Source organism: Paraburkholderia sp. RL17-383-BIF-A, from assembly GCF_046028015.1.
Lineage (GTDB): Bacteria > Pseudomonadota > Gammaproteobacteria > Burkholderiales > Burkholderiaceae > Paraburkholderia.
This window is the reverse complement of sequence record NZ_JARESR010000007.1, coordinates 1-57,671: the sequence shown is the minus strand read 5'-3', so window position 1 is coordinate 57,671 and position 57,671 is coordinate 1. Positions and strand designations below refer to the sequence as shown.

Genomic DNA, 57,671 nt, shown 5'->3' with positions numbered 1-57,671 from the left:
CTGGACATCTCCACGGGCGAAGTCATTGGCGAACTGCATCGACGTCATCGCAGCAGTGAATTCCTGCAGTTCCTGAGCACCATCGAGGCCAACGTGCCACCCCAACTGGACGTGCATCTGGTGATGGACAACTACGGTACGCACAAGACCTCCTCGATCAATACGTGGCTGGCTCGCCATCCGCGTTTTCATGCGCATTTCACCCCGACCTCTGCTTCGTGGATTAACCAGGTCGAACGATGGTTTGCCACGCTCAGCGAGACATACATCCGCCGTGGCACTCATCGCTCCACCCGGCAACTCGAGCAGGCTATTCGCCAATACATCCAGATCAACAACACTGATCCGAGACCTTTCAGCTGGACCAAATCGGCCGACGACATCCTCGCCAGCGTCAAACGATTTTGTCTACGAATTTCTAACTCGGGACACTAGCAATACGCGGCGCATTGGCGCAGCGTCGCTCAAGGGCGACACTGACCGACCACTATGACTTCAAGGACAGGCGAGCACCGCGGGCAAAACAACTCACTCCCACGGCGCAGCCCATTTCCCAACGTCAATCCCGCGCCGAAGAAGCCGCGCCGTGGCTCAGCCAATCCAGCACGGCGGTCGCATCGTCATCCGCACCCTGGCGCGCCTTCGCGACCGTTTCCGCCACATCCGCGCTAGGCACGGCACGACGGATTGCCACGCCGACAGCCAGGATATCGATCATCACCAGATGCAGAATCCGCGAAATCATCGACAACTGCGACTCGCGAATTTCAATGTGATCGGTTTCGAGCGCGACGGTGGCCCGCTTGGCCAAAGGCGTATTGCTCGACGTAATCGCGATTACCTTGGCGCCCGCCTGCATGGCCACATCCAGCACGCGCAGCAGTTCAGGCGCGCGCCCCGACTTGGACACCGCAACGATCACATCGCCCTTGCCGAGCAAGGCCGCCGACGCCGCCTGCATGTACAGATCGCCGTAGGCAATCGTTGGGATGCCGAAACGGAAGAACTTGTAGTGCGCGTCCTGTGCGACGATGTTCGAATTGCCGAGACCATAGAACTCGATACGCCGCGCGCCGTTCAACAGGTCGATGGCCCGTTCGACGTGTTCGAAATTCAGGTGCTCGCGCAACTGCAAAATCGCGGACACGGTGTTATCCAGCACCTTCGCGCCGAAGTCCGTAGCCGTGTCGCCCAGATGCACCTGGCTGTGGCTCACCGGAATCGTGCCGGTCAAGCCCGTTGCCAGCTTCAGCTTGAAATCGGACAAGCCCTGGCAGCCGAGCGAACGGCAAAAGCGAATCACGGTAGGCTGGCTCACGTCGGCCTTGCGCGCGATATCGACAATCGGATCGTTGATGATCGAACGCGGATGATTCAGCGCGAGATCGGCCACGCGGCGCTCGGCCGGCGTCAACGCATCGCGCATCTGGCGAATCCGCTCGAATACCGCCGACGAACTGCCGCCCGCGCGGTTCGACAACTGCTCGGCGAGAATCGCGGAGACGCCGAGAAACGCCGGATATTCAGCGGTAATCACATACGTCGGCACGTTCTGCAGGTAGGCTTCGAAGCGACCCTTGGCTTCGAAACGCTTGCGAAACGACGAGCGCGCGAAGACCTCGCCGAGTCGCGGCACCACGCCGCCGCCGATATAGATGCCGCCCAGCGCGCCGAGCGTCACCGCGATATTGCCCGCGAAGGTGCCGAGAATGCCGCAGAACACGTCGACGGATTCGGCCGCGAGCGGCTCGCCTTCCAGCGCGCGCTTGACGATCTCGATCGTGTCGACATTGGCCGCCACGCGCTTCTTGTCGCGGCCCGCGAGCGCGCGGTAGATCACTTCGATGCCGGGACCCGCGGCCACACGTTCGAACGACACGTGCGACCACTTCTTGCGCGCGTATTGCAGCACGATGTCTTCGCGTTCATCGGCCGGCGCGAAGGTGGCGTGACCGCCTTCACTGCCGAGCGCGATCCAGCGGTCGTCGGCGGGAATCAGGCCGGACACGCCCATGCCGGTGCCCGGGCCGAGCAGGCCGATCACGCTGTTTGGACGGCGCGCGCCACCGCCCACCTGCACGCGTTGCGCGTCGGTGAGGCCGGGCAGGGCCATGGCCAGCGCCGTGAAGTCGTTCACCACCAGCAGCGTGTCGAAGCCGAGCGCGCGGCGCGTGGCTTCGATCGAAAAGCTCCAGTCGTGATTCGTCATGCTGACCTGATCGCCGTCGACCGGGTTCGCAATCGCGATCGCCGCATGATTCACGCGGCCGATCTTGGTGTCCTTCAGATACTTCTTGATGACTTCGGCAACGCCCGGATAGTCCGCGCACGGATAGACCTTCACCGAGCCGATTTCGCCCGGGCTCGTCTCCAGCGCAAAACGCGCATTGGTGCCGCCGATGTCGGCCAGGAGCCTCGGTCCATCGGCGTGCTGGCCCGCGCCCGGAACAGCCTTAGTTTGCACACCAGTAGACATCGAGTCTCACTCCCTTGTCGTTCGCCAACTGTGAGATGGCATTTTTTTGTAGCGCAGCGGTGGCGGCGTTCAGCACGTCCATTTTGCGCGGTCCGGCGATCAGCAAAAACAGATGCTTCACTTCTTTCAACGCGGATAGCGACCAGCTTACGCGCGCATGCGGCGCGCTGCCAGGGTGCACGGCGACAAAGCGCTCGCGGGTGGTGATCGCATGGTCCCATTCGGGCGCGTCGGCAAAGATCGACGCGGTGTGGCCGTCTTCGCCCATGCCGAGAATCGCGACGTCCGGCACGACGCCAAAGCGCGGGTCGGCGTTCAGCGCGGCGACGTGCGCGTTCAGTTCCTGCGTGGTGTCCACGAGCGGCCAGAAGGCCGCGTTTTTCGCGGCGTTCTGCAACAGCGTGGCGTGCACCAGTTGCGAGTTGCTCGCGCTGTCCGTTTCCGGCACCCAGCGGTCGTCGACCAGCGTCACGGCAATGCGTGCCCAGTCGAAGGTTTGCGTGGACAACGTCTGCAGAAACGGGCGCGGACTGCTGCCGCCGGACACTGCAAGCATTGCGGGGCGCGCGCCGGTGGTTGACCCGGCGGCCTGTGCGGCGAGCGACGCATGTAACGCGTCGCCAACCGCTTTCGCCAACGCGTCGGATTGGGCGCGTTGATCGTCGAAAGCGTGAAGCTCGATCACTTCTCCTCCGTGCTGCTTTCTTGTTGGATCTGCGGAATGTGCCGTACTGCTCTCACGCGATGCCTGCGAGGTGGATGACCTGCAGGCGCCCTCGTGATACCGGCGCCATTCCGTTCAGTTCGTCGGTGGGTCTTACAGGCGGCGCGTCATGTTCCGTGGAATACGACGTGCCGCCGTGATTCAATTCTCTTCTTCGAGCCAGCAGGTGCCATGTTGCGCCAGCATCGCGCTCGACGCCGCCGGTCCCCACGTGCCCGAAGCGTACGGCTTGGGCGGCTTGTTCGACACTTTCCATTCGTTCAGGATCGGTTCGACCCAGCGCCACGCGGCTTCCTGCTCGTCGCGCCGCACAAACAACGCGAGGCGGCCGTTGATCACGTCGAGCAGCAGACGCTGATAAGCCTCCATCTGTCCTTCGCGGAAGAACTGGTCGAACGCGAGATCGAGGTGGACGCTGGCGAGGTTCATGCCTTCGCCGGGCTGCTTGGCGAGACAGTAGAGGCGAATGGTTTCGTTCGGCTGCAGACGGATCACGAGGCGGTTCGCGCCGGCACGCAGCGCGGAAGCGCCGAGCGCCGAATGCGGCACTGCACGAAAGTTCACCACGATCTCGGCGACGCGATCGGCGAGGCGCTTGCCGGTGCGCAGGAAAAACGGCACGCCGGCCCAGCGCCAGTTTTCGATCTCGACCTTCAGTGCGACGAAAGTTTCGGTCGTGCTGTCCGGCCTGACGCCGGACTCCGTTGCATAGGCCGGCACCGCGGTGCCGCGGATCACGCCCGAATGATACTGGCCGCGCACGGCCACCTTGCCGATGTCGCGTGGGTCGATGGGCTTCAAGGCGCGCAGCACGCGCAGCTTTTCATCACGCACCGAATCCGAATCCATGGAGTGGGGCGGCTCCATCGCCACGATGGAAAGCAACTGCAGCAAATGGTTCTGCACCATGTCGCGCAGGGCGCCGGTGTTGTCGTAGAAGTCGCCGCGCGCTTCCACGCCGAGTTCTTCGGCGATCGTGATCTGGATGCTTTCAACCCACTCGCGGCGCCACAGCGGCTCGAACAGGGCATTGCCGAAACGCAGCGCCAGCAGGTTCTGCACCGGTTCTTTACCGAGGTAGTGGTCGATCCGATAGATCTGTTCTTCGGCGAAGATTTCACCGACTGCATCATTAATTGCGTTGGACGACTTGAGGTCATAGCCGAGCGGCTTTTCCAACACGATGCGGGCGTTCTCGTTCAGTCCCACCGACGCGAGCGCATGGCAGATCGGCACGAACAGCGACGGACCCGTAGCCAGGTAGAACACGCGAATGCCAGGCAGATCCTGGATGGCGTCGCGCAAGTGCACGAAGTCTTCCGCTTTGCCGAGGTCGATATTCACGAACTCGATGCGGTTCAGAAAGCCCGCCCACGCCGTTTCGTCCACACCGTTCTTCGACACATGTGGCTTGACGTGTTCGTTCACCCACTGGAGGTACTCGCTGCGATCCGCCGCGTGCCGGGCCACCGCCACGATCTTGCCACTGTCGGCCAGCATGCCGCCTGCACGGTGTGCTTCAAACAGTGCCGGCAGGATCTTGCGCATCGACAGATCGCCGGTTCCGCCGAAGAGAACGAAGGTGAAACTTGAATCGGTTTGCATGAGTCTCCGTCGATGTCCTGGGGCCGCCGAAGTTGAACAGTTGAGCGACCGTAGTCCGATAAAATTTTTTTTGACACTGAATTGTAGTTTAACTACAATCCAAATCAAGAGGTAACGCTAATTCGATGAAAAAAGCGTGCGCTGCAAGTCCAGATGCGCGTTTTCCCGAATCGGCAGGCGTCCCCTGCATGTTAACGGACATTGCGTGTCGGTACGCGCCAGCACGCCCTGCGGCCCTTGTGGAAAGCCGGGCAGTTGAGCGGCTTTCCGTAATGGTCGCACCAGGTTGACGTGCAAGGCACCTCGAGTCTGCCGCGCGCGACGCGGGCAGGCAAAAATCAAAAGAGGAGACAGTCAGTTGCATCCCGAACCACTCATCTCTTGAGCTTCCAGCGGCCGAAAATCGGTCCGCCGGCACATGCCTCGCGCATGCGCCCGACCGTGCTCGATCGCCCAGTGTTTTGCCTGTTTGAACCAACCACAGCACCCTGGCGACATCAGGGGCCATTTGTTTTTTGTTCAGGTGTCTGGAGGAGATAAGCAATGAAATTTCGCGCGATCATGGGCGCTTTGTGCGCCGCAGGTCTGATGTGTGGCGTCTCGGCCGTGCAGGCTGCCGAGTCGATCGAAGTGTTGCACTGGTGGACTTCGGGCGGCGAATCGAAAGCCGTCGGCGTCCTCAAGGACGACATGACGAAGCAGGGTTACACGTGGAAGGACTTTGCGGTTGCGGGTGGCGCCGGCGCGGCTGCCATGACGGCACTCAAGACGCAGGTGATCTCGGGCAACGCGCCGAGCGCTGCGCAGATCAAGGGTCCGCTGATCCAGGACTGGGCGCAGCAAGGCGTGCTGGTGCCGATCGACTCCGCCGCGGGTGACTGGAAGAAGAACCTGCCGCCGGAAATCGACAAGATCATGCACGCAGACGGTCACTACGTCGCCGCGCCGTTCTCGGTGCACCGCGTGAACTGGCTGTACATCAACAAGGCAGCGCTGGACAAGGCAGGCGGCAAGGCGCCGACCACGTGGCCTGAGTTCTTCGCAGTGGCCGACAAGATGAAGGCCGCGGGCATCCAGCCGATCGCGATGGGTGGCCAGCCGTGGCAAGACCTGACGCTGTGGGAAGACGTCGTGCTGTCGCAAGGCGCGGACTTCTACAAGAAGGCGCTGGTCGACCTCGACGAAAAGACGCTGACCTCGGACAAGATGGTCGGCGTGTTCGACACGGTCCGCAAGATTCAAGGTTACTTCGACGCAGGCCGCACGGGCCGTGACTGGAACCTGGCAACGGCCATGGTCATCAACGGCAAGGCCGGCATGCAGTTCATGGGCGACTGGGCGAAGGGCGAATTCGCCAACGCCGGCAAGAAGTCGGGCTCGGACTACATCTGCGCCGCTGTGCCGGGCACGGAAAAGTCCTACACGTTCAACGTCGACTCGTTCGTGTTCTTCCAGCAGAAGGGCGCGAAGGCGGCAACGCCGGGTCAGCTCGCACTGGCCAAGACGATCATGTCGCCGGAGTTCCAGGAACAGTTCAGCCTGAACAAGGGTTCCATCCCGGTTCGTCTGGGCGTGTCGATGGCCAAGTTCGACGACTGCGCGAAGAAGTCGTACGCGGATGAACAAGTGGCGATCAAGTCGGGCGGCTACGTGCCTTCGCTGGCACACGGCATGGCGCAACCGGATGCAGCAGCCGGCGCGATCTCGGACGTGGTCACGAAGTTCATGAACTCGCAGCAGGATTCGAAGAGCGCGGTTGCCGCGCTCGCGAAGGCAGCGAAGACCAAGTAAGTGAAGTGAATGATGCGGCGCGCCCGGCGGTTCATCAACGGGCACCGGGCGCGCCCTTCACGTCGCTGATTGCCGGGGTGGAAGTCCTGGCATTGGCAGGCGGCTTCAGCCTGGTTTCATAGAGTCACACCTATGCCGTTGCGGCCTCGCGTCTTCCGGCGCGAATGTCCTGGCGGCACAGTTTCAGCAGGAGTCGAGTAGTGACTGCTTCTATCAGCGGAAACGGGAAAACGGCCTCCGTCACCCGCCGCGCGTCGCCCATGGCGGCCCTTGCCGATCGCTGGATTCCGAAGCTGGTGCTCGCACCCAGCGTCGTGATCAGCCTGATCTTCGTGTATGGCTTCATCGCCATTACCGGCTATCTGTCGCTGTCCAATTCGCGACTGATGCCTCGTTATGAATTTGTCGGTCTCGACCGTTATCGCGAACTGTTCGATAACGACGTGTTCTGGACGTCGGCTGCGAACCTCGGCTGGTTCGGCATCCCGTTCATCGGTATCTGTATCGGCCTCGGTCTCTTTCTCGCGATCCTGCTCGATCAGCAGATTCGCAATGAAGGCGCGCTGCGCGCCGTGTTCCTGTACCCGATGGCGCTGTCGTTCATCGTGACGGGTACGGCATGGCAATGGATCATGACGCCGAGCATCGGCCTCGAGAAGGTGTTTCACGACTGGGGCTGGACGAGCTTTTCGTTCAGCTGGCTGGGCGATCCGGACAAGGCGATTTTCTGCGTCGTGATCGCGGCCGTGTGGCAGTCCACCGGCTTCGTCATGGCGCTGTTCCTGGCGGGCCTGCGCGGTGTGGACGGTGAAATCTTCAAGGCCGCGCAGATGGACGGCGCGGGCTTGCCCACCATCTACCGCAAGATCGTGATTCCGAGCATGCGCCCGGTGTTCTTCTCCGTGCTGCTGATTCTCTGCCACATCACGATCAAGACGTTCGACCTGGTGGTCGCGTTGACCGCGGGCGGTCCGGGCACGTCGTCGTCCCTGCCGGCTATTTTCATGTACACGTTTTCGTTCAATCGCGGGCAGCTGGGCGTCGGCGCGGCATCGTCGATGATGATGCTCGCCACTGTCGTGGCCGTGCTCGTGCCGCTGATGTATCTGGAATCGAGGAGCACCCGCAATGCAGCCTAAGATGACGATCAGCCGTGCCGTCATTTACGCGGCCTTGATTCTGTTTGCCCTGTATTTCCTGTTCCCGTTGTACGTGATGCTGTCCACGTCGTTCAAGGACATCGATCAGCTGCGCACCGGCAACCTGCTCACGCCGCCTACGCACTGGACCGTCGAGCCGTGGATCAAGGCATGGAGCGGCGCCTGCACGGGCGTGCGTTGCGACGGCATGCAGCCGTTCTTCATGAACTCGGTGCGGATGGTGATTCCCGCCGTGCTGATCTCGTCGATCATCGGCGCGTTCAACGGTTATGTGCTCACGCATTGGCGTTTCCGTGGCGCGGATCCGATCTTCACGATGATCCTGGTCGGCTGCTTCATTCCGTTCCAGGCGATCCTGCTGCCGATGGCGCGTTTCGAAGGCTTTCTCGGCCTGTCGAACACGACCACCGGCCTGGTGGTGGTGCACGTGATCTACGGTATCGCCTTCACCACGATGTTCTTCCGCAACTTCTACGTGAGCATTCCGGCTGAACTCGTGAAGGCGGCGCGTATCGACGGCGCGGGTTTCTTCACGATCTTCACGAAGATTCTGCTGCCGGTTTCGCTGCCGATTTTCATGGTGTGCCTGATCTGGCAATTCACGCAGATCTGGAATGACTTCCTGTTCGGTATTGTGTTCTCCGGTGTCGATTCAATGCCGATCACGGTGGCGCTGAACAACCTCGTGAATACCTCGACCGGCGTAAAGGAATACAACGTGGACATGGCCGGCGCGATCATCGCCGCACTGCCCACGCTGCTGGTGTACATCATCGCCGGACGCTATTTCGTGCGCGGCCTGACGGCGGGCGCAGTGAAGGGCTAGACGCCAGGCTCAACCATCCGAGCGCGGCGGCTTCTGTTCGATTCGAAGCCGCCGTCACCCGAAGACGTTTTCAAGCAGTACCAGAGACAAGAGGATTCACAGCATGGCAAGCCTTTCCATCCGTGACGTGTACAAAACTTACCCGAACGGGGTGCCGGTCCTGAAGGGTGTCAATATCGACATCGAAGACGGCCAGTTCCTGATTCTCGTCGGCGGTTCGGGCTGCGGGAAGTCGACGCTACTCAACATGATCGCCGGCCTCGAAACCGTGACCAAGGGCGAAATTCAGATCGACGGCAAGACGGTAAACAACCTGTCGCCGAAAGATCGCGATATCGCGATGGTGTTCCAGTCGTACGCGCTGTATCCGTCCATGACGGTGCGCGAGAACATCTCGTTCGGTCTGAACATCCGCAAGGTGCCGAAGCAGGAGCAAACGCAGATCGTCGACCGCGTGTCGAATACGCTGCAGATCACGCACCTGCTGGATCGCAAGCCGGGACAACTGTCCGGCGGCCAGCGTCAGCGCGTGGCCATGGGCCGTGCCTTGGCGCGCGATCCGGTCATGTTCCTGTTCGACGAACCGCTGTCGAACCTCGACGCGAAACTGCGTATCGAGATGCGTTCGGAAATCAAGCTGCTGCATCAACGCCTCGGCACGACGATCGTCTACGTGACGCACGATCAGATCGAAGCCATGACGCTCGGCGACCGCATCGCGGTGATGAAAGACGGCATCGTGCAGCAGTTCGGCGCGCCGCAGGAAATCTACGACTCGCCGTCGAACCTGTTCGTGGCGGGCTTCATCGGCGCGCCGCCGATGAACTTCATCCAGGGCAAGCTGGTCGAGCAGGGCGCGGGCGTGGCGCTCGAACTGGATACGGGTGTCGCGCGCACGGCGCTGAACCTGCCGTTCGACTCCGCGAAGGTGAAGTCGCACGTTGGCCGTGATGTGATTCTCGGCCTGCGTCCGGAGCGCATCACCGACGCGCGTGGCGCGCACGGCGACAACGCGAAGCTGCAGCCGATCGAAGTGAAGGTCGACGTGATCGAGCCGACCGGCCCGGACACGCTGGTGTTCGCGCAGGTCAACGGTAAGCGGATCGTGAGCCGCGTGCACCCGGCTTCGAATCCGCAACCGCTGACGAACACGACGCTGCTGTTCGATACCTCGAAGGCGGTGCTGTTCGATCCGACCAACGAAGAGCGGATTGCCTGAGCGGAAAGTCTGGATCGAGTTTGAAGAAAGCCCCTTGCGCTGCGAAGCGCAAGGGGCTTTCTGTTTTGCGGACGCCGCTTACTGGTCCGTAATACGCAGATCCGGATTGTTGCGCGCCAGTTCGGTCACCCACTCGATAAATGCGCGCAGCCGCGAACTCAGATTGCGGCGGTGCGCGTAGAGCACCGATAACGGCGTACCGGGACTCGTGTAGGTGGTGAGGATTTCCTTCAACGCGCCCTGGTTGATCAGATCGGAGACCATGAAGCGCGAGGGCTGGATGATGCCGTGGCCGAGCACGGCCGCGCCGATATACACGGAGCCGTCGTTCACCGCGAGCACGCTCTTCAACGTGACCTTGGCGATTTCGCCGTCCACTTCGTATTCGAACGGGAACGTCTTGCCCGTGCGGGCGGACACGTAATTGACCGCGCGGTGCTCGCTCAACGCTTCGAGCGTGGTCGGCTCGCCGTATTTCTCCAGATACGCCGGCGACGCGCACGTGACGATGCGCGCCTGGCCGATCCGACGTGCGACGAGACTCGACTCTTCCGGCGTGCCCATGCGGATCACGCAGTCCACGCCATCCTGAATCAGATCGATGTTGCGATCGGCGAGGCCGAGCCGCACATCGATCTCGGGGTATTGCCGGTAGAAATCATCGAGCGCGGGCAGCAGCAGCGCGCGGGCCAGCGTGCCGGACGTATCCACACGGATCGTGCCGGCCGGATTTTCGCGTTTGTTCGACAGCGACGATTCGGCGTCGACGACTTCGGCGAGAATGCGCACGCAGCGCTCGTAGAACAGCGCACCGTCTTCGGTGACGCTGACCTGGCGCGTCGAACGGTTCAGCAGACGCACGCCGACGTGTTCCTCCAGCGCCTGGATGGTGCGGCTGACTTTGGCGCGTGGCAGGTCGAGCGACTCGGATACTTTGGTGAAGCTGTTCGCCTCCACCACACGCGTAAATATCTCCATCGCTTCGAAACGGTCCATGTTTTGCCTTATGAGTGATTGCCGGAAGTAGGTTTCGAAGTGAAGTGTATAGGTTGGAAAAATTGTTGTCGCATAGGCTGAGAGTCGGCCGCCCGCACAGCGCCTCTGCCGGGCCGTCATGCTCAATCCCGGTCCGGCGCGCCGAGCGGGAAAAATGCGCGATAGGGGCGCGCTTCATCCACCGCGCGCGCGAACGACGGCCGCGCCAGCAGCCGCTTGCGGTAAGCGAGCACATGCGCAAACGCCGGGCCGATGGCGTGCGTCCAGTCGGCATAGAAGAGGAATGGCGCGGCGCCGCAATCGGCGAGGCTGAAGGTGTCGCCGGCGGCCCATTCGCGCTTCGCCATCACTTTGTCCAGCCAGCCGTACGCGGTGTCGAGCATGGCGCGCGCCTCGGCTACGGCGCGCGGGTCGCGCTCCGGCTCCGGGCGCATGCTGTCGTAGACGATCTTCTGCTGCGGCGTCGAAATGTAGTTGTCGAAGAAGCGGTCCATGCCGCGCACTTCCAGCGCCGCGCGGGCGTCGGCCGGCACGAGCGGCACCGGTCCGGGATGATAAAGGCCCAGGTATTCGATGATGATGCTCGCCTCCATCACGGTCCGGCCGCCGTCCACCAGCAGCGGAAACCGTTTGATCGGCCAAAGCGCGGCGAATTCGGCCATGACTTGCGGGTCGTCGTGCGCGAGCAGGCGTAATTCGAATGGCGTGCCGTTCTCGTAGAGCGCGGTCAGGACCTTCTGGCAGTACGAGGAGAACGGATGGGCGTAGAGCTTCAGGGGCATCGTGTCACCTTGAGCGGTTGATATTGCTGGGCGCGCTGCGCGCGGTGACGGCCTGATCGACCGTTTACTTCACGACGAACGGCGGCGCCGCAAATCGACAGCCATGAGGATCTATCGGCCGGCATTCGCTACGACAAACCGTCACGAAACTATGAAGAAAGATGGTGTAACATTTGAAAACTTTGTAAGAGACGCCGACGTGACCGGATAAATGGTGCGACAGAAGCAAGCTCGGGGCGTCACTCAAATCAACAACGAATAATTCGACGCACGGGGGCTTCACATGTCTACGATCACGTCTTCGGTCAATAGCGCGACCTCGAACGCGCAGAGCCAGGTTCAGCAAGCGGCGCAATCCATTATCAGCGGTTCGACCGGCAACTCGTCGATGGACGTGGCGTCGCTGGTCTCGGTGCTCGTGAACGCCAAGACGGCGGGCCAGGCGGCGGCGCTGCAAGCAAGGCAAACCAGCGACAACACCACCTTATCCGCCTACGGCGCGCTGACTTCGGCGTTGTCCGCGGTGCAGGCGGCGCTCAAGAATCTGTCGGACGGAACGACGTTGTCCACCTTCGCGGCTACCGCGAGCGCCAAGGGCCTCGACCCGAAAGCAGGTCCGGGCGCGGTGGCCGGCAGCTATACGATCGATGTCACGCAGATGGCTTCGTCGCAAAGCCTGTCTTCGGCGGCGTTCGGTGCGGCCACGCAGCTCGGCACCGGCACGCTCACCATCTCGGTCGGCGGCAAGTCGATGGATGTCGCGATCGACAGCACCAACAACACCTTGAGCGGGATTGCCGGCGCGATCAATAAAGCGGGCAACAATCCCGGCGTCACGGCAACGATCGTGACCGGCACCGGCGGCGCGCACCTCGTGTTGCGTTCGGCTAACACCGGCTCGGCCAACACGATCAACGTGGCCACCAGCAACGTGCAGAACGATGCGGGCCTGTCGAGCCTCGGCGTGACGTCGACGCCCGGGGCGAACGGCGCGCCGTCCACGATCGTTTCGTCGGATGCCGGCCGAGCGTGGCGGCAGAGTGAAGCCGCGCAAGACGCGTTGGTCACCATCGGCGGGATCGCGGCGCGCAGCGCCAACAACGCCGTCACCGATGCGATTTCCGGCGTCACGCTGAATCTGTCGAGCGCGTCGGTCAACAACCCGCAGACGCTGACCATCGCGCCGGACACCACCGCGCAGAACACGGCCATCACGAATTTCGTCAATCTGTACAACACCGTTGTCACCACGATCGGCAAGCTGTCCTCGTACGACAAATCGTCGAAGACGGGCGGCGCGCTGCTGGGCGACTCGACGTTGTTGACGGTGAAGAACGCGCTGGCTTCGATCGTCAGCGGCGGGGTTGGCCAGGGCAGTTCGGTGGTGACTCTCGGCCATATCGGCATCGCCCTCAAAGGCGATCCGGCGGACGGTACGCTAGTCGTGGACAATGCGAAACTGACTACCGCGCTCAACACAAGCTCTGCGCAGGTTGCCGCGTTGTTCAATTCGACCAATGGTATTGGCGCCAAATTGAACAAGAGCATTACCGAGTTCACGCGCACGGGCGGCATTATCGACACGCGCAACTCTGCGCTGAATGCCGACCTGAAGAGCGTCACCGCGCAGCAAAGCAAGTTGCGCGACTACGCCACGCAATTGACGAAGCAGTACCAGAGCCAGTTCACTGCACTGAATACGTTGATGGCGACCATGAACAACAACTCGGCGTATCTGACGGCGTTGTTCGGCGGCTCGAAGAGCGCGGGCGCGCTGGCGACCAACAAGTAGGTTTGAAGGGCGGGGCGGCGGCCGTTCGCGGGCGGTACGCCGCGGGTCGAGGCGGGCCGTGCCGCCCGCTGGCTCGTGCGGGACCTTGTGCGGCAGCTAGTGCGGCAACCGCACATCAAGCCTGAACGTCACCAGCCTCGCAAGCAGGATAAAGGCGGTGGCGATCAGCACGCTATACACCGTGTCGAAGTCGAAGTAATCCATCAGCACATACAGCCAGCAGCCGACGAACGCGCAGGTCGCATACGGCCGCGAGTCACGCAGAATCAGCGGCACCTCGTTGCACAGCACGTCACGAATCACGCCGCCGAAAACCCCCGTCAGCACGCCCATCAGCACCGAGGTGAACCACGGCATTTGCGCGTCGTGCGCGATCGATGTGCCGGCGATGCTGAAGAGCCCAAGGCCGATCGCATCCGCGACCAGCAGAACCCGTTCGGAAAGCAGACGCGAGGTCATTTTCAACAGCATCGGCGCGAACAGCGACATCACGAAGATCGCGATCAGATAGCCCTGATGCTCGACCCAGTAAAACGGCCGCCGCTCCAGCAGCACGTCGCGCAACGTGCCGCCGCCGAAGGCCGTGGCGATCGCCACGAGAAACGTGCCCACGGTATCGAGCCGGCGGGTTCTGGCTTCGATGAAACCGGAAATGGCGTATGCAAAAATCGCCAGCGCCTCCATGAGGGTCAGCGCGAGGGTCAGCCTCGGATGGATCACCGCGGCTCCGTCAGGTTCTGGCGTGAGCCGGCAACGCGCCCGGCTGCAGCAGCACGACCACCGCGCCGGCGCCGCCGTCATGCGGGCGCGCCTGGCAGAACGCGATGACCTCGGACTTCTGCACGAGCCACGCGCGTACTTTGCCTTTCAACACCGGCTCCTTGCCAATGGATCCCAGACCCTTGCCGTGGATCACGCGCAAACACCGCAAGCCGCGCTTCACCGATTCGCGGATGAACTCCGCCAGCGCCTCGCGCGCTTCCTCGCGCCGCATGCCGTGCAGGTCGATTTGCGCCTGCACGATCCAGTCGCCGCGCCGCAGCTTGCGCACGACTTCCTGGCTCACGCCGGGACGGCAGTAGGACAGCGTCTCGTCGGTGTCGAGCAGGACTTCGGGATCGTACTCGTCCGAGATCGCTTCGTGCAGCACGGCTTCTTCGTCGAGTCTGGTTTGCACCGGCAGCGGTGGCGGCGGATTGCGCGGCAGCGTGGCGCGCGGCGGCACGGCTAGCGGCGCGACCGCCCCAATCTCGCGGCGAAACAGATCGGCGTCCGCCGATGCTTCGCGCTGCGCGGCCGCGGCGGCCGCCTTTTCACGCTCGCGCCGTTGCGTGTCGACTTTGAGCGCATCGCGCAATGCGCCGAGGCCGGCGAGACCGGCGGCCGGGTCCACCTTCGGCTTGACGGCGGGCGCAGCCGGTTCGGGCGCGGGCCGCGCGGCGGCTCGCGCGCGCTTCGGTTCGCTCGGATGGGGCTGATTCTTCGGCATAGGGGTAAGACACGCAGAAAAGTGGACCGGTCGCGCGACGTTTGCTTGCGACCGGAATGCAAAAAGGCCGCCGGCTTGTCAGCCGCGGCCTTTCTTCTGACAGGCGGCCGGGCTAAGCCCGACCGTTATTTTACCGTTGCGCCAATCTTCCTGACCGGCTCGCTCGCCGGCGCGGCTGATTAACGCTCGGCTTCCTGGCTCATGGCGTGCTCGCCGACCATCTCGTCGATGGTTTCCAGATAGCGCTGCGCGTCGAGCGCGGCCATACAGCCCGTGCCCGCGCTGGTGATCGCCTGACGGTAGACGTGGTCCTGCACGTCGCCCGCCGCGAACACGCCCGGCACGCTGGTGGCGGTCGCAAAACCATTCAGGCCGCCCTTGGTGATGATGTAGCCGTTCTTCATCTCCAACTGGCCCGCGAAAATATCCGTGTTCGGCTTGTGGCCGATCGCGACGAACAGGCCCTGCAGCGCGATGTCTTCGGTGGCACCCGTTTTTGTGTTCTTGATACGCAGACCGGTCACGCCGGACTGGTCGCCGGTCACTTCTTCGAGCGTGCTGTCCCACTTGATCTCGACCAGGCCTTCCTTTTCCTTCGCCAGCAGACGGTCGATCAGGATCGGCTCGGCGCGGAACTTGTCGCGGCGGTGGATCACCGTCACCTTCTTCGCGATGCCCGACAGGTAGAGGGCTTCCTCGACCGCGGTATTGCCGCCGCCGATCACGGCCACATGTTGTTGCTTGTAGAAGAAACCGTCGCAGGTGGCGCAGGCCGACACGCCCTTGCCCATGAACGCTTCTTCCGACGGCAGCCCGAGGTACTGCGCCGAGGCGCCGGTCGAGATGATCAGCGAGTCGCAGGTGTATTCGCCCGAATCGCCGATCAGGCGGATCGGCTTCTCATCCAGCTTGGCCGTATGGATGTGGTCGAAAATGATTTCGGTGTTGAAGCGCTCGGCGTGCTCCAGAAAGCGTGCCATCAGTTCCGGGCCTTGCACGCCGTTGGCGTCGGCAGGCCAGTTTTCGACGTCGGTCGTGGTCATGAGCTGGCCGCCTTGAGCGAGGCCCGTGACGAGCACCGGCGCGAGGTTCGCGCGCGCCGCGTAGACCGCAGCCGTATAGCCGGCGGGACCGGAACCGAGAATCAGAACCTTGGCGTGTTTCGTGGAAGTTGCGGGCATGATCGAATCCTTTTACGGCGCCCGGCTCGCCCATGCGAGGCCGCGCGACTTGAGCTGAAACTATAGTTGGGTATCAGTCCGGCATTATAAAGGGCGAGGCGCCGGCCCGCTCCATGAAGCTTTCCGATCGCACCGATAGCGTCGCCTCGCACCCCGCAGCGCCTTTCTGTGGCCAAACGGCCAAGTTACCGTCATTTACAGCCTCGCGCGGGACACTGCGTTTACAATAGGCCGGATCGAAGTTCCCGGAAGCCGGGATCGGGCCCGAAGCCCCGCTGGTCGAGGTTCGGCCGCGGTTCAGGCAACAACCCAGGCCGGGAATCGGGCACACACGCAACAGGATCAATGGCAAAAGCTCCCTATTCCGCGAGCGCGCAGGCATTGCCGCACCGCATGTCGCGCCTTTTCACCGAAATCCGCTGGATCCTGCAGGTGGCGCTCGGCGTCTTCCTGCTCATGGCGCTCGTCAGCTATAGCCGGCGCGATCCGAGCTGGACCCATGCCGCGCAGGTCGACCATATCGCCAACTGGGCGGGCCGCGTCGGCGCGTGGACGTCGGACATCCTGCTGCTGCTGTTCGGCCTGTCCGCCTACTGGTGGATCGTGCTGCTCGGCCGCCATATCTCCGCGAACTACAAGCGCATCACCCGTCACGAGGAAGAGCAGGAAGACGTGCCGCGCGAGAGCTGGCTTGCCGACGCGTTCGCTTTCATGCTCGTGCTGCTGGCGTGCGACGGCATCGAGGCGTTGCGCATGTGGTCGCTCAAAGTGCAGTTGCCGCGCGCGCCGGGTGGCGTGATCGGCGAGGCCGTTGCGCGCGGCGTGTCGCATGCGCTGGGTTTCACGGGCGGCACGCTGGCGCTCTTGATCGTGCTCGGCATCGGCCTGTCGCTGTATTTCCGTTTTTCGTGGCTGTCGGTGTCGGAGAAGGTCGGCGAATCGATCATTTCCGCGGTGACCTTCGCCAAGCTGCGCCGCGAGGCCGGCCGCGACCGCAAGTTGGGCGAAGCGGCCGCCGTCAAGCGCGAAGGTAAGGTCGAGAAGGGCCGCGTGCGGATCGAGGAACACGAGCCGGTCATGATCGTGCCGCCGGTCGTCACGCCGGCCAAGTCGGAGCGCGTCGAGAAGGAGCGGCAAGTGCCGCTCTTCACGGACCTGCCGGGCGATTCCACCTTGCCGCCCATTTCGCTGCTCGATGCCGCGCCCGCCGCGCAGGAAACCATTTCCGCGGATACGCTGGAATTCACGTCCCGTCTGATCGAGAAGAAGCTGAAGGACTTCGGCGTCGAAGTCAGCGTGGTCGCGGCGTATCCGGGCCCGGTGGTCACGCGCTATGAAATCGAGCCGGCCACGGGCGTGAAGGGCAGCCAGATCGTCGGTCTCGCCAAAGACCTCGCGCGCTCGCTGTCGCTCGTATCGATCCGTGTGGTCGAAACGATTCCGGGCAAGAATTTCATGGCGCTGGAGTTGCCGAACCAGCGTCGGCAGACCGTGAGTCTCTCGGAGATTCTCGGCTCGGCGGTGTATGCGGATGCCGCGTCGCCGCTGACCATGGGCCTCGGTAAAGACATCGGCGGCAAGCCGGTGTGCGCCGACCTCGCGAAGATGCCGCACTTGCTGGTGGCCGGTACCACGGGCTCGGGCAAGTCGGTGGGGATCAACGCGATGATCCTGTCGCTCCTCTACAAAGCGAGCGCCGATCAGGTCCGCATGATCCTGATCGATCCGAAGATGCTGGAAATGAGCGTGTACGAAGGCATTCCGCATCTGCTGTGTCCGGTGGTGACGGATATGCGGCAGGCCGGTCACGCGCTGAACTGGGCGGTCGCCGAAATGGAACGCCGCTACAAGCTCATGAGCAAGCTCGGCGTGCGTAACCTCGCCGGCTACAACAACAAAATCGACGAAGCCGCCAAGCGCGAAGAAAAGCTGCCGAATCCGTTCAGCCTCACGCCGGACGATCCGGAACCGCTCACGCGCCTGCCGAACATCGTCGTGGTGATCGACGAACTGGCCGACCTGATGATGGTGGTCGGCAAGAAGGTCGAAGAGCTGATCGCGCGGATCGCGCAGAAGGCGCGCGCGGCCGGCATTCACCTGATTCTGGCGACGCAGCGTCCGTCGGTGGATGTGATCACTGGTCTCATCAAGGCCAACGTGCCGACGCGGATGGCGTTTCAGGTGTCCTCGAAGATCGACTCGCGCACGATTCTCGACCAGCAGGGCGCGGAATCGCTGCTCGGCATGGGCGACATGCTGTATCTGCCGCCTGGCAGCGGCTTGCCGGTGCGCGTGCACGGCGCGTTCGTGTCGGACGAGGAAGTGCATCGCGTCGTCGACAAACTCAAGGAGCAGGGCGAGCCGAACTATATCGAAGGCATTCTCGAAGGCGGCGTGACGGGCGAGGGCGACGAAGGCTCGGCGGGCGCCGGGGGAACCGGATCGGGCGACGGCGAGTCGGACCCGTTATACGACCAGGCAGTCGACGTCGTGCTGAAGAACCGCCGCGCGTCGATCTCGCTGGTGCAGCGGCATTTGCGCATCGGCTATAACCGCGCGGCGCGCCTGCTCGAGCAGATGGAGAATTCGGGCGTGGTCTCGGCCATGTCATCGAACGGCAATCGCGAGATTCTGGCGCCGGCGCGGGAAGCGGAATAAGCCGACGGGCAGCGAGATCGCAGCGAGGCGGCGAATATTCTCGCCCCGGCGCGGCAGCGCGGATTGACCGACGGCAGCGAGTTCGCAACGAAGTGGCGAATGCACTGTCGGCGGCGAGACGCGGACGCCTCGTTAGCGTCGCCACAAGGAAAGCAAGCCACGCGTCGCGGCGTTGAGGCGTCGCTACCACTGCGAAGGCTCGTTTGGCGAGCCATGCTTTGCGTCTGTGAAGGGCCGGTCGCTACCCTAAGGCTCGTTTAAGGCGGGGTGGCTAAGCTGCCCCTACACGCTTGGGTACGGCGAATGGGACGCAGCCTCGCTGGCATCGCGGCAGCTCCTCGCCAATGGTCGCGCAGGCATCGCCCAATGCGCAAGCAAGCGGTCACGACCGCTCAACGAATTCAATCAAGGGAGAAAACTATATGCAGCTATTCGCGCAGCAGCACGCTCGAGAGAAGGCTCAATCCGGCCGTTTCGGCCAACTCGCGCGGACCCTCGCGCGTGGCGTGGGCAGTGTGGCGATCGGCGCATCGGTGCTGTTCGCATCGCAGGCATTCGCGAGCGGCACCGAGCAGCTGAAAGCGTTCGTCGCGCAAGTGCATTCGGCGCGTGGCACCTTCGTGCAGCAGGAAGTGCGGGCGCCAAGCAAGGCGCAGCAGGGCGCGAGCGGCACGCTGTCCACCACGGGCACCGGCAAGACCGGCACGTCGAGCGGCACCTTCACCTTCGCACGTCCCGGCAAGTTCATCTGGCAATACGAGAAGCCCTATGCCCAACTGCTGCAGGCGGACGGCGACAAGCTCTACGTGTACGACAAGGATCTGAATCAGGTGACAGTGCGTAGTCTCGGCGGCGCGCTCGGCGCGAGCCCGGCGGCGATCCTGTTCGGCAGCAACGATCTCGACAAGAACTTCACGCTGCGTGACGCGGGTGTGAAGGCCGGCATCGACTGGCTCGAACTGACGCCGAAGGCGAAAGACACGCAGTTTCAGCGCGTGGGCATCGGCTTCAAGGACGGCAATCTCGAAGCGATGGAATTGCACGACGTGTTCGGCAACGTCACGCTGCTGACCTTCTCGAACATTCAGAAGAACCCGCCGTTGCCGGCCGACGCGTTCAAGTTCACGGTGCCCAAGGGCGCGGACGTGATCAACGGCTAAACCGCCTGCGGGTGGCATGTGACAGGCAGAAAGCCGCGCTCCGTGCGCGGCTTTTTTCATGGCAGGCGCTAGTGTTGCCGCTACTCATCCACCTGCAAAACCTGCACGGGATGCGCGGCCTTCATATCGTCGATAAACGCTTCGACAATATCCGTGCGATGCTGCCGCGCGCGCGTGACCATATGAAACGCCACGCGGTAGCGCATCTGCGCCGGATTCAGCGCTGCGAGCAGCCCTTGTTTGACGAACGGCGCTGCGAAATGCCCCGGCAGATAGCCGAGGTGATGCCCGGAGAGCACCAGCATCGCGACCGCTTCCATGTTGTCGGCGACGGCGGTGACATTCTGCGGCGTGGTCGAGCTTTCGGCTTCGGGCAGCGGATAACTGCGCCACGCCCACTCGTGCTGTGCAGCCTCGGCGGGCGGCACCTCGCCCGCTTGCGCGAACAGCGGATGCCCTTTCGCGCAATAAGCGAACTGATCTTCCGCGAACACCTCGGTATATTCGAGCGACGGTACGCGGTGCCAGAAATAGCCGATGCCAATCTGAATCCGCCCATTGAGCAGCAGTTCTTCGAGTTCACCCGGCGAGCGCACCAGAATCGAAAACCGCACCGACTGATCGCGCGCCCGGAACCGTCCGATCGCGTCGCTGATGCGCGCGCTCGCCGACACCGGCGTGTGGCCGATCATGCCGATGTCGAGCGTGCCGACCAGCTTGCGGCCCACGTTGCGCGCCTGCATGCCGAAGGTGTCCACGGCCGACAGCAGCGCGCGGGCGGCCTCGATGAACTGCTCGCCGCGCGCGGTCAGGCTGAAGCCGCCGCGGCCGCGCTCGCACAGCCGGTAGCCGAGGCGCGTTTCCAGTGTGGCAAGCTGCGTGCTGATGGTCGACTGGCCGACGTTGAGGGTCGCCTGGGCCGGCGACACGCCGCCTGCGTCGACAATGGCAAGAAATACGCGGATCAGCCGCAGGTCGAGATCGGTGAGTTGGGAGAACATGGGTCGTCAGGATACATCGCCGGGAATCAATGTGAAGTTTATTCTGTTGCTATTTTAACTTCTGGGAAACTGCTCAAGAATCGAGATTCGCCCGGCAAGGTGCGGTTCAGATGCTTCTCCTCGGCCGGTCTGCAAGATTTTGCTTGCTGCCCTTTTTCATTGCCGAGACACGATGAATACCTCTTCCTTCATTAATCCCGAAGCCGGTGAACGGCCGCAGCCGCTGTCCGGCAACGCGATGCCCCGCTGCGGCGGCATTGCGACGATGATGCGGCTGCCGAACGTCGGCTCGGCCGAAGGGTTCGACGCCTGCTTCGTCGGCGTGCCGTTCGATCTCGGCACCTCGAACCGCACCGGCGCGCGCTTCGGGCCGCGCCAGATTCGCAGCGAGTCCGTGCTGCTGCGCCCCTACAACATGGCGACGCGCGCCGCGCCGTTCGATTCGCTGCGCGTGGCCGATCTCGGCGACGTGGCGATCAATCCGTACAACCTGCACGATTCGATCGCGCGCATCGAAACCGCGTACGACGAAATTCTTCAGCACGATTGCAAACCGATCACGCTGGGCGGCGATCACACCATCGCGTTGCCGATCCTACGCGCGATTCATCGCAAGCACGGCAAGGTCGGCCTGATTCACGTGGATGCGCACGCCGACGTCAACGATACGATGATGGGCGAGAAGATCGCGCACGGCACGCCGTTCCGCCGCGCGGTGGAAGAGGGCTTGCTCGATTGCGATCGGGTCGTGCAGATCGGTTTGCGCGGCACGGGATACGCGGCGGAAGACTTCGACTGGTGCCGCGATCAGGGCTTCGAAGTCGTGCAGGCCGAAGCCTGCTGGAACCAGTCGCTCGTGCCGCTGATGGCGCGTGTGCGCGAGCGCATGGGCGACGGCCCGGTATACATCACGTTCGACATCGACGGGATCGATCCGGCTTTTGCGCCTGGCACGGGCACGCCGGAAATCGCCGGTCTGACGGTGCCGCAGGCGCTTGAAATCATTCGCGGCTCGCGTGGACTGAATATCGTCGGTTGCGATCTGGTCGAGGTCGCGCCGCCGTACGATCCGTTCGGCACGACCGCGCTGCTCGGCGCGAATCTCGCGTTCGAATTGCTGTGCGTGTTGCCGGGCGTCGAGTATCGGGCTTCCACGCGTTGAAGTAATCTCGCAACGTCTCGCAATGAAAAAAGGCCTGCAAATGCAGGCCTTTTTGCGTTTCTGAACGACTGCCGCGACTACCGCGACGGCCGTGCCTCAAGACTCACGCATACGCCGTCTTGCGCGCCGACACGAACGCCAGATAGCACACCGCGCCGATCACCAGCGCCGGCAAGGTCGCGCCGAGATTCGGCAGCCACTGGTTGATCGCCTGAAATGCGGCGATGCCGATGGCCCACGCGAGAAACGCGCTCAAATGCCAGCCGCCCGAGAAGCCGTAACGGCCGCGCACGTCGGCGAGCGCGGCCACTTCGATACGGCGCTTGCGCAAGATGAAGTGATCCACCAGCACCACGCCGAACAGCGGCGCGAACACCGAGCCGATCAGCAGCAGGAAGTTCTGATACTTCGCCATCGGCACGGCCAGGGCGATCAGCGTGCATAGCGCGCCGAACGCCGCCGACAGAATGGGCACGCTGCCGCGCGTCCAGAACGTGCCCGTCGACACCGCGGCGGAGTGAATGTCGGCGAACGCGTTGTCGACTTCGTCGATCAGGATCAGCAGCAGCGCGAGACCGCCGCCGGCTTGCGCCAGGGCGCCCGTCAGCAATGCGTCGCCGCCGCCCGCCGCGAGGCCGTAGATCGCGCCGAGCGCGTAAAACCAGATGTTGGCGATGCCGTAGCCGAGCAGCGTCCCGCGGAACGTTTCACCGGGACGACGGCCGAAGCGCGTGTAGTCGGCGATCAGCGGCAGCCACGACAGCGGCATGGCCACCACCAGATCGATGGCGCCGCCGAACGACATCTCGCCCGTGCCAGGGCGGCGCATCAGCGCGGCCAGATCGTGTGTGGCGAGCAGATTCCACGTGAGCCACGCCGCGCCCGCGAGCAGCAGCCAGATGCCCCACGTGCGCAGAAAGCGCCGCACGAACGAGAGCGGGCCGCTGATCGCCAGCAGCGTCGCGAGCAAGCCGAAGATCACGGTCCAGATGAGCGGCATGGAGAGGCCGAAGGCCTGCTTGGCGAGGGCGTCGGCGGAATCGCGCATGACGATCACTTCGAACGAGCCCCAGCCGACCAGTTGCACCGCGTTCAGCACGGCGGGCACCGACGCGCCGCGTACGCCGAGCGTTGGGCGCAGCGACGACATCGCCGCGAGCCCCGTATCCGTGCCGATCACGCCGGCCAGCGCCAGTAGCACCACGCCGATCACGCTGCCGATCACGATCGCCAGCAACGCGTGCGGCAACGACAGCCCCGGCACCAGCAGCGCACCCGCTTGCGCGACCAGCAGGCCGATGCCGAGCGAAAACCAGAGCGCGAACGCGTCGCCGGTGCGGAACGCGCGGCGCGCATCGGGCACCGGCGTGAGCGGCGCGTAGGTGGAACCGGCGTCGCCGGCGATTGGATCTTGTGCCATCTGGTCTTGTCCCTGTTGGTGTTGCTTGCCGACTTGCCTGCGAAGTTGCGTCGGCGGTTGCGTTTGCTGTTATGTCCGCGGTGGGGCTTCGCTTGCGTGTCCGGTTGCGCTGTGCTGTTGCTCGGTCCGCTCGCGCCGTCCTCTTGTGTCGTCCGTCCGCGCTATCCATTTCCGGATTTTTGCACGGCCTGCGCCACCCGAGTCGTCCCGGCGCGTCGCGCGGCCTCTTCGTCCGGGCGCCGTCACTGTCATAATGCAGGACGTTGCCCGCACTTTCGCGTGCTGGCGTGGCTCACCGGCAGTACGCCGCCTTCACACGGACCGCGTCCGGAAAAGCCGAGATTATCCCCAAAACGTCATGTTTGAAGAAACCCGTGCCAATGTTCCGCTCGCCGAACGCCTGCGGCCCCGCAATATCGACGAAGTGATCGGCCAGAAGCACCTGCTCGGCCCGAACAAGCCGCTGCGCGTCGCATTCGAATCAGGCGAAGCCCATTCGATGATCCTCTGGGGCCCGCCCGGCGTCGGTAAAACCACGCTCGCCCGGCTCATGGCCGATGCCTTTCACGCTGAGTTCATCGCGCTGTCCGCGGTGCTCTCGGGCGTGAAGGATATCCGCGAGGCGGTCGAGACCGCGCAGATTCATCGCGCGAACGGGCATCAGACGCTCGTGTTCGTCGACGAAGTGCATCGCTTCAACAAGAGCCAGCAAGACGCTTTCTTGCCGCACGTCGAATCGGGGCTGTTCGTGTTCGTCGGCGCGACGACCGAGAATCCGTCGTTCGAAGTGAATAGCGCATTGCTCTCGCGTGCTGCCGTTTACGTGTTGAAAAGCCTGACAGACGAAGAGCAGCGCGAATTGCTCGAGCGCGCGCAAAAGGAACTCGGCGGCCTCACCTTCACCGACGAAGCCCGCGACGCGCTGATCGGTTCTGCCGATGGCGATGGCCGCAAGCTGCTGAACAACCTCGAAATCGTCGCCCGGGCGGCTTCGCAGCAGAAAACCACCGAGATCGACGGCGCCTTGCTCGGCAGCGCGCTCGCCGAAAATCTGCGCCGCTTCGACAAAGGCGGCGACGCATTCTACGACCAGATCAGCGCGCTGCATAAATCCGTGCGCGGCAGCAGTCCGGACGGCGCGCTGTACTGGTTCTGCCGCATGCTCGACGGCGGCGCGGACCCGCGTTATCTGGCGCGCCGCATCGTGCGCATGGCGTGGGAGGATATCGGTCTCGCCGATCCGCGCGCCGCGCGCATCGCGCTCGACGCCGCCGAGACCTACGAACGCCTCGGCACGCCCGAAGGCGAACTGGCCCTGGCGCAGGCCATCATCTATCTGGCGGTCGCGCCGAAGTCGAATGCCGGGTACAACGCCTATAACGAGGCGCGCCGCTTCGTCGGCAAGGATCAGTCGCGCGGCGTGCCGGTGCATCTGCGCAACGCGCCGACCAAGCTGATGAAGGAACTCGGCTACGGTCACGAGTACCGCTACGCGCATGATGAACCCGATGCGTACGCGGCCGGCGAGACCTATCTGCCGGACAACATGCGCGATCCGCATTGGTACGAGCCGACGCCGCGCGGTCTGGAGGGCAAGATCGGCGACAAGATGGCACGTCTGGCCGAACTCGACGCGCAGTGGCGCACTGAAAACAAGCCGAAGAAGGGGTGAGGGTTGGCGGCCGCATCCGCACGCTGACCATCTAACGCACCGGCCGCGCGCGCCGGTGCGCTAAAATCCCTCCTTCATACAACGAACACCCGCCCCATCCCATGCTCGACATCCAGCTGCTGCGCAAAGACCTCGACGGCGTCGCCAAGCGCCTCGCCGACCGCGGCTATACCCTCGACGTGGCGGCCTTCACCGCGCTCGAAGCGGAACGCCGCGACACCCAAACCCGTACCGAAGAAATGCAGGCGCGCCGCAACAGCCTGTCCAAGCAGATCGGCGCGATGAAAGGCAAGGGCGAGGACACCTCGGCGCTGATGGCCGAAGTGGGCGGCATCGGCGACGAGATGAAGGCGTCGGCGGCCAGGCTCGACGATATCCAGAAGCGTCTGTCGGACCTGCTGCTCGGCGTGCCGAACCTGCCGCACGAAAGCGTGCCGATGGGCAAGGACGAAACCGAAAACGTGGAAGTGCGCCGCTGGGGCACGCCGCGCCAGTTCGAATTCGAGGTGAAGGATCACGTCGATGTCGGCACGCCGCTCGGGCTCGACTTCGAGACCGGTGCAAAGCTCTCGGGCGCGCGCTTCACCCTGCTGCGCGGCCAGATCGCGCGGCTGCATCGTGCGCTGGCCCAGTTCATGATCGACACGCACACGCAGCACCACGGCTATACGGAGGTCTACACGCCGTATATCGTGAATCCGGAAATTCTGTACGGCACCGGCCAACTGCCCAAATTCGCCGACGATATGTTCCGCGTCGAGAAGGGCGGTGAGGAGAACACGGTCACGCAATATCTGATTTCCACATCGGAAATTTCGCTGACGAACACGGTGCGCGACAGCATTCTCGAAGCGGACGCGCTGCCGATCAAGCTGACCGCGCATTCACCGTGCTTCCGCTCGGAAGCGGGCTCGTACGGCCGCGACACGCGTGGTCTGATCCGCCAGCATCAGTTCGACAAGGTCGAGATGGTGCAGATCGTCGCGCCGGAAGCGTCGTACGACGCGCTGGAACAGATGGTCGGCCACGCCGAGACGATTTTGCAGAAGCTGGAACTGCCGTACCGCGTCATCACGTTGTGCACGGGCGACATGGGCTTTTCGGCCGCCAAGACATACGACCTGGAAGTGTGGGTGCCGGCGCAGAACACGTATCGCGAAATTTCGAGCTGCTCGAACACGGAGTCGTTCCAGGCTCGCCGCATGCAGGCGCGTTATCGCAATGCGCAGGGCAAGCCGGAACTGGTGCATACGCTGAACGGTTCAGGTCTGGCCGTGGGCCGTACGCTCGTGGCGGTGCTGGAAAACTTCCAGAACGCGGATGGTTCGGTTACCGTGCCGGCGGCATTGCGGCCGTACCTCGGCGGTGTGGAACGGTTGGAATTGCCGGCTGCCTGATTCGAGCGCGGCTGGCCGCCAAGTCCCATTGAAAAATTTTTGACGAGGGGCTTGGAAAAGCAATTCAGCTGTTCTATAATCTTTCTCTCCCAAGCAACGACCCGCTTGGATCTGACGAAGCAGCGACCTCGGCAACGTGGCTACTGCAAGTTGGAAGACCCGGAAAGGTGGCAGAGTGGTCGAATGCGCTGGACTCGAAATCCAGTGTACCTTTAGGGGTACCGTGAGTTCGAATCTCACCCTTTCCGCCAAGAACATGTCTTAAGCAGTCTCATAAAATCCCGGAAAGCCAAGCTAGACAAGGCTTTCCGGCGAATCTGAAGTCTCAGTAGGTCTCACAAAATCTTGTAAAATCGCACAAAATTCCGGGTACTTTTTGAGGCGATTTCACGACCATGCCTGAGAGCCTTCTTCGCGATCTGCAATGCCGCGCCGCCAAGCCACGCGCGAGCGCGTACCGCCATCAACGATGGCGGCGGCCTCGCGCTGCACGTGAAGTCCACCGGACTGAAGTACTGGCAATTCCGTTATACGAAACCAGACGGCCGCGAAGGGCTGATCCAGATCGGCCCGTATCCACGTTGTTGATTTGCGCGGAATCCTGACCCACCCTACGCAGTAATTTGCATCGAATATTGACCCACGTAGAACACTGACCTGCTCGGCAACGGGCAGGGGAAACGGAGTGATCGACGTGGCTATATTGAGCATCATCCGACGCTGGCACTTTCGCGATCATGTCTCGTTGCGCGAGATTGCCAAACGGCTTGGCGTGTCCAGAAACACGGTCAGGCGCTACATACGGGCCGGCACCGTCCTGCCCGCCTATCCCGAACGTCACAGCCCCAGCAAGCTCGACGGGTTTGCTGCGAAGCTCGCAGGCTGGCTCAAGACCGAGGCGACCCGGCCGCGCAAACAGCGAAGAACCCTCAAGCAGATTCACGCGGATCTCTGTGCGCTGGGCTTCACCGGCTCCTATGATCGCGTCGCGGCGTTTGCCCGACGCTGGCGACAGGAACAGCACGAGCAGGCAAAGACAACCGGACGCGGGACCTTCGTTCCGCTCCGGTTTGCGGCCGGGGAAGCGTTCCAGTTCGACTGGAGCGAGGACTGGGCCGTCATCAACGGCGAGCGTACCAAGCTGCAGGTCGCGCAACTCAAGCTCAGCCACAGCCGCGCCTTCTTCCTGCGGGCCTATCTGCTGCAGACCCACGAGATGCTGTTCGACGCGCACCATCATGCGTTCGTTGCGTGGGGCGGCATTCCACGCCGCGGTATTTACGAATGAAAGGGACTTCCCCGTCCCGAATTAGCCGCCCATTGCGGGCAACGGCATGAAGGTGCCACGATGGGGTTCTCACGCTCCATCAACTCACTCGAAGGGGAAGTCCATGGCAATCGTAACGCTCGGAATTGATCTGGCCAAGAATGTATTCGCGCTGCACGGCGTCGGGCCGACAGGCAAGCCCGAATTGGTACGCCCTGAGGTCCGCCGTAGCAAGTTGCTCGAACTCGTGGCCTCCCTACCGCCTTGCCTAATCGGAATGGAGACCTGCTCGGGCGCACATCACTGGGCGCGGGAGTTCGAGAAGCTCGGCCATACAGTTCGTCTGATGGCGCCAAAGTTCGTCTCGCCATACCGCATGGCAGGTAAGCGTGGAAAGAATGATGCTAATGACGCAGCTGCAATCTGTGAGGCAGTCACCAGACCGAACATGAGGTTTGTGCCGATCAAGACGATCGATCAGCAAGCAGATCTATTTATCCACCGGGCACGCCAGGGATACATTGAAGAGCGTACAGCGCTGATCAACAGGATTCGTGGACTACTGAGCGAACTCGGCATCGCGCTTCCACTCAAGGCGAGTGCTATGCGGCGGGAGGCGCTGGCGGTATTGGAGGATTTGCCCGGCTGGTGCAACACGGCAATCGGAGACATGCTTAACCACCTTGGTCGTCTGGATGAGCGCATTAGCGAGTACGACAAGTATCTCGCACAATTAGCTAAACAGAATGACAGAGCATGTCGATTAATGAAGCTCGCTGGCGTCGGGCCGACAACTGCAACAGCCATAGTAGCGAGTGTCGGTAACGGGCATGACTTCAAGAATTCGCGACAGTTCTGTGCCTGGTTAGGACTGACCCCGGGGCAGCACAGTTCTGGGGGCAAAGCCAGACTCGGAAGTATCACCAAGACTGGCGACAGCTACCTTCGAACGTTGCTCGTCATGGGCGCGAGATCGCTGCTCATGAAGGCGAGAGCCCATTCAGATCCAGTCAGTCGTTGGGCTCTGCAATTGAAGCAGCGGCGAGGATTCGGTCGCGCAGTCGTTGCAATTGCAGCCAAGAACGCGCGAATGTGTTGGGCCGTGCTACACCTGGGCGACGCGTTCAAGGTCCCGGTTTAGTTGGTACTCCGGGTTTAGGGTTCGGTTAGTCATGACGTCGTTTGTACGGTAGTAAAGCCAGCATGGCGTGACATGCAGTTGTCGATGAGTAAAAGAGGTTGGACCTGCGCTGAGGAATGCTCGCTCATGTTGTTGGGCGTAACAGGCACCGCTGTAGCCTGAATCCCCGTTGTATGACTGGAGCCTTTAGCGCGCGTCTTTCATCAGGGACCGCTGCCGTTTGTGGCAGCAGAAATGTCCGTTTGTAGACACGCCGTCCACATACCTCAAGCTCATCACGAACGTGCTGACGGATGAACGCAATCGATAATCTCAAGATACCTGTCGGCAACGATCAGGTCCGGCAAATTGTTGCTTGCAAAACGGGAAAGTCCTTGTAGACAACATGAAGACTGCCGTTGACAGGGTGCGCCCCGGAAAGGTGCGCGAGGTCAACGCGCGGTTCAGCGCGATGGTAAGCCACTACCTGTTTGACGCCGAGTTCTGCAACGTCGCCTCCGGCTGGGAGAAGGGGCAGATCGAGAAGAACGTCCAGGACAGCCGTCACCGGCTCTGGCAGAAGGTGCCGACATTCGGTTCACTCGCCGCGCTCAACGACTGGCTGGCCGATCAGTGCGTGCTGCTGTGGCAGCAGACACGTCACCCGGAACAGGACACGACGATATGGGATGCATGGTCGGCCGAGCGGCCACACCTGATGCCGGTGGGCCAGCCGTTCGATGGTTTCGTTGAACACACCAAACGCGTCTCGCCGACATGCCTCGTGAACTTCGAGCGCAACCGCTACAGCGTGCCGGCGTCGTTCGCCAACCGGCCCATCAGTCTGCGCGTCTACGCGGCCAGACTCGTGTTCGTCGCCGAAGGCCAGGTGATTGCCGAGCACGAGCGCTGCATCAACCGCAGCCATGACCACGGCGAAACCATTTACGACTGGCGTCACTACCTGGCAGTCCTGCAGCGCAAACCCGGGGCGCTTCGCAACGGAGCGCCCTTCGCCGAGTTTCCAGCCGGCTTCCGCAAGCTGCAGGGCGTGCTGCTGAAGCGCCCCGGCGGCGACCGGGAGATGGTCGAGATTCTGGCGCTGGTCCTGCTGCACGACGAACAGATGGTGCTCACTGCAGTCGAGCTGGCGTTCGAGGCCGGCGCACCGAACAAGCAGACGGTGCTGAACATCCTGAGCCGGCTGCTCGACAGCCCGCCTGTGCCGCCGCTGCAGACGCCGCAGGCCTTCGCACTAACGGTTGAGCCACAGGCTAACGTGGGCCGCTACGACCGCCTGAGGAATCGGGAGGACGATCATGCAGCCTGACGTCATGATGCAGATGCTCAAGTCACTCAAGCTGCACGGTATGGCTCAGGCGTTAGGCGAACTCGCCGCGCAAGACTCGCCGGCCTACAAGTCAGCTTCGCTGGTGCTTGCCGGGTTGCTCAAGGCGGAAATCGCAGAGCGCGAAGTGCGTTCACTCGCGTACCAGATGAAGGCGGCACGCTTCCCGGCGTATCGCGACATCGGTGGCTTCGACTTCAGCTGCAGCGACGCCAACGAAGCGCTGGTGCGGCAACTGTACGAGTGCGAGTTCATCGACTCGGCACACAACATCGTTCTGGTGGGCGGACCTGGAACTGGAAAGACCCATCTGGCCACCGCGATCGGCGTGCAGGCTCTCGAACACCATCGCCGCCGCGTGCGCTTCTTCTCCACCATCGAACTGGTCAATGCGCTCGAACAGGAGAAGCTCGTGGGCAAGCCCGGACAGCTCGCCACGCGACTCATGTATGCCGATCTTGTGGTTCTCGACGAACTCGGCTATCTGCCATTCAGCCAGACCGGCGGTGCGCTGCTGTTCCACCTGCTCAGCAAGCTCTACGAACGAACCAGCATCATCATCACCACCAATCTGAGCTTCGCCGAATGGGCCAGTGTGTTTGGTGACGCAAAGATGACGACGGCGCTGCTCGACCGGCTCACGCACCACTGCCACATTGTAGAAACAGGCAACGATAGCTATCGTTTCAGAAACAGCACGACGCAACCAAAGAAGGAGAGAAAGAAGACCCAGATACCCACCGAATAACCCGCAAGCTGGTCCAACGGGTGGGTCAGAATTCAATGCAAATCGTGGGTCAGGATTCCGCGCAAATCAACAACGAGTGCTAAAGCGGGTCTTCGGGATAGTGCTTGGCTACAAACAGCAAAGCTTCTCTGTGTTCACTCGTGAGTCTGTGTCGTTCCGGGTCAGCGCTATATGAGGCGAGTCGCTGATGCCGGTCGAGCCAGAGTAACGCATTGTGAATGTTAGGGGGCAGAGGCGCTATCGAGTCAATCACGGCAACAAGTGATTCGTCGGTTCTGGGGTGATAGATGGCTGGTTCCCACGACTCCGAACGGCCCGTCGTTCGGTCGAAGGTGAAACAAACCTGCGTCGTGACTGTTCGCGCCGCAATGGACTTGTCAGTGACATCCGTCACCAAGCATATAAGGCTAGGCCCTTGGTTCGAGGCCCATTGAGTGAAGTGTGCATGGAAGATATCACCGACTAGCAGCTTGCTAAGTGCTTCTTCTCTCACTGTCATGTCGTTCCTTGAACAGTTGTAGACGCCGGGCCCGCTCATGGGTGTCGACGATTTGAGCGATGATGTTGACCGGCCGTTCCTGGCCGACTGCCGCGGCGCAACCACCACTGCCATCGATTCAAGCGCCATCACTGCTGGATTAGGGTCTGCCGTTAATGGTCGGGCAGCGCGTCCGCGTTCAACCGACGTTCGGTCACACCTTTATCCATACCGGCACGGCGCGGCCGCGAGGCGATGGTCCGAAATCGCAGACGTCCCTGTTGAGGTTCAAGCGGGAACCGGAACACGATGTGCCTTCTTCTATTTGAAGGCAAGCAACTGGACTCGAAGGGATCTGCCGAGCCATGGCTCGTATCTGCGCGCGGTGGGAGGGCGGCGGCGCGGGGATCCTTTTGCGCGGAAATGTTCCAGCACGAGGGCGTCTGAGCATCGCAGTAACACGGCACCCGCGGAGCGAGACGTAAGCCTGTGGGCTCGGTAGCGGCGTATAGCCGTGAACTATGAAAATGTGTCACCAAATTTGTCGCCAACAATATGTGCATCTGGTGACACTCTTGGTGACAGAGAAATCCAGCTGCATCAAGGCTTTCCGGCAGATTTTCCGTGCCGTCACCAGTGTCACCAGAGATTTTGCGTTCGGCGGCTCTTTGAATACTCTCAAATCGCCAGTCGGACGATAATCGAGTGACACAACAGGGCGACCAGAGGCCGGATCTCTTTCCGGTTACTTTCAGTCACGGCCGGCTTGAGAGCCTTGCTGTATAAGGGTGTTAGGCGAGATTTGGGCGGGGCGGAGGGATTCGAAGCCTGCAAATCCTTACCCGACGAAAGGTCTTGATTTTCCGGGTACTTAGTCGGGTACTTTTTGAAGAATATCGATGGAATGCTTGTAAATATAGATGTGATAGCGGACACCCTTTCCGCCAAATTTAAAAACCCCGCAGAATGAAAATTCTGCGGGGTTTTTGCTTTGCTGCTCACGAATCGACTAACAAAATAGTTTCGTGCATCTAGGGGGCCAACGTCGGTTTTGGTCCCCTGCTTGTCATTGTGTCGTGCGCTCCCCACTGGCTGGATCGCACCACTTTTCCGTCCAGCGCTCATTAGCAGCACGTGTGATCAAGTTGCAAATTCGCGAGGCTCGCCCCGGACGGGAGCACGTACGCCGTGATCAACGACGACAAGGGCTCGTGGATCCACCTGTTCTGGCCCAGGATTGATGCAAATGCGTCAGCCGCGAAAGGCGTCGAGGTGGACCTCAATTCGGGACGCGGTGTCATGGACTTCACGATACTCAGACGGAACGCCGCATAAAGCGGCACAGAGGAGGGCAACGCGTGCTGAACCAACGCGCCTGTTAGAGAATTGCCGTGGACCGCGATGGTCCGCTCAATCGGCGCCACGCGGTAGCGGTCGAAACGGAGGCACGCCGATGCGCACTCTGCCCGCATCGTCATCGAGAGAATTGCAGCTCAGCTCCGCTCCGCTAAAGCATGGGCGGTTCTGACGCGCCGCCATCAAGTCACGCCGCCGAATAAAGCCGCTCGCATTCGCGCGTCACGACGCCGTAGCATTCGCAAACCTGATGTTCCAGCGCGGCGCGGTCGATCACTTCAATGTGCCCGCGGTTATAGCGGATCGCGCCAACCGCTTCCAACTGCTTCGCGACCTCGGTCACATTCCCCCGACGCACACCCAGCATGTTCGCGATCAATTCCTGCGTCATTTGCAATTCGCTGCTGTCGAGGCGGTCCAGACTCAGCAGGAGCCACCGGCAAAACTGCTGTGCAATCGAATGATGGCGATTGCAAACGGCAGTCTGAGCCATCTGCGTAATCAGCGCTTGCGCGTAACGCAGGAACAGTCGCCGGATATAGCCGCCGCGCGCGAACTCCTCTTTGGCGAACTGCGCGCTGAGACAGTACGCGTCCCCCGCGTTCTGGACGACCGCCCGATTCGAAACGGTGTCTGAGCCCATGAAAACCGCCACGCCGAGCAGCCCGTCGTTGCCGACTACCGCAATTTCGGCCGACTCGCCGTTCTCCATGACGTGCAGCATGGAGATGATCGCCGTGGTGGGCAGATAGACCTGAGTCAGGCGCTCGCCAGGTTCATACACCACTTTCCCAAGCGGCAGGGAAACGGGAGTGAGGTGCTGCATGATTCGCTCCCGCTCCTCGTCGGGCAGGTGCGCGAGCAACTGGTTGGCCTCGCGTGGCGGCGGGACGTCGCTCGAAGGAGCGGCCGCGCGATCCCTTGCCTGCATGCCGCGCGACACACGCTCAGTCAGGACGAGATGCTGCTTCGCCAGTTCGTCGCGGTTCTGTTCGGGCAACAGGCTGAGCACCGCCGAGCGCAACTGGTCATGTCCTAGCGCATCGAGAATTTTGAGCTTCGTGAGCGTGCCCAGATCGCTCTTGCCCGTGCGCCATGCCGAAATCTGCGCGCGCGTCAGCCCGAGGCTTTCGGCCAGTTGAGCATCGCTGCCGAACTCGCCCAGCCGTTTCACGTCGTCATACAGCGCGTGCCAATCGAATGTCATTGGATGCGGGCAGAAAGGATTGTCAAATACATTTGACGCAGGTAAGGTGGTATGAAATACTGCCTTACGATAGAAACGACTAAATAATCACGTAAAAGTGACAATAAGGGTTATAGCACAGGGTCACGCGCGCCATGTATGCAGCGTGTCGGCGGACCTGTCCAGCTTGCCTTCAGGGTTAACCGGAGCTTTCGCTTGAGCGAGTTCACATCGTATGTGCGGCTGCCGCATGCGCCGGCAGCCGACGTTTCCCTCACCATTGCCTCCGAAGCAATCGACAGCGCTCAGTTCGCCGCGCGTCAGGTCGAGTTCATACGCCACGTGTTCGGGTATATCGCTTATCTGCGCGAGCAGGCAAGAGAAACGCCGGTGTCCGACGCTTTCTTGCCGGCATTTGTCACGCTGCTCGAAGTGCTCCAGCTCAACGCGCCAGTCGAAGCAGATCAATGCGCGGCGCAGCTTATCCGGATCTTGAAGGTCACGTTTCCCGATCTCGATTTCGAAGCGGCACAGATTCTGGAACCGTCCATTGCGAACGGCAAACGGCCTGACGCATAACCCATCCTGGCGTTCGCGTTCCGTCATTCGGCCATAGCGGCGCGCGCATTAGCCAATCCCGTTTTCTCCCCTAACGGTGATGTGAGTCGCACATGGTCTCTCAAGATCAGGACGATAAACCTGGCGAAGTGAAAGCAGAGCGGCGCGGTACGCTTGCGTTTGCCAATACGACTTTCGACGATGTGCTGATCTGGGTAGGCACGGCCGCCGCGATCCTTCTCATGCTGGCATTCGTGGTTGGTGGTTGGTGTCTGGACAGAGTGATATGACGTGACGTCACCAGGGCGAAAAGCATTTCTTGTCGAGTTCTAGATGCCGCATATTCCTTTATCAGACGAAGATTGGGCCAAGATCGAACACCTGTTTCCCCATGTCGCGAAAACAGGTGTCGGGCGCCCACGGCGCGATCCGCGCGGTATCCTCAACGCGATCTTCTGGGTCACGCAGACAGGCGCCAAATGGCATCACCTGCCTGCGCACTATCCGCCTGCCCAGAGCTGTTACATCAAATGGCTCGAATGGAGACGAGCCGGCTTGATGTCGAAAGTCATGGAAACCTTGAACGAGACCGTCTCCTGACACTGCTACAGGCGCCCACGGGCGCCGGCCGCGCCGATGCCCGGCAACTTCGGTAGCGGCCATGCCCGGCAACTTCGTTTGTCCGCAATTTGCCCCGCCTTTGCATCCAATTCCGCCCTCGCTGCGTAAATCCCCTCAAGGACGCGCAAGCCCCGTCACACCCCACTAACCGACCGCGCGCCCCCAAACAGGAGACGCGCCCATGCCCCATTCCGCACCGACCTCACCACTACCGCGCGGCTCGCGGGTCGCGGTCATCGGCGCCGGTATTTCGGGTTTGGCCAGCGCCTATCTTCTCGCGCGCAACCATCGTGTCTCGCTGTTCGAATCGGCCGGCTACCTGGGCGGCCACACCAACACAGTGGACGTCTCGCTCGAAGGCCACACGCATCCCGTCGACACCGGCTTCCTGGTGTTCAACGACCGCACCTATCCGAACCTGATCGCGCTGTTCGATGAACTGGGTGTGCGCTCGCACCCGAGCGAGATGACCTTCTCCGTCTCGCTCGACGAAGGGCGCCTCGAATGGGCCGGCACCAGTTTGAACACGGTGTTCGCGCAGCGCCGCAATCTGTTTTCGCCGACCTTTATCGGCATGCTGCGCGACATCATGCGCTTTAACGGCAGCGCGCAACGCAACCTCGAACTGGCGACGCAAACGCGCGCGTCTATGGGCGAACTGCTGACGCAAGGCGGTTACGGCGGCGCGTTCCAGCGTCAATATCTGCTGCCGATGGCCGCCGCGATCTGGTCGAGCGCCACCGCCGATATCCTTGCGTTCCCGGCCACGACGTTCTTGCGCTTCTGTCTGAACCACGCGTTGCTGCAGGTGAACCGCCGGCCGCAGTGGAAGACCGTGGTCGGCGGCGGCCGGGAATATGTGCGGCGCATCGCCGGCACGCTCGACGATGTCCGTCTCGGCACGGCAGTGCGTGGCGTGCGGCGCGATGCCGACGGCGTGGACGTCTTCACCGACAGCGGCACCGAGCGTTTCGACGCACTGGTGCTCGCCACGCATGCGCCGACCACGCTGCGCCTGCTGGAAGACGCCGATCACGACGAGCGCGGCGTGCTCGCCGCCGTGCGCTATCAGCCGAACGTCGCGGTGCTGCACACGGACACGAATCTGCTGCCGCGTCGTGAGCGCGTGTGGTCGGCGTGGAATTACCTGGGCAGCCGCGGCGTCGACGGCACGCATCCGGTGTGCGTGAGCTATCTGGTCAATCAGTTACAGCCGCTGCCGTTCAGGACGCCGCTCGTCGTCACGCTCAACCCGGTGGCGCAGCCGGCGCCGGGCACCGAACTGCGCCGCTTCATCTACGATCATCCGCTGTTCGATCTGGCTGCCATCGACGCGCAGCACCGTCTGCCTTCACTGCAAGGCAAACGCCGCACCTGGTTCGCGGGCGCGTGGACGGGCTATGGTTTTCACGAGGACGGTCTGAAATCGGCGCTGCGCGTGGCCGCGGATTTCGATGCATCGCCGGCATGGGCCAAGCTATGAAACCGCCCAGCGATAACGACAGCGACGCCGCTCCAGCAGCCTGGCTTTTGACCGGCAAGGTGATGCACGAGCGTCTGCGGCCGAAGCATCATCGCTTCATCTACCCGGTGTTTTACGTGCGCTGCGATCTGGATCGGCTGAGCTCGCTCGAGAGCGGCTGGTTCGGCATCGACCGTTGGCGGCCGCTCAGTCTCTATCAGCGTGATCACGGTCCGCGCGACGGCAGCGACCTCGCCACATGGATGCGCGCGCAACTATCGGCTGCCGGCATCGCGGAAGCGAACGGCCGGATCTGGCTGCAAGCTTTCCCGCGCGTGTTCGGCTATGCGTTCAATCCGGTCAGCTTCTGGTTTTGTCACGATCGCGACGGCCGGCTGCGCGCGCTGCTCGCCGAAGTGCGCAATACATTCGGCGAGCGCCACAGCTATCTGTTGAGCGCGGAAGGCAACGCGCCGATCACCGCCGACACGCGGCTCGTGTGCAGGAAAGTGCTGCACGTGTCGCCGTTTTGCCGCGTGGAAGGGGGCTACACCTTCCGCGTCAAGGAAGCACGCAACAGCGCGTCGGTCTCGATCGACTATCGCGACGCGGACGGTTTGCTGATCCGCACCGCACTGGGCGGCCGCCTGACGCCACTGACACGCGCGAGCGCGCTCGCCGCGCTGCTGCGCCAGCCACTGCTGACGGTTGGCGTGGTCGCGAAAATTCACTGGCAGGCCTTGCGCCTCGCACTCAAAAAAGCGCCGCTCTACGGCAAGCACCCCGCGCCGGGCCGTACCGCCGACGCGCCCACCGATCATGCCGCAGCCGGCCAACCCACCGCCGCTGCGCGCCCCGTTTCATCCGATTGAGGAGATTTCGTCATGGCGCTTTCAAGAACCCTGAGCGGGCACCAAACCGCCCCCGCGTCAGGCCGTCTTTTTCTCTCCTTGCTCGAAAGGATCCAGGTGGGGCATCTGGTCCTGATCACCCCCGACGGGCAACAACGAGTGTTCGGCGATCCGCATGCGGCGCCCGGCGCGCGCCTGGAGATGCATGACTGGCGCGCGTGCGGCGCGATTCTGCGCAAAGGCGATATCGGTTTCGCCGACGCATGGCGCGCTTTCTGGGTCGATACGCCCGACCTGGCCGCGCTGCTGCGCGTCGCGATACGTAACGAGCGAGCGCTGCAACGCACGGTGTATGGCGGCTGGCTCGCGCAACTCTGGTACGGGCTGCGCCACAAGCTGAGGCCAAATACGCGCTCGGGCAGCCGGCGCAATATTCACGCGCACTACGATATCGGCAACGCGTTTTACGCGCAGTGGCTCGACCCGACCTTCACCTATTCGAGCGCGGTGTTCGACGACAATTTCCATCAATCGCTCGAAGACGCGCAGCATGCGAAATACCAGCGGATCATCGATACGCTCGGTTTGCGCGAAGGCATGCGCATTCTGGAAATCGGCTGCGGGTGGGGCGGTTTTGCGATGCACGCGGCACGCCTGGGCATTCATGTGCATGGCGTGACGATCTCGCCGGCGCAGCTCGAATTCGGCCAGAAGCGCGTGAGCGAAGCCGGCTTGAGCGAGCATGTGCAACTCGAACTGCGCGACTACCGCACCTTGACCGGGCAGTACGACGGCATCGTTTCGATCGAAATGTTCGAGGCGGTCGGCGAAAAATTCTGGCCGGCGTACTTCCGCATTCTGCGCGAACGTCTGCGGCCGGGTGCTCGCGCGCTGGTGCAAACCATCACGATCGACGACTCGCACTTTGCCGCGTATCGCGCGACGAGCGACTTCATCCGCGAATTCATTTTCCCGGGCGGCATGCTGCCGAGTCCGCAGCGTTTTGCTCAGGCGGCGCGGCGTGGCAAGCTCGCCACTTGCACGTCGCTCGCATTCGGGCGCGATTACGCGGAAACGCTGCGCCGCTGGCGCGCCGCGTTCGAAGCGCAACTCGACACGATCCGCACGCAAGGTTTCGACGAGATTTTCGTGCGGACGTGGCGGCTGTATCTGGCGTATTGCGAAGCCGGCTTCGACGAAGGCCGCACGGACGTCATGCAGTTCGTCCTCTCGAAGGCGGACTGACGTGCGCTCGCTCGCGGCACTCGTGCTGGTGTTGTGGGCAAGCGCGGCCTGCGCCGACTGGCGCGCCGACGTGGAGGCCGCGAAACTCGTCGGCGAGGGCGATTTCAGCGTGCTCGGCTTTCGGCTCTATCGCGCGCAAATGTGGAGCGAACGCGTGCCGGTCGATTACGACGCGCGCTTTGCGCTGCATATCGTCTACGCGCGCGGCATCACACGCGAGCGCCTCGCGGATACCGGGATCAGCGAGATCAAGCGCCTGGCGGGCGCACCGATTCCGGCCGATACATTGGATCGCTGGCGCGCGAATATGCTGAGGGCCTTCGTGGACGTCGGTCCCGGCGACCAGTTGAGCGCGGTGTTTCTGCCGGACAAGGGCGTGCGTTTTTATGCCGGCGAGCGCATGACCGACGAAGTCGACGATCTCGCGTTCGCGCGCGCTTTCTTCGGTATCTGGCTCGATCCGTCGACGCGTGCGCCCACTCTGCGCAAGCAATTGCTCGGCACGGCGCAGTAGCTTCGCGCTCCACTAAGTCGCGGCTCACCGCACGCGCTGCGCTTATTCGTCGTGGCCCAAGTTGCTTTGCTTCTGGCAATCGGCGCCGCCAACGGGTGTCGATGCGGCCGTCAGATCGTCACACGGCGCCGTGGATGCTTTCGCGCGTTGCCGGCGTATCTGATAAACGTTGCTCTGCACGCTGGAAGAGGCGGGCAACGATTGCACACCGCCGGCAGCGTCACGCGAACGCCGCGCCTGATTCATTGTCTGCGCGTCGATAAACGCACTGGTATCGTCGAGCACCGGCGCAAAGCTGCGCAAAGGTCCCGCCATCGCGCCCACCAGCAGCGCATGCCCGACCCGCGGGTAGTGTTTCACTTCCACTTCCGTGTCACCCGAAGCACGCAGTTTCGCCGCGAGCCGGTCGGTGTTGCCCGGATCGACGGTCGTATCGCGCTGGCCTGCGGCGAGGAACATGGGTGGTTCATCGCCTTCCACGAAATTGATCGGCTGGCTCGCGGCGCGCAACGCGGGCGGGAAGATTTCTTCGAGCGTGGCGTCCTTCAGCGGCAGAAAATCATAGGGCCCGGCAAGGCCGATCACACCGCTGATGTCGCGCTTGCTCATTTGCTGCGCGGCGAGATAGCGGCCGTCGGTAGCGAGCAGCATGGCGATATGCGCGCCCGCCGAGTGGCCCATCAGAAAGATCCGCGACGGGTCGCCGCCGAATTCGGCCGCGTGATCGCGGGCCCAGCGCACGGCGGTGGCGGCATCGTCGACAAAGCCGGGGAACGCCGTGTCGGGCCACGTCCGATAATCCGGCACCACGGCGACGAAGCCGCGCGAGGCCAGCGCCCCGCCGACGAACAGATAGCTGCTGCGCGAGCCGTTCTGCCAACTGCCGCCGTAGAAGAACACCACCACCGGCCGGCCGTGCGAACCAGCCGGCGCCACGCCAGCGGCTGGCATATACACGTCTAGCCTCTGGCGCGGCGCATTGCCGTAGACAAGGCTGTTCTTGGCCTGAAAACTCTTGTGCGATACGGCGGCGTTGAGCACGCCTGCCGCGCTGCAGCCGCCGAGAGCGGCGAGCGCCAGCGCGGCGGTCAAGGTCAGCAGGCGTCGTGGCATGAGAGTAGGGTCCGTCCGAAAAGATTCGTTCGAACAATGTACGCAACAACCCCGCAACCGGATGCAGTCCTGCCAGGGTCCTACAGACTCATCCGGCGTGAAACGGCGGCCACGGCGAAATGCCGGCCATCTGCAGCAGCAGAATGAGATTGAGCGCCAGCACCACGATCGTGCCGAGCACGGCCGCCACGGTCGTCGCCCGGCGATTCCGGTAGCGGCCCATCAGATCGCCGCGCGAGGTGAACCACACCAGCGCGATCATCGGCACCGGCAGGGCGATGCTGAGCACCACCTGGCTGAGCACCAGCGCGCGCGTTGCGTCGACGCCGCAGGCCACCACCACGAAGGCCGGCACCATCGTAATCAGCCGGCGCGCCCATACGGGGATATGAAAGCCGACGAAGCCCTGCATGATCATTTGCCCGGCCATCGTGCCGACCACCGAACTCGACACGCCCGAGGCGATCAACGCCGCCAAAAAGAGCCCCGCAGCGGCGCCGCCCAGCAGCGGCGTGAGCGTGCGCCACGCGGTTTCGATGCTGGCGATCTCCGGGTGCCCGGCATGAAACGCGCTCGACGCCATGATCACCATCGCCATGTTGATCAACCCGGCCACGCCGAGCGCGGCCACCACCTCGATATTCGAGAATCGCAGCAGCTTGGCACGTTCGCCTTCGTTGCGCGGTTTCACGCGATTCTGCGTGAGCCCCGAATGCAGAAACAGCACATGCGGCATGACAGTCGCGCCGATAATGCCGACCGATATCGTCAGCGCGTTGCTATCGGGCATGCTCGGCGTGAACGTATGCGCGACCACTGACGGCCAATGCACCGGCGCGATCAGCAACTCGGCGAGATACGACAGTCCGATCACACCGATCAGCGCCGCGATCGCCAGTTCGAGCGGCCGGAAGCCGCGCTTTTCGAATTGCAGCAAGCCATAGGTGACGGCGGCGGTGATCAGCATGCTCGGCATCATGGGTAGATGCGTAAGCAACGAAACGCCGATCGCGCCGCCGACGAACTCAGCAAGATCGGTGGCCATTGCCGCGATTTCGCTGATGCCCCACATTGCGAGCACATAGCGGCGTGGCAGCGCCGAGCGGCATAACTCGGCGAGATTGCGCCCGGTCACGAGACCGAGTTTGGCGGAGAGCGACTGGAACAGCATTGCGACGACGTTCGCCACCGCCACCACCCATAACAGCGTGTAGCCGTAACCCGCGCCCGCCTGAATGTTGGTGGCGAAGTTACCCGGGTCCATGTACGCGATCGACGCCACCACCGCAGGCCCGACGAACGGCAGCGCCGCACGCAGACCGCGGCGTCTTCCCGCCAGCGTTTCGCGAATGTCGAAACAGGCCTGCTCGGCGAGGGTCTGCGCCACGGCACCCTGACTGATCGCTTCGTTCATGACTGCTCCTGTACGTCGTCAAGCGTTCAAGGCAATGCAAATGAAGGCCGGCCAACGGGTGAGCGCGATCGTTATCGCGGCAACCCGTTGCCGATGCAACCGGCCCGTCAGGCTACGCGTTTCAGGCGCTCATGTTGAGCGAACCGTTCACGCCATTCGGGAAGAAGCCGCCTTTGGTCGCCGCCGAACTCGTGAGATAGACGATGTTGAGGACGTTGCTGTAATTGCGGCTGAATGCGAGCCCGTTGGTGTCGAGCGGCACGATGTTGGACGTGCCGGCGGTTGTTCCCGTGATGCCCTGATCGTCGTGGCCGTTGTGGTCGAGGCTGTCGCGTGCGGCAGAAATTGCGTTGGCGGCGGTGACGAGACTTGTCATGTCGATCCCTTTCGAATACAGCACGGTACGCACGAGGCCGGCGTGATAGGCCTCGGCCGCGAGAATGCCGGCCGCCGCCTCGAGGAACGTCTTGTTGGTGATGAGCGGCGAGGCGCCTTTATAAGCCGTCACGCCGACGTCTTCGAAAATGAACGCGCCGAGCAGGAAGTTGTTGTCGCTGGCATACGGATTGAACGCCGTGCCCGCGGGTACGAGTCCCGCAGCGCGCGCCGCGTTTGAGAATGCGCCGTTCGGATCGGTGCCGCCGATGTCGATCGAGGGCATGGCAACCGCCGCCGACCCCAACGCGTTGCGCAGGAAGGTGACGTGCTCGCGCTCGTCGTTGGCAATCTCGTTGGCGTACGCTTTGACAACCGGATCCTGGAACGGCACCTGCTGCCCCGCGATCACCGTGCCCATCGTGCCGACACCGGTGGTCATGCTGGCGGCGAGTCCGGCGCCCGTCGTCGCGTACGTATAGAACTGCGATTCGAGGTACTCCAGGTTCAGTGCGAAGTTCAGGATCTCCGCATCGGTCGGCGCGCTCTGGGCCGACACGCTCGATCCCGAACCGCCGCCGCACGCGCTGATCAGCGTGCCGCCGACGAGCCCCAGACTCAAGCCTCCGGCGTTGCGAAAGAACTGTCTACGTTGCAGGCGGCGCTCGACGCGTCGATCGAACGAATCAATAAGGGATGCTGATTTATTGCTGGACTCCGACATGGCGATGCTCCTCAAATGGTTCGCTGTCAGTGCCGCGGTCTTGTGCCGAATACGCGTGGACAAAGGCCATCCACGCGATGCAACGACGCAAATCGCGGACGCAAAGAGGCCCCCGTTCTTCTGAGAAGAACTAAACGATGCAGGGAGAAGAGCGAGTCCTCAAACGCCTTTACGGAACGAATCTGCCGCTAGATGCAAACCTCGCAAAAGATTTCTGTGTGCGTTCGCAGCATGATGTGCGCTGAGGGTGGCAAGCGGTAGCGGCAGCGTGTCTTGCCGCGTGACAGTTGTGCTTCAGCGCGGCCAGTTTCGCGCGGCTCGCGCAAGCCCGGCCGCGATCCTCTGTACAATTGGCCGATCGATTGAACATCGACCTCCCATTCGACCCATATCGACCGAATTCATGGCCATTACCTACAAGACTCCCGACGACATCGCCAAGCTGCGCATTTCCGGCCGCCTCGCGGCCGACGTACTGGCAATGATCGGCGAGCACGTCAAGGCCGGTGTCTCCACTGACGAACTGGACGCACTGTGCAACGACTACATTGTCAATACGCAAAAGTCGATTCCGGCAAATGTCGGCTATTTGGGATTTCCCAAGACCGTTTGCACCTCGGTGAACTCGGTGGTGTGCCACGGCATTCCGAATCGCGGCGAGATCCTGAAAGACGGCGACATCATCAATATCGACGTCGCGATCATCAAGGACGGCTACTTCGGCGACACGAGCCGCATGTATTGCGTGGGCCAGCCGAGCACGGTGGCGCGCCAGCTGATCGACACGACCTATGAAGCGATGCTCGCCGGCATCCGCGAAGTGAAGCCGGGCGCGACGCTCGGCGACGTGGGCCATGCGATTCAGAAGATCGCGCAGCGCGACGGCTTCTCGATCGTGCGCGACTACTGCGGGCACGGTATCGGCAAGGTCTACCACGAAGATCCGCAGGTGCTGCATTACGGCCAGCCGGGGCAGGGCGTGCGTTTGAAGCCCGGCATGGTCTTCACGATCGAGCCGATGATCAACGCCGGCCGCGCCGGCACGGCCGTGCAGCGCGACGGCTGGACCGTGGTCACCAAAGACCGTTCGCTGTCGGCGCAATGGGAACACATGATCGCCGTGACCGAAGAGGGCTACGAACTGCTGACGCCGTGGCCGGACGGCACCGGCAGCTACGAAGCGCCGTGAGCGTGTGAAGGTCGTGCCACCTCTGGCCGCGAGGCCGAGGCGGGCGCGCGAAATGCTGCGGAGTTTGTCCAGGGCGCCGTGCGTGCTCCCCACAATCCGGTAAAGAATGATTTGACTCTCGCGCCGGTTCGGTTAAAGCTACGCCTTAGGGTTTCAAGGGGTTTTCGTCTGCATGAGTCCGTCATTGACCGTTCGCCGTATCGCCGCTGATCAGGGCGCCGTTTTCCGCGAACTCCGTACCGCGTCGCTGCGAGAGGCACCGTATGCCTTCGGCGCCACGCTCGAGGACGCGTTGTCGGCCGACGCCGCCAGCTTCGACACCACCGCCGCGGATCATGCGGTTTCCTTTACCGTCACCACTTTCATTCTTTACACCGAGGGCCATCCGGCCGGACTGATCGAAGCGCATTTCGACGACACCGCGGCGCGCCGCGCGTTCGTCTGCGAGTTGTGGGTGGCGCCGGCCGTGCGTCATCTGCGTGGCGGCGAGTTGCTGGTCGATTCGGCCGCCGCGTGGCTCGCCAATGAAGGCGCTACCGAAATCTACGCGTGGGTCGCCGACGCCAATCGCAATGCCATGCGCTTCTACGAGGCGCTCGGCTTCGGTCCGACCGGCGAGCACCGGCGTGTGGCACGTGCGCCGGATCAGGCTGAGAGTTTGCTGGTGCGCCACGTGCCGACCACCTCGCAGGTGTTTCAGCAGTGATCCCGCGAGCGGCGCGTCAGCCTGCCGCTCGATTCCCATTCGTGTCTTCTGAGCGAGCGTCGCCGGGTCATCGGCGCGAAGCGCGGCTTCCGCAGCTACCTCGTTGCCCCCTGCAAAGCCATGGCGGCTCTACCGGGTGGGCTGCCCATGGCCGCATCCTCATCGCGTCGGTCCGCTCTCCCGGCAAAAAAGCTGGCCGCGCGCGTCGACGCCTGTAAAATACGCAAAAATTTTTGCCGAACGCTATGTCGCCCAAGAAATCGCCCTTTTTCGAACTTCGCAGCGGCTCTGTCGACACGCTCCTGTTCGTGGTCAAGACAACCGACCTCGACGCCATGCGTGCCGAATTGACCCGGCGCTTCGAGGCGACCCCTGAATTTTTCGCTAACGACGTCGTCGCGATCGACGTGCGGCGCCTTGCCGAGAACGAACGCGTGCCGCTCGCCGACATCGCGCAACTGCTCGACAGCGTGCGCATGCGGCCGGTCGGCGTGGTCGCCAACGCGCAGCAGGCCTGGGCAGCGGAATCCGCGTTGCCGCTGCTCGAAGCACGCGACCGCCGCGGCGCCGCCGCTAAATCCGCTGACGAAGACAACGCCGCCGCTGCGGCGCCGGCTGTTACCGCCGCAACGGCCACGCCGCCGTCGGACCTGTTCGAAGCCGCCGCGCTCACGCCGGAAAGCGGCACGCCGGCCACGGCCGCCGCCGTCGATCCGGCTCCCGCCGCTGAACCGGTGCGTCTTGCCACTTCGTCGCAAACCATGGTGGTGGACAAGCCGCTGCGCTCCGGTCAACGCATTTACGCCAAGGGCGACCTGGTCGTGCTCGGTCTCGTGAGTTACGGCGCGGAAGTGATCGCGGAAGGCAACATCCATATTTACGCGCCGTTGCGCGGCCGGGCACTGGCCGGCGTGCAGGGCAATCACGACGCGCGCATTTTCTGCACGTGTCTCGAACCGGAACTCATCTCGATCGCGGGCATCTATCGAACGACTGAGAACCCACTGCCGGCCGATGTGCTCGGCAAGCCGGTGCAGATCTGGCTCGAAGAAGAGAAATTGATGATCGAACCGCTGCGGCTCACTTAATCGACGTGAAGCGCGCTGCCTCGATCCATTGCGGCACGCGGCGTTTCACGGCAAATATGGCCGCACATAATTGATGAATTTGACGAACACAAGGTAAGGGTAATGGCAAAAATCATTGTGGTGACTTCGGGCAAGGGTGGCGTGGGCAAGACGACCACGAGCGCGAGTTTTGCATCAGCCCTCGCTCTGCGTGGCAGCAAAACCGCCGTGATCGACTTCGACGTCGGCCTGCGTAACCTCGACCTCATCATGGGTTGTGAACGCCGCGTGGTGTATGACCTGATCAACGTGATCCAGGGTGAAGCGAACCTGAACCAGGCGCTCATCAAGGACAAGAAGTGCGAGAACCTCTTTATCCTGCCGGCCTCGCAGACGCGTGACAAGGACGCGCTGACCATGGAAGGCGTCGAGAAGGTCATCAACGACCTGATCGCGATGGACTTCGAATTCATTGTTTGCGATTCGCCGGCCGGTATCGAATCGGGCGCGCTGCTCGCCATGCATTTCGCCGACGAAGCGTTGATCGTGACGAATCCGGAAGTGTCGTCGGTGCGCGACTCGGACCGCATTCTCGGCATTCTGTCGTCGAAGACCAAGCGCGCGATCGAAGGCAAGGAGCCGATCAAGGAACACCTGCTGATCACCCGCTATAACCCGAAGCGCGTCAGCGAAGGCGAAATGCTGTCGCTCACCGACATCCAGGAAATTCTGCGCATCGACCTGATCGGCGTAATTCCGGAATCGGAAGCGGTGCTGCACGCATCGAACCAGGGCTTGCCGGCGGTGCACCTGGACGGCACCGACGTGGCCGAAGCCTATAAAGACGTCGTGTCGCGTTTCCTCGGCGAGCAGAAATCGCTTCGCTTTACCGACTACCAGAAGCCCGGGCTGCTGCAGCGCCTCTTCGGCACCAAGTAAGGGGAGCGCACGTAATGTCGATTCTTTCGTTTTTGCTGGGCGAGAAGAAGAAGTCCGCGTCGGTAGCGAAGGAACGCCTGCAGTTGATCATCGCGCATGAGCGCGCCGGCGGCCATGCGCCTGCCGATTACCTGCCTGCGTTGCAACGCGAACTGGTGGCCGTGATCTCGAAGTACGTGAAGATTTCCAATGACGATATTCGCGTGAGCCTCGAACGCCAGGACGATCTCGAAGTGCTCGAGGTCAAGATCGAAATACCGCAGGCCTGATTGCCCGAGGCCTGTTTCTTCCCGCAGCCGGTTTCATGTGACGCGCTGCGCGCTTTGTTGCGTTGCGTCTAGATGACGTAACGCGCGGTGGCGCGCGAGCGCGCCGGCTCGCGCCGCTACGCTGTTCCTCTTCGTTGTTCCGGCTGCCTCGGTCATTGGATTCGCATGCAAGTGCGTTGGCTGCTTTGGCGCGGGTGTTTGCCGTGCGTCGAAATAATCCGTTGCACTTCAGCGTGCGGCGTTACACGCCCACAGTCAGCCGCTGCGTCCCCTCACGCATTAAACCGGTAACGCCGCTTTCGGTGTTCACCTACAGAGGGACAACATGAACAAGACCTTTCGTTTGCTGCTCGCCAACACCGTGTTGATCGCTGCCGGCGCGGCCTCCGTGGCCTCGGCATCGGCCGCGGAAGTCGTCGTGATCGCGCCGTCCGCGCCGCCGCCGGTGCGCTACGAAGCGGCGCCGGCGCCGCGCGTCGGTTATGTGTGGGATCGCGGCCATTGGCGCTGGGACCATGGCCGCTATGTGTGGATTGGCGGCCACTGGCAAGCTGAGCGCGTCGGCTATCACTGGGTGCCGGGCCACTGGGTCGCGCACGGTCCTAACTACCACTGGGTCGAAGGCCACTGGGCATAACGCCACGGGCTTGAACCATGCGCGTCGCGGCACGCCAGATGCCGCGCGCCACTCCTTCCATCTCGACGACGCAGGCGCCGTGTACGCACTCGGCGTAGCGGCAGCCCGCGCGCTTCAGGAAACCCTTGTGATGAAGAAGAATCTGCTTCTGCTCGCCGTTCTGGCGGTCATGCTGGCCGGCTGTGTCGTCGTGCCGGGCCGGCCGTTGTATGTGCACGCGCCGGGTGTTGTTGTCTACTGACGCGGTGCGGCGTTGCCCTTGCCTTCGGTGCGAGGGTCTTCGTCGACTTCCGCGTTGCTCGAGCCGGGCGCAAGGGCTTCGGGTGCTTCGCCTTCGGGTGCTACGACTTCAGTCGCTTCCACTTCAGGCGTTCCGACTTCAGGCACTTCCGGCACCGATACGGGCGCCGGCTGCGGCAGCGGCGCCATATAACGCGCCGCTAGCGACTCATACAACGGCGGCGCGAACACCCGCGACACGCGGCTCGAAATCAGCGCAGTGGCCATCAGCGAGATCACCAGCGCATGGCCGTTGATCATCTCCATCACGATCACGAACGAGGTGATCGGCGATTGCGTGACGGCGGCCAGATAGCCGACCATGCCGAGCGCGATCAGCATGGGTAAATCCATCGAGCCGAACACCCCGTGCAGCAGATTGCCGAAGCCCGCGCCGATCGACAGCGACGGCGCGAAAATGCCGCCCGGAATGCCCGGCAGGTATGAGCTGACCATGGAGATCATCTTCATGAACGGATAGAACACCGACAACTGCGCGTGCCCGTCGAGCAAGCCGCGCGCTTCCGCGTAACCGCTGCCGAAAGTCGTGCCGCCCGACATCAGACCGACGACCGCGATGACCAACCCGCACAGCGCCGCGAACGTAACGGGACGTTCACTATGCAACTGACGCAGCGGCTCCGGAATCCAGCGCGCGGTGTTCAGCAGCAGCCAGCCGAACGCGCCTCCCGCGAGGCCGGTGACGACCGCCGTGAGCAGCACGGCAAGCGCCATCAGATCGGGGAAGTGCGCGCCGATCTGAATGGTGCCGAAATAGGTGTAATTGCCGTTCAGCCCGAGCGCGATCACGCCGGCGATGATGATCGCGGTAATCAGCACGCCACTCGTGCGTGCCTCGAAACTGCGCGTCAATTCCTCGATCGCGAAGACGATCCCGGCGAGCGGCGTGTTGAACGCGGCGGACAAGCCCGCCGCCGCGCCGGCCAGCACCAGTTGCCGTTCGATCAATGCGTTCGAGCGCGGATAGAGCCGCCGCAGATTGAACATCAGCGCGGCTCCGACCTGCACGGTCGGACCTTCGCGGCCAATCGTGAAGCCGCCGAGAATCGCCAGAAACGACACGGCGATCTTGCCGAACAGAATCGGAAACGACAGCAGTCGCGCGCCGTATTCGCCGGGTTTCGAGTGAAGGATGGCGATGACCTGCGGAATGCCGCTGCCTTCGGCACCGCGGAAAAATTTGCGTGTGAGCCAGACGGCCAGCGCGCCGACAGCGGGCGTAACGATCAGGGGCGCCCACACATGCTCGTGTTGAAGGGAGCGGAATTCGCTGTAACCCCAGTCGATCAACCTCGCGTACAGCACGGCGACGAGGCCGACCGCGATCGCGCCGAGCCAGAAGACGCCGTATTGGCGCCAGAGTCGTCGTGCGCGGCGAACGATGTTGGACGAGCGAAGCGGAAGTGGCACGGACATAGGCGAGTGCTGGCGCAAAGGGGCCAGTATAAGGCGCGCAAGGCCCATAAATCGGTGTGAAAGTATTTTGAAATGGTGTAAAAGGCTGCGTGTATGGCTCCGACGTAAGCCCCCGTATTAATGACCGACGTCCGCGCTGCGCGGTTCGGTAAAGGTTGTCCCTTCCGTCGGCTAAAATGTCTTGATGTTCGAACAACTCACAGGTCTTCAATGAAGCGCGTCCTTATCGTCAAGGTCACTTCACTCGGCGATATCGTGCAGGCTCTGCCCGTCGTCGCCGATATCAAACGCGCGTTTCCCGGCGTTCAGGTGGATTGGGCCGCCGACGAAGCATTCGCCGAAGTGGTGCACTGGAGCGAGAACGTGGACCGCGTGCTGTGCGCGCCGTTGCGCCGCTTCAAGAAAGCGCGCCGTTGGGCCGATTTCAAATCGATCTGGGCGTCCATCGCCGAATTGCGCGCGTATCGCTACGATTTCATCATCGACATTCAGGGCGTGTACAAGAGCGCGATCATCGCGTTTCTGGCGCGCTCGTCGCGGCGCATCGGCTATCAGGCTCCGGACCTGGGCGAGCGCGGCGCCGCGTTCGCTTATACCGGGCGCTTTGGCCGGCGTCCGAAGTGCAATGCATGGCACGGCATGCGCATCAACGCGGGTGAGGCGCTCGGCTATCAGATAGAAGGGCCGGCGGTGTTCAAGCTGCGTCTGCCGGAGGCTGGGAAGCTGCCGTTCGTATCGACCGGTGCGCCGGTCGCGGCGTTCTTTCACGCTACCTCAAAAGACGACAAGAAGTGGCCGGTGAGTCATTGGGTGGCAATCGGCCGCGAGTTGACGCAACGCGGTTTTCAACTGGTGTTGCCGTGGGGTTCGGAAGGCGAGCGGCTCGAAGCGGAGCAGATCGCGTCGCAATTGCCGGGCGCGACCGTGCTGCCCAAAATGAGCGTCACCGAAATCGCGCAGATGATCGACGCGTGCGCCCTCGTGATCGGCACCGACACGGGCTTTGTCCATCTTGCGCACGCGCTGCAGAAGCGCACGGTGATGATCTTCGTGGCGACGCCGCCCGCGCATTACGGCATCGAATCGCCGTTCCGCTCCATCTCGATTGGCGACGGCAAGTCAGTGCCGTCCATCAGCGACGCGCTCGAAGCGATCGACTACGTTCATACCGAGCCGCATGACGTGGCCGTGCAACACGGCTCGACCGCTGCCTGAGCGCAGCATGCGCGGTCTTTCTCACGCAATCGTTTGCTCGAAAAGAAAAGAGGCGTGACGTACAGTGCCCAAACCAATAAGCGCTGCCTCGTAACGCCTCCAAAAAACGCCCGCGTCGGGGAACAGCGGGCGGAGAGGAATCGTCGCAACAGGCGCCGCGCATTACACGCCTGTTAAATGTGTCGCTTTTCGTTGGGTGCCTACTTGCCTACGCAGATAATTCGCGCGTCGTGCGAAGGCGTTACCGCTGTGCATTCGTTTCGCCGCAAGCCGGGTCGCGTTTGCAGTTTGCATTGCGTATGCGCTGCCAGCAAGGGCCGCGCCGCCCCGACACATTCAAACCAGTATAGGCGGTGTTTTCCTCTGATGTGAATTCGTCTGGAGCCCACACGGAACGCAGTGTGTTGCAGGCGACGATCATGTAACACCTTCGTGATCTTCCCTTACAAATGGCAACGCTTGCGCGAGGCGCCGTCGTGTCCAATCGAGTCATTCGGGGTTTCGGCTCGAATGAATCTGACTCGATGGAGAACAAAATGAAACGTTTAGTCTTGAGCCTGATCGCAGGCACGCTGCTCGCAACGGCACTCGGTGGCTGCATCGTCGCACCCGCACCCGGCTACTACGGCGGTGGTGGTGGCTACTACCATCACGGCGGCTACTACTACCGATAAGGTTTCCTGCTGAGGGCTGCGGCGCGTCATGGCGCTGCGGCCCTCAGTGCTTGTCAGGCCAGCAGCATTTCGAACGCGACGACCGCGGCGATAGCCGCGGCATTCGCCGCCAACGCTTCGACGACAATGCCCTTCCATGTCGCCGGACGAAAGCGCAATGCAAGCAACAATGAACCTAGCAGCGCCAGCGCAATGATCATCACGATATCCGCGTTGTGAAGATGAATGTTCATGTGTGCCTCCCTGCTCGCCAAAGGGTTATTCGAGTCGAGTATAGGCAAGTCAAAAAGACGCGCAAGGCAGGGAATTTACTCAGGAATGCTCGGCAAGCGGCGGGTGTGAAGCGGGGGCGGTGGATGCCGCCGCAGCAGCGCGAGAATTGCACTCTGCAGCGGCATCGCGGGGAGAAGCGGGCGCCAAGGCGGCGCCTGTCGTTACATCAAGCGTGTATCGCGCGTTTCACGCATGCACAGCACGCCGATCATGCTGACCGCCGCTGCGATCGACACATACGCCCCGACCCATGGCAGCCCGCCGCGCGCGGCGAGCATTTGCGCGATATACGGCGCCACGGACGCGCCAAGAATCCCGCCGAGGTTGTACGACACGCCCGCGCCGGTATAGCGCACGTTGGTCGGGAACAGCTCCGGCAGCAGCGCGCCCATCGGCGCGAAGGTCACGCCCATCAGGAACAGTTCGATGACGAGGAACAGCAGCACGAGCGACGTCTGTCCGCTGCCGAGCAGCGGCGCCATCGTGAAGCCCGACAGGATCGCCGCGATGATGCCGACGATCAGCACCGGCTTGCGTCCATAGCGGTCGGCGGCCCAGGCCGACAGCGGCGTGGCGAGCGCCATGAACACCACGGCTATGCACAGCAGGCCGAGGAATGTCGGCCGCGGAATATGCAGCACGGAGACGCCGTACGACAGCGAGAACGTGGTGGCGTTATAGAAGAGGGTGTAGCAGACCACCATCGCCAGCGCGCCGAGCAGAGTCGGCACCCAGTGTTGCGACAGCAGTGTGGCGATCGGCACCTTGACGCGTTCCTGGCGCTCAATCGCCGCCTGGAATGCCGGGGTCTCGGCGATTTTCAGCCGCACGTACAGGCCGAGCGCGACCAGCACGGCGCTTACGAGGAACGGCACGCGCCAGCCCCAGCTGCGAAATTGCTCGTCGCTCAACGAAAGCGCCAGCGCGAAGAACAGGCCGTTGGATGCCAGAAAACCGATCGACGGCCCGAGCTGCGGGAACATGCCGAACCAGCCGCGTTTGCCGGCCGGGGCGTTCTCGGTGGCGAGCAGCGCCGCGCCGCCCCATTCGCCGCCCAGGCCGATGCCTTGGCCGAAACGCAAGATGCACAACAGGATCGGCGCGAGGCTGCCGATCGAATCGTAGCCCGGCACGAAGCCGATCAGCGTGGTGGATACGCCCATCACCAGCAGCGACGCGACGAGCGTCGACTTACGGCCGATGCGGTCGCCGAAGTGACCGAACAGGAACGAGCCGATCGGCCGCGCCACGAAGGCGATGCCGAACGTGACGAAGGCCGACAAGGCCTGAGCCGTCGCCGAGCCATGCGGGAAAAAAACCGGTCCGATGACGAGCGCCGCGGCGGTCGCATAGACGTAGAAATCGTAGAACTCGATCGCGGTGCCGATAAAGCTCGCGAAGATGATCCGCGAACTCTTGTTCTGCCCGGCCGCGTTGGGCTGGGCCGCGGAAATCGGCGATGTGGACATGCAGGGTCTCCATATGTCGTGATGCCGTGAAGCGCCCCGGTGCGTGAGCGGGCGGTGCGCGAGTGGCGGCATCTTTGTTTGGGTTCGCGCTTGCTCCTCGCGCGGCCGGTGGGCGGCCACGTGGGGTGCGGGCGACTAAGCGACAGCTTACAACGGCAACCGGCAAAGTCAGCCCGCGAACGCGGCCACACCAGGGGAATAATCAGGCGGGATGTGGGCGACTAGCAAGCCGAGGCGGCCGGTGCGGCGCAACGCACTGACTATGTGGGATCACGGGGCGCGCGTCGTGCATCGAGCAGGCGGCGCTCGCGGATGGCGCGGGCGGCCGCTGCAATCGGACTCTTGCCGCGCCGGCGGGTGAGCGGGCGGTGTGAGCCGTGCCGGAAGGCTCCGGCGCAGGGAATCGGAAAATTATAGCGAGCGCGGCGGCGGCGCAGCAAGGCGGCTGCGGTTTGGCCGCGTGCGTTGCGAGAGGTTAAGCGCGTTCAATCAATGGTTAGCGCTTGCGGCGAAGCGAGCTCGCGGAGCTGGAATTTGCCGTCGTCGTTGAACAGCCAGTCTTCGAAAAGCTCGAGCTGACCGCGGCCGTTCAGCAATTTGCCGGGCGGTTGCGGCAGCGGCGCGGCGCGGCGCAAGGTGGCAAGCGCGGTGCTCTCGGCTTCGTCGTCGCCATTGGTGCGGTACACCGACGACTGCACTACGTGACCGTTGCGGTCCACCGTGAACGAGACCACGACGAGCGAGCGCAGCATGGCTTGCGGCGTGCCGCGCAGCACATAAGACGGATTGCGTTCGATGATGCGTCTGGCCACGGCATCGCTATATTGGTCCAGCGTCGCGCTGTTGACGGCGGCCGCGGGTGTCGAGACGACCGGGTGGGGCGGCGGCGTGATGGTGCAGCCGGCCAGCGCGATGCCCAGCGCTGCGGCGAACAGCATGCCGCGCATAGGCGCCTGCCAGGCGTTGAAGCCTGATGTACGGCGTGCGGTGAGGCGGCGAAGGTGACGTGTGCGGGTGAGCATCGTCGTTGGAGAAAACATGGGGCAGGGTCTAACTTGATGGTAGTCAAAATACGCCAGGAAGCAATTGGCGTTCGCCCGGTGTTCGTGGCCGAGCCCCTGTAATAGCCTGAAATATGAGCGGATTGGTGCGCGGCGAAAACACGCCTACACTTCGATGGCCTCTTTCGAGAGGCATCGGTGGAAGTCTTTCATTTAGCCCGCTTCGCGCGGGCTTTTTCTTGTGCGCAGCGGAAAAACAAAAGGCGAGCCCGATAACGAGTTCGCCTTTCTGTTTGCAAGCCGCAAGCCCTGCGCAAGAAGGTGCGAAGCAAGCAATGAGCACATTGTCGCCGGCTCACCGCATGCCGCGCGCCTCCCTTACTTCAACGCTTCACGCGCCGCCTTCACCGCTGCGAGCACCTGCTCCGGCGCCGTGCCACCCGGATGATTGCGGCTCGCCACCGACCCCTCCAGCGTCAGATACGAAAACACGTCCTCGCCGATCAGATGTGCGACGTTCGGCAGTTCCTTACGCATTTCCTCGAGCGTCAGATCCGCCAGGTCGCAGCCGCGATCCGCGCACACGCGCACGGCGAGCGCCACCGCTTCGTGCGCGTCGCGGAACGGCAGGCCGCGCTTGACCAGATAGTCGGCCAGATCGGTTGCCGTCGAGAAGCCTTGCAGCGCAGCGTCGCGCATGGCTTGCGGCTTCACCGAAATACCGGCGACCATTTCAGCGAAGATGCGCAGCGTATCCGCAACCGTATCGACGGTATCGAACAGCGGCTCCTTGTCTTCCTGGTTGTCCTTGTTGTACGCGAGCGGCTGGCCTTTCATCAGCGTGAGCAGCGCGATCAGATGGCCGTTCACACGGCCGGTCTTGCCGCGCGCGAGTTCGGGTACGTCCGGGTTCTTCTTCTGCGGCATGATCGACGAGCCGGTGCAGAAGCGGTCGGCCAGATCGATGAAGCCGACGCGCGGGCTCATCCACAGCACGAGTTCTTCGGAGAAGCGCGAGATGTGCGTCATGACGAGCGCCGACGCCGCCGTGAATTCGATCGCGAAGTCGCGGTCGGACACCGCGTCCAGCGAGTTCGCGCAGATGCCGTCGAAGCCCAGCGTCTTCGCCACCGCGTGACGGTCGATCGGATAGCTGGTGCCGGCGAGCGCAGCCGCGCCGAGCGGCAGACGGTTCACGCGCTTGCGGCAGTCGATCATGCGCTCGGCGTCGCGCGAAAACATTTCGACGTAGGCGAGCAGGTGGTGGCCGAACGTGACCGGCTGCGCCACTTGCAGGTGAGTGAAGCCCGGCATGATGGTCGACGCGTTTTTCTCCGCCATGTCGAGCAGGGCCGTACGCAATTCGGTCAGCAGGCCGCCGATCCGGTCGATCTCGCCGCGCAGCCACAGGCGGATATCCGTCGCGACCTGGTCGTTACGCGAGCGGCCGGTGTGCAGGCGCTTGCCGGCGTCGCCGATCAGCGCGGTCAGGCGTGCTTCGATGTTCAGGTGCACGTCTTCCAGATCGAGTTGCCACTCGAACTCGCCTCGCTCGATTTCACCCTTGATCTGCGCCATGCCGCGTTGGATCGCGGCGAGGTCGTCGGCGGCGATTATCTTCTGTGCGGCCAGCATCGAGGCGTGCGCGAGCGACCCTTCGATATCGACGAGCGCCAGACGCTTGTCGAAGAAAACCGACGACGTGTAGCGTTTGACGAGCTCCGACATCGGCTCCGAGAAGCGAGCCGACCAGGCTTCGCCTTTTTTGTGCAGTTGGGACGTCATGGTGTTGGGCAGTTAAGCGGCAGTTGAGCGAGCGGTGAGGAGGCTGACGGCGCGCATGCACGTACCGTGCGAAGCAGCCGCCTAAGCGGAGAAAGACAGGGATTTTAACACCGGCGGGGCGTCAAGCCAGTTCATCGCCTACTCACGCACCAGCACCACGAGCTTCAAATCCTCCCGATGCGCCGGCTTGAACGTGATCTGGTCGTACACGATGCGGCCCTCGCGCGGATGGTTGAACTCGCGCCGTCCGCCTTCGCGGCCGCCCACGTCCTGCGAGGCCCAGAAGCGCGCGAACGCGTCGCTCGCCGCAGTGAGCGAGTCGATCAGCCCGCGCGTGGGCGCGTCGTTCAGATGGCGGATCGAGTCGGCGCGGAATTCGGCGGCGAGCCGCCGCGCACGCGTTTCCCAATCGACGATCAGCTCGCGCGCGGCCGGTTCGGTGAACGTGTAGCGCAGCAGATTGCGGTCGTGCGCGCCATCCAGCCAGCCCACGAACAGGTCGGCGGCGCGCGCATTCCACGCAAGCGCATTCCACTGACGGTCGAGCACGTAGGCCGGCGCGTTCACGAGCTGCACGGTTTCCAGCAGGGTGGCGGGGGCGTCGGCGGCGGCCGGATCGGGCTCCGCCGGGTCGCGCTGGGCGGCCAGTTCGAACAGATAGGCCCGCTCCGCGCGCGACAGTTGCAAGGCGACCGCGATACGCGCGAGCGCCTCGGCGGAAGCGGAAACCGGGCGGCCCTGTTCGATCCACGTGTACCAGGTGGGACTCACGCCGCACAGTTGCGCGACTTCCTCGCGCCGGAGTCCGGGCGTGCGGCGGCGCGGACCGGGCGGCAGGCCGACCGCTTGCGGCGAGAGCCGCTCACGGTGCGCGCGGATGAAGTCGCCGAGCGCGCGGGCCGGCGTGGCGTCGAGTGGCGGCGGGTGGTCGGCGGAAGACGGCGTGGTCATTCTGAGCGGGCGGTTGGTGTTGGGCCGGCGAAGCGCAGGGAGGTAATAGAGATACCAGAATAATTGCTTAACTTGTACTGGTACACGGCGGGCTCTATTGTAGCGATGTAGCGGCTGGAACGGCACGACGCCTGCCAGCGCTACCCGACACCCCTAACCGGAGCCTTCCATGAAGCATCACGATCAGGTCGCCGACGCCTTCGGCTCGACCGCCGCCGCTTATCTGACGAGCCCGACTCATGCCACCGGCGCCGATCTGCGGACGCTGGCCGAAGCGATCGCGGCGACGCCGGATGCGACGGCGCTCGACATGGGCTGCGGCGCGGGCCACGCGAGTTTCGCGGTGGCGCCGCACGCGAAAGCGGTGGTCGCGTACGACATCGCGCCGCCAATGCTGGCGACGGTGGAGGGCGCCGCTAAGGAGCGCGGCCTCGACAACATCCGCACGCAGCAGGGCGCGGCCGAGGTGCTGCCGTTCGCCGATCATTCGTTCGACTGGGTGATCAGCCGGATGAGCGCGCATCACTGGCACGACGTGCCGCTCGCGCTCGCCGAAGTGCGTCGCGTGCTGAAGCCGGGCGGCAAGGTGCTGTTCATCGATATCGCCGGCAGTGATCATCCGCTGCTCGACACGCATATTCAGGCGATCGAGTTGTTGCGCGATGCGTCGCATATCCGCGATTACCGCGCCGACGAATGGCTCGCGTTATTCGCCGCGGCGGGTCTTCAAGCATCGATTCGCGAGCGTTGGCGCATCGATATCGAGTTCAGTTCGTGGGTGGCGCGCATGCGCACGCCGGAGCCGCGCGTGGTGGCGATTCGCTCGATGTGGGCGTCCGCACCGGATGAAGTCCGTCAATATTTCGACGTGCAGGAAGACGGCTCGTTC

General features: G+C 62.9%; 51 protein-coding genes, 1 tRNA gene and 2 pseudogenes (1 of these 54 running past the window's edge). 34 read left to right on the top strand and 20 right to left on the bottom strand.

The genetic code is table 11. From position 1 onward, the window contains the following. Positions 1–435 carry the 3' end of an IS630 family transposase gene (locus tag P0D71_RS10590; protein ID WP_408479904.1) on the top strand. The gene continues 654 nt to the left of window position 1, outside the view, so 435 of the gene's 1,089 nt are visible here — the last part of the coding sequence; its start codon lies off the left edge, out of view; the stop codon is at positions 433–435. Between the two features lie 124 nt (positions 436–559). On the opposite strand, the gene P0D71_RS10585 is transcribed toward P0D71_RS10590, so the two are convergent. The 3 genes from P0D71_RS10585 to zwf form a co-directional block, all read right to left on the bottom strand. Then, positions 560–2,476: a bifunctional transcriptional regulator/glucokinase gene (locus P0D71_RS10585; RefSeq protein ID WP_091796378.1), complete on the bottom strand. Its 1,917-nt coding sequence runs from the start codon at positions 2,474–2,476 to the stop codon at positions 560–562. After that, positions 2,454–3,161, bottom strand: coding sequence for a 6-phosphogluconolactonase (pgl, locus tag P0D71_RS10580; protein WP_408299315.1), 708 nt, complete (start codon positions 3,159–3,161; stop codon positions 2,454–2,456). Before pgl ends, P0D71_RS10585 begins: the two co-directional genes overlap by 23 nt. A 180-nt stretch (positions 3,162–3,341) precedes the next feature. Then, the gene (gene zwf, locus P0D71_RS10575) at positions 3,342–4,805 is read right to left on the bottom strand and encodes a glucose-6-phosphate dehydrogenase (RefSeq protein WP_091796374.1); all 1,464 of its coding nucleotides are present in this window, start codon (positions 4,803–4,805) and stop codon (positions 3,342–3,344) included. Positions 4,806–5,348: 543 nt separating this feature from the next. On the opposite strand from zwf, the gene P0D71_RS10570 reads away from it, so the two are divergent. From P0D71_RS10570 to P0D71_RS10555, 4 genes are all read left to right on the top strand, one after another. Then, positions 5,349–6,596, top strand: coding sequence for an ABC transporter substrate-binding protein (locus P0D71_RS10570; protein ID WP_091796372.1), 1,248 nt, complete (start codon positions 5,349–5,351; stop codon positions 6,594–6,596). Positions 6,597–6,796: 200 nt separating this feature from the next. After that, a complete protein-coding gene (locus P0D71_RS10565; RefSeq protein ID WP_091796369.1) occupies positions 6,797–7,735 on the top strand; it encodes a carbohydrate ABC transporter permease in 939 nt (312 codons plus the stop codon). Continuing rightward, entirely contained in the window at positions 7,725–8,582 is an 858-nt protein-coding gene (locus P0D71_RS10560; RefSeq protein ID WP_091796367.1) for a carbohydrate ABC transporter permease, read from the top strand. The genes P0D71_RS10565 and P0D71_RS10560 overlap by 11 nt, the downstream gene beginning before the upstream one ends. Before the next feature lie 103 nt (positions 8,583–8,685). Further along, complete coding sequence (locus P0D71_RS10555) at positions 8,686–9,801, top strand: ABC transporter ATP-binding protein (RefSeq protein ID WP_408187306.1); 1,116 nt, start codon at positions 8,686–8,688, stop codon at positions 9,799–9,801. A gap of 78 nt (positions 9,802–9,879) precedes the next feature. Here P0D71_RS10555 and P0D71_RS10550 read toward each other — a convergent pair whose 3' ends face one another. Next, positions 9,880–10,797 carry a LysR family transcriptional regulator gene (locus P0D71_RS10550; protein WP_091796363.1) on the bottom strand — a complete coding sequence of 306 codons (918 nt, stop codon included), beginning with the start codon at positions 10,795–10,797 and terminating at the stop codon, positions 9,880–9,882. Between the two features lie 122 nt (positions 10,798–10,919). Further along, positions 10,920–11,579 (bottom strand): glutathione S-transferase family protein, encoded by a 660-nt coding sequence (locus P0D71_RS10545; RefSeq protein ID WP_408479902.1) that lies wholly within the window; start codon positions 11,577–11,579, stop codon positions 10,920–10,922. 283 nt (positions 11,580–11,862) lie between these two features. Here P0D71_RS10545 and fliD point away from each other — a divergent pair, with 283 nt between their 5' ends. After that, complete coding sequence (gene fliD / locus P0D71_RS10540) at positions 11,863–13,371, top strand: flagellar filament capping protein FliD (RefSeq protein ID WP_408479900.1); 1,509 nt, start codon at positions 11,863–11,865, stop codon at positions 13,369–13,371. Positions 13,372–13,467: 96 nt separating this feature from the next. Here fliD and P0D71_RS10535 read toward each other — a convergent pair whose 3' ends face one another. The 3 genes from P0D71_RS10535 to trxB form a co-directional block, all read right to left on the bottom strand. After that, positions 13,468–14,088: a trimeric intracellular cation channel family protein gene (locus P0D71_RS10535; protein ID WP_091800716.1), complete on the bottom strand. Its 621-nt coding sequence runs from the start codon at positions 14,086–14,088 to the stop codon at positions 13,468–13,470. Between the two features lie 13 nt (positions 14,089–14,101). Then, a complete protein-coding gene (locus tag P0D71_RS10530) occupies positions 14,102–14,860 on the bottom strand; it encodes a Smr/MutS family protein (RefSeq protein WP_408299326.1) in 759 nt (252 codons plus the stop codon). Positions 14,861–15,039: 179 nt separating this feature from the next. Beyond that, a complete protein-coding gene (trxB, locus tag P0D71_RS10525) occupies positions 15,040–16,041 on the bottom strand; it encodes a thioredoxin-disulfide reductase (protein WP_091796355.1) in 1,002 nt (333 codons plus the stop codon). A gap of 345 nt (positions 16,042–16,386) precedes the next feature. Here trxB and P0D71_RS10520 point away from each other — a divergent pair, with 345 nt between their 5' ends. Together P0D71_RS10520 and lolA are read left to right on the top strand one after the other, a co-directional pair. Further along, positions 16,387–18,699: a DNA translocase FtsK gene (locus tag P0D71_RS10520; protein ID WP_091796353.1), complete on the top strand. Its 2,313-nt coding sequence runs from the start codon at positions 16,387–16,389 to the stop codon at positions 18,697–18,699. A 422-nt stretch (positions 18,700–19,121) separates the two neighbouring features. After that, positions 19,122–19,859 carry an outer membrane lipoprotein chaperone LolA gene (lolA, locus tag P0D71_RS10515; RefSeq protein ID WP_091800713.1) on the top strand — a complete coding sequence of 246 codons (738 nt, stop codon included), beginning with the start codon at positions 19,122–19,124 and terminating at the stop codon, positions 19,857–19,859. A gap of 80 nt (positions 19,860–19,939) precedes the next feature. Here the strand turns inward: lolA and P0D71_RS10510 are convergent, their stop codons facing one another. Then, positions 19,940–20,860, bottom strand: a complete 921-nt coding sequence (locus P0D71_RS10510; RefSeq protein WP_408187202.1) for a LysR family transcriptional regulator — start codon at positions 20,858–20,860, stop codon at positions 19,940–19,942. 172 nt (positions 20,861–21,032) lie between these two features. On the opposite strand from P0D71_RS10510, the gene speB reads away from it, so the two are divergent. Then, positions 21,033–22,022 carry an agmatinase gene (gene speB / locus P0D71_RS10505; protein WP_091796349.1) on the top strand — a complete coding sequence of 330 codons (990 nt, stop codon included), beginning with the start codon at positions 21,033–21,035 and terminating at the stop codon, positions 22,020–22,022. A 103-nt stretch (positions 22,023–22,125) separates the two neighbouring features. On the opposite strand, the gene cytX is transcribed toward speB, so the two are convergent. Continuing rightward, positions 22,126–23,442, bottom strand: a complete 1,317-nt coding sequence (gene cytX, locus P0D71_RS10500) for a putative hydroxymethylpyrimidine transporter CytX (RefSeq protein WP_408479897.1) — start codon at positions 23,440–23,442, stop codon at positions 22,126–22,128. Between the two features lie 358 nt (positions 23,443–23,800). Here cytX and P0D71_RS10495 point away from each other — a divergent pair, with 358 nt between their 5' ends. The 8 genes and pseudogenes from P0D71_RS10495 to istB all read left to right on the top strand — a co-directional run bounded on the left by P0D71_RS10495 (position 23,801) and on the right by istB (position 30,994). Beyond that, complete coding sequence (locus P0D71_RS10495; protein WP_408479895.1) at positions 23,801–25,114, top strand: replication-associated recombination protein A; 1,314 nt, start codon at positions 23,801–23,803, stop codon at positions 25,112–25,114. Between the two features lie 101 nt (positions 25,115–25,215). Continuing rightward, positions 25,216–26,511, top strand: coding sequence for a serine--tRNA ligase (serS, locus tag P0D71_RS10490; RefSeq protein ID WP_408187204.1), 1,296 nt, complete (start codon positions 25,216–25,218; stop codon positions 26,509–26,511). A 161-nt stretch (positions 26,512–26,672) separates the two neighbouring features. Then, positions 26,673–26,762: transfer RNA gene (locus tag P0D71_RS10485), tRNA-Ser, on the top strand. Between the two features lie 241 nt (positions 26,763–27,003). Then, on the top strand, positions 27,004–27,099 hold the full coding sequence (locus P0D71_RS10480) for a hypothetical protein (protein ID WP_408479893.1): 96 nt from the start codon (positions 27,004–27,006) through the stop codon (positions 27,097–27,099). Positions 27,100–27,196: 97 nt separating this feature from the next. Further along, positions 27,197–27,796 (top strand): annotated as a pseudogene (gene istA, locus P0D71_RS10475) (IS21 family transposase); the annotation flags it as partial. 106 nt (positions 27,797–27,902) lie between these two features. After that, on the top strand, positions 27,903–28,919 hold the full coding sequence (locus tag P0D71_RS10470) for an IS110 family RNA-guided transposase (protein WP_408479891.1): 1,017 nt from the start codon (positions 27,903–27,905) through the stop codon (positions 28,917–28,919). A gap of 373 nt (positions 28,920–29,292) precedes the next feature. Continuing rightward, a pseudogene (locus P0D71_RS10465) lies at positions 29,293–30,228 on the top strand (Mu transposase domain-containing protein); the annotation flags it as partial. After that, positions 30,218–30,994 (top strand): IS21-like element helper ATPase IstB, encoded by a 777-nt coding sequence (gene istB, locus P0D71_RS10460; RefSeq protein WP_175766748.1) that lies wholly within the window; start codon positions 30,218–30,220, stop codon positions 30,992–30,994. The pseudogene P0D71_RS10465 and the gene istB, both read left to right, overlap by 11 nt. Positions 30,995–33,015: 2,021 nt before the next feature. Here the strand turns inward: istB and P0D71_RS10455 are convergent. Next, positions 33,016–34,035, bottom strand: coding sequence for a helix-turn-helix domain-containing protein (locus P0D71_RS10455; protein WP_408479888.1), 1,020 nt, complete (start codon positions 34,033–34,035; stop codon positions 33,016–33,018). Positions 34,036–34,230: 195 nt separating this feature from the next. On the opposite strand from P0D71_RS10455, the gene P0D71_RS10450 reads away from it, so the two are divergent. From P0D71_RS10450 to P0D71_RS10420, 7 genes are all read left to right on the top strand, one after another. Beyond that, on the top strand, positions 34,231–34,593 hold the full coding sequence (locus P0D71_RS10450; protein ID WP_177205006.1) for a hypothetical protein: 363 nt from the start codon (positions 34,231–34,233) through the stop codon (positions 34,591–34,593). 92 nt (positions 34,594–34,685) lie between these two features. Continuing rightward, positions 34,686–34,862 (top strand): hypothetical protein, encoded by a 177-nt coding sequence (locus P0D71_RS10445; protein ID WP_408297482.1) that lies wholly within the window; start codon positions 34,686–34,688, stop codon positions 34,860–34,862. 43 nt (positions 34,863–34,905) lie between these two features. After that, positions 34,906–35,172: a transposase gene (locus P0D71_RS10440; protein ID WP_408187206.1), complete on the top strand. Its 267-nt coding sequence runs from the start codon at positions 34,906–34,908 to the stop codon at positions 35,170–35,172. 202 nt (positions 35,173–35,374) lie between these two features. Then, positions 35,375–36,676 carry an NAD(P)/FAD-dependent oxidoreductase gene (locus P0D71_RS10435; RefSeq protein WP_408479886.1) on the top strand — a complete coding sequence of 434 codons (1,302 nt, stop codon included), beginning with the start codon at positions 35,375–35,377 and terminating at the stop codon, positions 36,674–36,676. Then, positions 36,673–37,527 carry a DUF1365 domain-containing protein gene (locus P0D71_RS10430; RefSeq protein WP_408479884.1) on the top strand — a complete coding sequence of 285 codons (855 nt, stop codon included), beginning with the start codon at positions 36,673–36,675 and terminating at the stop codon, positions 37,525–37,527. The genes P0D71_RS10435 and P0D71_RS10430 overlap by 4 nt, the downstream gene beginning before the upstream one ends. Before the next feature lie 12 nt (positions 37,528–37,539). Beyond that, positions 37,540–38,751 (top strand): class I SAM-dependent methyltransferase, encoded by a 1,212-nt coding sequence (locus P0D71_RS10425; RefSeq protein ID WP_408187209.1) that lies wholly within the window; start codon positions 37,540–37,542, stop codon positions 38,749–38,751. Between the two features lies 1 nt (position 38,752). Continuing rightward, positions 38,753–39,265: a chalcone isomerase family protein gene (locus P0D71_RS10420; RefSeq protein WP_408479882.1), complete on the top strand. Its 513-nt coding sequence runs from the start codon at positions 38,753–38,755 to the stop codon at positions 39,263–39,265. 42 nt (positions 39,266–39,307) lie between these two features. Here the strand turns inward: P0D71_RS10420 and P0D71_RS10415 are convergent, their stop codons facing one another. The 3 genes from P0D71_RS10415 to P0D71_RS10405 all read right to left on the bottom strand — a co-directional run bounded on the left by P0D71_RS10415 (position 39,308) and on the right by P0D71_RS10405 (position 42,891). Then, positions 39,308–40,378, bottom strand: a complete 1,071-nt coding sequence (locus P0D71_RS10415; RefSeq protein WP_408479881.1) for an alpha/beta hydrolase — start codon at positions 40,376–40,378, stop codon at positions 39,308–39,310. 88 nt (positions 40,379–40,466) lie between these two features. Further along, entirely contained in the window at positions 40,467–41,792 is a 1,326-nt protein-coding gene (locus P0D71_RS10410) for an Nramp family divalent metal transporter (protein WP_408479880.1), read from the bottom strand. Between the two features lie 121 nt (positions 41,793–41,913). Beyond that, positions 41,914–42,891 carry a ferritin-like domain-containing protein gene (locus P0D71_RS10405; RefSeq protein WP_408479879.1) on the bottom strand — a complete coding sequence of 326 codons (978 nt, stop codon included), beginning with the start codon at positions 42,889–42,891 and terminating at the stop codon, positions 41,914–41,916. A 403-nt stretch (positions 42,892–43,294) separates the two neighbouring features. Here P0D71_RS10405 and map point away from each other — a divergent pair, with 403 nt between their 5' ends. The 7 genes from map to P0D71_RS10370 all read left to right on the top strand — a co-directional run bounded on the left by map (position 43,295) and on the right by P0D71_RS10370 (position 47,939). Further along, positions 43,295–44,080 carry a type I methionyl aminopeptidase gene (map, locus tag P0D71_RS10400; protein WP_091796311.1) on the top strand — a complete coding sequence of 262 codons (786 nt, stop codon included), beginning with the start codon at positions 43,295–43,297 and terminating at the stop codon, positions 44,078–44,080. Between the two features lie 172 nt (positions 44,081–44,252). Beyond that, the gene (locus P0D71_RS10395) at positions 44,253–44,786 is read left to right on the top strand and encodes a GNAT family N-acetyltransferase (protein WP_091796308.1); all 534 of its coding nucleotides are present in this window, start codon (positions 44,253–44,255) and stop codon (positions 44,784–44,786) included. A gap of 245 nt (positions 44,787–45,031) precedes the next feature. Further along, positions 45,032–45,874 (top strand): septum site-determining protein MinC, encoded by an 843-nt coding sequence (gene minC / locus P0D71_RS10390; RefSeq protein WP_408187214.1) that lies wholly within the window; start codon positions 45,032–45,034, stop codon positions 45,872–45,874. Positions 45,875–45,976: 102 nt separating this feature from the next. Continuing rightward, positions 45,977–46,792: a septum site-determining protein MinD gene (gene minD / locus P0D71_RS10385; RefSeq protein ID WP_006048490.1), complete on the top strand. Its 816-nt coding sequence runs from the start codon at positions 45,977–45,979 to the stop codon at positions 46,790–46,792. A gap of 14 nt (positions 46,793–46,806) precedes the next feature. Next, positions 46,807–47,061 (top strand): cell division topological specificity factor MinE, encoded by a 255-nt coding sequence (minE, locus tag P0D71_RS10380; RefSeq protein ID WP_091796304.1) that lies wholly within the window; start codon positions 46,807–46,809, stop codon positions 47,059–47,061. A gap of 325 nt (positions 47,062–47,386) precedes the next feature. Further along, the gene (locus P0D71_RS10375) at positions 47,387–47,698 is read left to right on the top strand and encodes a YXWGXW repeat-containing protein (RefSeq protein WP_091796302.1); all 312 of its coding nucleotides are present in this window, start codon (positions 47,387–47,389) and stop codon (positions 47,696–47,698) included. 10 nt (positions 47,699–47,708) lie between these two features. Continuing rightward, entirely contained in the window at positions 47,709–47,939 is a 231-nt protein-coding gene (locus P0D71_RS10370; protein ID WP_408479878.1) for a hypothetical protein, read from the top strand. On the opposite strand, the gene P0D71_RS10365 is transcribed toward P0D71_RS10370, so the two are convergent. Continuing rightward, entirely contained in the window at positions 47,933–49,414 is a 1,482-nt protein-coding gene (locus P0D71_RS10365; RefSeq protein ID WP_408479877.1) for a chloride channel protein, read from the bottom strand. The genes P0D71_RS10370 and P0D71_RS10365 overlap by 7 nt on opposite strands. A 210-nt stretch (positions 49,415–49,624) precedes the next feature. Between P0D71_RS10365 and waaC the strand changes: the two genes are divergently transcribed. Further along, positions 49,625–50,629, top strand: a complete 1,005-nt coding sequence (gene waaC / locus P0D71_RS10360; RefSeq protein WP_408187217.1) for a lipopolysaccharide heptosyltransferase I — start codon at positions 49,625–49,627, stop codon at positions 50,627–50,629. A 536-nt stretch (positions 50,630–51,165) separates the two neighbouring features. Then, positions 51,166–51,303: a hypothetical protein gene (locus P0D71_RS10355; RefSeq protein ID WP_177205004.1), complete on the top strand. Its 138-nt coding sequence runs from the start codon at positions 51,166–51,168 to the stop codon at positions 51,301–51,303. A gap of 53 nt (positions 51,304–51,356) precedes the next feature. Here the strand turns inward: P0D71_RS10355 and P0D71_RS10350 are convergent, their stop codons facing one another. The 5 genes from P0D71_RS10350 to P0D71_RS10330 all read right to left on the bottom strand — a co-directional run bounded on the left by P0D71_RS10350 (position 51,357) and on the right by P0D71_RS10330 (position 56,782). Next, a complete protein-coding gene (locus P0D71_RS10350) occupies positions 51,357–51,536 on the bottom strand; it encodes a hypothetical protein (protein WP_091796295.1) in 180 nt (59 codons plus the stop codon). A 201-nt stretch (positions 51,537–51,737) separates the two neighbouring features. Beyond that, on the bottom strand, positions 51,738–53,045 hold the full coding sequence (locus P0D71_RS10345; RefSeq protein ID WP_091796293.1) for an MFS transporter: 1,308 nt from the start codon (positions 53,043–53,045) through the stop codon (positions 51,738–51,740). A 485-nt stretch (positions 53,046–53,530) separates the two neighbouring features. Further along, complete coding sequence (locus tag P0D71_RS10340; protein WP_408480073.1) at positions 53,531–53,992, bottom strand: energy transducer TonB family protein; 462 nt, start codon at positions 53,990–53,992, stop codon at positions 53,531–53,533. 432 nt (positions 53,993–54,424) lie between these two features. Further along, positions 54,425–55,831, bottom strand: coding sequence for an argininosuccinate lyase (gene argH, locus P0D71_RS10335; RefSeq protein ID WP_091796287.1), 1,407 nt, complete (start codon positions 55,829–55,831; stop codon positions 54,425–54,427). A 138-nt stretch (positions 55,832–55,969) separates the two neighbouring features. Further along, complete coding sequence (locus tag P0D71_RS10330) at positions 55,970–56,782, bottom strand: helix-turn-helix transcriptional regulator (RefSeq protein ID WP_091796285.1); 813 nt, start codon at positions 56,780–56,782, stop codon at positions 55,970–55,972. Between the two features lie 169 nt (positions 56,783–56,951). Between P0D71_RS10330 and P0D71_RS10325 the strand changes: the two genes are divergently transcribed. After that, positions 56,952–57,671, top strand: a 720-nt coding sequence (locus P0D71_RS10325) for a class I SAM-dependent methyltransferase (RefSeq protein ID WP_408479876.1), incomplete at its 3' end; no start/stop codon positions are given.

Coding starts and splice junctions, on each gene's coding strand:
- P0D71_RS10585 (WP_091796378.1), bottom strand. CDS start 2,476: ATGTCTACTGGTGTGCAAACTAAGGCTGTTCCGGGCGCGGGCCAGCAC.
- zwf (WP_091796374.1), bottom strand. CDS start 4,805: ATGCAAACCGATTCAAGTTTCACCTTCGTTCTCTTCGGCGGAACCGGC.
- P0D71_RS10570 (WP_091796372.1), top strand. CDS start 5,349: ATGAAATTTCGCGCGATCATGGGCGCTTTGTGCGCCGCAGGTCTGATG.
- P0D71_RS10560 (WP_091796367.1), top strand. CDS start 7,725: ATGCAGCCTAAGATGACGATCAGCCGTGCCGTCATTTACGCGGCCTTG.
- P0D71_RS10555 (WP_408187306.1), top strand. CDS start 8,686: ATGGCAAGCCTTTCCATCCGTGACGTGTACAAAACTTACCCGAACGGG.
- P0D71_RS10550 (WP_091796363.1), bottom strand. CDS start 10,797: ATGGACCGTTTCGAAGCGATGGAGATATTTACGCGTGTGGTGGAGGCG.
- P0D71_RS10545 (WP_408479902.1), bottom strand. CDS start 11,579: ATGCCCCTGAAGCTCTACGCCCATCCGTTCTCCTCGTACTGCCAGAAG.
- fliD (WP_408479900.1), top strand. CDS start 11,863: ATGTCTACGATCACGTCTTCGGTCAATAGCGCGACCTCGAACGCGCAG.
- P0D71_RS10530 (WP_408299326.1), bottom strand. CDS start 14,860: ATGCCGAAGAATCAGCCCCATCCGAGCGAACCGAAGCGCGCGCGAGCC.
- trxB (WP_091796355.1), bottom strand. CDS start 16,041: ATGCCCGCAACTTCCACGAAACACGCCAAGGTTCTGATTCTCGGTTCC.
- P0D71_RS10520 (WP_091796353.1), top strand. CDS start 16,387: ATGGCAAAAGCTCCCTATTCCGCGAGCGCGCAGGCATTGCCGCACCGC.
- lolA (WP_091800713.1), top strand. CDS start 19,122: ATGCAGCTATTCGCGCAGCAGCACGCTCGAGAGAAGGCTCAATCCGGC.
- P0D71_RS10510 (WP_408187202.1), bottom strand. CDS start 20,860: ATGTTCTCCCAACTCACCGATCTCGACCTGCGGCTGATCCGCGTATTT.
- speB (WP_091796349.1), top strand. CDS start 21,033: ATGAATACCTCTTCCTTCATTAATCCCGAAGCCGGTGAACGGCCGCAG.
- cytX (WP_408479897.1), bottom strand. CDS start 23,442: ATGGCACAAGATCCAATCGCCGGCGACGCCGGTTCCACCTACGCGCCG.
- P0D71_RS10495 (WP_408479895.1), top strand. CDS start 23,801: ATGTTTGAAGAAACCCGTGCCAATGTTCCGCTCGCCGAACGCCTGCGG.
- serS (WP_408187204.1), top strand. CDS start 25,216: ATGCTCGACATCCAGCTGCTGCGCAAAGACCTCGACGGCGTCGCCAAG.
- P0D71_RS10470 (WP_408479891.1), top strand. CDS start 27,903: ATGGCAATCGTAACGCTCGGAATTGATCTGGCCAAGAATGTATTCGCG.
- istB (WP_175766748.1), top strand. CDS start 30,218: ATGCAGCCTGACGTCATGATGCAGATGCTCAAGTCACTCAAGCTGCAC.
- P0D71_RS10455 (WP_408479888.1), bottom strand. CDS start 34,035: ATGACATTCGATTGGCACGCGCTGTATGACGACGTGAAACGGCTGGGC.
- P0D71_RS10445 (WP_408297482.1), top strand. CDS start 34,686: ATGGTCTCTCAAGATCAGGACGATAAACCTGGCGAAGTGAAAGCAGAG.
- P0D71_RS10440 (WP_408187206.1), top strand. CDS start 34,906: ATGCCGCATATTCCTTTATCAGACGAAGATTGGGCCAAGATCGAACAC.
- P0D71_RS10435 (WP_408479886.1), top strand. CDS start 35,375: ATGCCCCATTCCGCACCGACCTCACCACTACCGCGCGGCTCGCGGGTC.
- P0D71_RS10430 (WP_408479884.1), top strand. CDS start 36,673: ATGAAACCGCCCAGCGATAACGACAGCGACGCCGCTCCAGCAGCCTGG.
- P0D71_RS10425 (WP_408187209.1), top strand. CDS start 37,540: ATGGCGCTTTCAAGAACCCTGAGCGGGCACCAAACCGCCCCCGCGTCA.
- P0D71_RS10415 (WP_408479881.1), bottom strand. CDS start 40,378: ATGCCACGACGCCTGCTGACCTTGACCGCCGCGCTGGCGCTCGCCGCT.
- P0D71_RS10410 (WP_408479880.1), bottom strand. CDS start 41,792: ATGAACGAAGCGATCAGTCAGGGTGCCGTGGCGCAGACCCTCGCCGAG.
- P0D71_RS10405 (WP_408479879.1), bottom strand. CDS start 42,891: ATGTCGGAGTCCAGCAATAAATCAGCATCCCTTATTGATTCGTTCGAT.
- map (WP_091796311.1), top strand. CDS start 43,295: ATGGCCATTACCTACAAGACTCCCGACGACATCGCCAAGCTGCGCATT.
- P0D71_RS10395 (WP_091796308.1), top strand. CDS start 44,253: ATGAGTCCGTCATTGACCGTTCGCCGTATCGCCGCTGATCAGGGCGCC.
- minC (WP_408187214.1), top strand. CDS start 45,032: ATGTCGCCCAAGAAATCGCCCTTTTTCGAACTTCGCAGCGGCTCTGTC.
- minD (WP_006048490.1), top strand. CDS start 45,977: ATGGCAAAAATCATTGTGGTGACTTCGGGCAAGGGTGGCGTGGGCAAG.
- minE (WP_091796304.1), top strand. CDS start 46,807: ATGTCGATTCTTTCGTTTTTGCTGGGCGAGAAGAAGAAGTCCGCGTCG.
- P0D71_RS10375 (WP_091796302.1), top strand. CDS start 47,387: ATGAACAAGACCTTTCGTTTGCTGCTCGCCAACACCGTGTTGATCGCT.
- P0D71_RS10365 (WP_408479877.1), bottom strand. CDS start 49,414: ATGTCCGTGCCACTTCCGCTTCGCTCGTCCAACATCGTTCGCCGCGCA.
- waaC (WP_408187217.1), top strand. CDS start 49,625: ATGAAGCGCGTCCTTATCGTCAAGGTCACTTCACTCGGCGATATCGTG.
- P0D71_RS10355 (WP_177205004.1), top strand. CDS start 51,166: ATGAAACGTTTAGTCTTGAGCCTGATCGCAGGCACGCTGCTCGCAACG.
- P0D71_RS10350 (WP_091796295.1), bottom strand. CDS start 51,536: ATGAACATTCATCTTCACAACGCGGATATCGTGATGATCATTGCGCTG.
- P0D71_RS10345 (WP_091796293.1), bottom strand. CDS start 53,045: ATGTCCACATCGCCGATTTCCGCGGCCCAGCCCAACGCGGCCGGGCAG.
- P0D71_RS10340 (WP_408480073.1), bottom strand. CDS start 53,992: ATGCGCGGCATGCTGTTCGCCGCAGCGCTGGGCATCGCGCTGGCCGGC.
- argH (WP_091796287.1), bottom strand. CDS start 55,831: ATGACGTCCCAACTGCACAAAAAAGGCGAAGCCTGGTCGGCTCGCTTC.
- P0D71_RS10330 (WP_091796285.1), bottom strand. CDS start 56,782: ATGACCACGCCGTCTTCCGCCGACCACCCGCCGCCACTCGACGCCACG.